The sequence below is a fragment of the Aeromonas sp. sif2433 genome (assembly GCF_019218705.1).
GTDB classification, from domain to species: Bacteria; Pseudomonadota; Gammaproteobacteria; order Enterobacterales; family Aeromonadaceae; genus Aeromonas; species Aeromonas encheleia.
On the sequence record NZ_JAHUXD010000014.1, the window covers coordinates 1 to 56071 of the forward strand.

Annotated in this window: 54 protein-coding genes and 1 tRNA gene (1 of these 55 cut by a window edge); 33 read left to right on the plus strand and 22 right to left on the minus strand. The window is 62.6% G+C overall.

What is annotated here, in order from left to right:
• Positions 1 to 49 precede the first annotated feature (49 nt).
• A tRNA-Thr gene (locus KW825_RS18035) sits at positions 50 to 125 on the plus strand.
• A gap of 49 nt (positions 126 to 174) precedes the next feature.
• On the opposite strand, the gene KW825_RS18040 is transcribed toward KW825_RS18035, so the two are convergent.
• The gene (locus tag KW825_RS18040; RefSeq protein ID WP_218329968.1) at positions 175 to 426 is read right to left on the minus strand and encodes a hypothetical protein; all 252 of its coding nucleotides are present in this window, start codon (positions 424 to 426) and stop codon (positions 175 to 177) included.
• A 93-nt stretch (positions 427 to 519) separates the two neighbouring features.
• Here KW825_RS18040 and KW825_RS18045 point away from each other — a divergent pair, with 93 nt between their 5' ends.
• The 13 genes from KW825_RS18045 to KW825_RS18105 all read left to right on the plus strand — a co-directional run bounded on the left by KW825_RS18045 (position 520) and on the right by KW825_RS18105 (position 14739).
• The gene (locus KW825_RS18045; protein ID WP_218329969.1) at positions 520 to 1785 is read left to right on the plus strand and encodes a cytosine deaminase; all 1266 of its coding nucleotides are present in this window, start codon (positions 520 to 522) and stop codon (positions 1783 to 1785) included.
• Positions 1786 to 1867: 82 nt separating this feature from the next.
• Positions 1868 to 2245 (plus strand): fluoride efflux transporter CrcB, encoded by a 378-nt coding sequence (gene crcB, locus KW825_RS18050; RefSeq protein ID WP_218329970.1) that lies wholly within the window; start codon positions 1868 to 1870, stop codon positions 2243 to 2245.
• Between the two features lie 65 nt (positions 2246 to 2310).
• Positions 2311 to 3063, plus strand: a complete 753-nt coding sequence (gene ubiE / locus KW825_RS18055; protein WP_042651804.1) for a bifunctional demethylmenaquinone methyltransferase/2-methoxy-6-polyprenyl-1,4-benzoquinol methylase UbiE — start codon at positions 2311 to 2313, stop codon at positions 3061 to 3063.
• A gap of 8 nt (positions 3064 to 3071) precedes the next feature.
• On the plus strand, positions 3072 to 3680 hold the full coding sequence (locus tag KW825_RS18060; protein WP_218329971.1) for an SCP2 domain-containing protein: 609 nt from the start codon (positions 3072 to 3074) through the stop codon (positions 3678 to 3680).
• Entirely contained in the window at positions 3680 to 5320 is a 1641-nt protein-coding gene (ubiB, locus tag KW825_RS18065) for a ubiquinone biosynthesis regulatory protein kinase UbiB (protein ID WP_218329972.1), read from the plus strand. Before KW825_RS18060 ends, ubiB begins: the two co-directional genes overlap by 1 nt.
• A gap of 186 nt (positions 5321 to 5506) precedes the next feature.
• Entirely contained in the window at positions 5507 to 5758 is a 252-nt protein-coding gene (gene tatA / locus KW825_RS18070) for a Sec-independent protein translocase subunit TatA (RefSeq protein WP_218292692.1), read from the plus strand.
• Positions 5759 to 5761: 3 nt separating this feature from the next.
• Entirely contained in the window at positions 5762 to 6220 is a 459-nt protein-coding gene (gene tatB / locus KW825_RS18075; RefSeq protein WP_218329973.1) for a Sec-independent protein translocase protein TatB, read from the plus strand.
• Positions 6217 to 6972: a twin-arginine translocase subunit TatC gene (gene tatC / locus KW825_RS18080; RefSeq protein WP_042651799.1), complete on the plus strand. Its 756-nt coding sequence runs from the start codon at positions 6217 to 6219 to the stop codon at positions 6970 to 6972. Before tatB ends, tatC begins: the two co-directional genes overlap by 4 nt.
• Before the next feature lie 111 nt (positions 6973 to 7083).
• Positions 7084 to 7869 (plus strand): TatD family hydrolase, encoded by a 786-nt coding sequence (locus KW825_RS18085; protein ID WP_218329974.1) that lies wholly within the window; start codon positions 7084 to 7086, stop codon positions 7867 to 7869.
• Positions 7870 to 7872: 3 nt separating this feature from the next.
• Positions 7873 to 8892, plus strand: a complete 1020-nt coding sequence (gene hemB / locus KW825_RS18090) for a porphobilinogen synthase (RefSeq protein ID WP_218329975.1) — start codon at positions 7873 to 7875, stop codon at positions 8890 to 8892.
• A gap of 221 nt (positions 8893 to 9113) precedes the next feature.
• Positions 9114 to 11156 (plus strand): oligopeptidase A, encoded by a 2043-nt coding sequence (prlC, locus tag KW825_RS18095; protein WP_218329976.1) that lies wholly within the window; start codon positions 9114 to 9116, stop codon positions 11154 to 11156.
• A gap of 205 nt (positions 11157 to 11361) precedes the next feature.
• Positions 11362 to 13926: a bifunctional diguanylate cyclase/phosphodiesterase gene (locus KW825_RS18100; RefSeq protein WP_218329977.1), complete on the plus strand. Its 2565-nt coding sequence runs from the start codon at positions 11362 to 11364 to the stop codon at positions 13924 to 13926.
• A 51-nt stretch (positions 13927 to 13977) separates the two neighbouring features.
• Complete coding sequence (locus KW825_RS18105; protein WP_256353974.1) at positions 13978 to 14739, plus strand: class I SAM-dependent methyltransferase; 762 nt, start codon at positions 13978 to 13980, stop codon at positions 14737 to 14739.
• A gap of 76 nt (positions 14740 to 14815) precedes the next feature.
• On the opposite strand, the gene KW825_RS18110 is transcribed toward KW825_RS18105, so the two are convergent.
• The 4 genes from KW825_RS18110 to rhlB form a co-directional block, all read right to left on the minus strand.
• Entirely contained in the window at positions 14816 to 15061 is a 246-nt protein-coding gene (locus tag KW825_RS18110; RefSeq protein ID WP_218329978.1) for a Rho-binding antiterminator, read from the minus strand.
• Between the two features lie 37 nt (positions 15062 to 15098).
• Positions 15099 to 16088 (minus strand): DUF4382 domain-containing protein, encoded by a 990-nt coding sequence (locus KW825_RS18115; protein ID WP_218329979.1) that lies wholly within the window; start codon positions 16086 to 16088, stop codon positions 15099 to 15101.
• Between the two features lie 209 nt (positions 16089 to 16297).
• The gene (gppA, locus tag KW825_RS18120) at positions 16298 to 17788 is read right to left on the minus strand and encodes a guanosine-5'-triphosphate,3'-diphosphate diphosphatase (RefSeq protein ID WP_042651792.1); all 1491 of its coding nucleotides are present in this window, start codon (positions 17786 to 17788) and stop codon (positions 16298 to 16300) included.
• Positions 17789 to 17802: 14 nt separating this feature from the next.
• Entirely contained in the window at positions 17803 to 19092 is a 1290-nt protein-coding gene (gene rhlB, locus KW825_RS18125; RefSeq protein WP_033132514.1) for an ATP-dependent RNA helicase RhlB, read from the minus strand.
• A gap of 113 nt (positions 19093 to 19205) precedes the next feature.
• Between rhlB and trxA the strand changes: the two genes are divergently transcribed.
• From trxA to fre, 5 genes are all read left to right on the plus strand, one after another.
• Positions 19206 to 19532, plus strand: coding sequence for a thioredoxin TrxA (gene trxA / locus KW825_RS18130; RefSeq protein ID WP_025328829.1), 327 nt, complete (start codon positions 19206 to 19208; stop codon positions 19530 to 19532).
• 202 nt (positions 19533 to 19734) lie between these two features.
• Positions 19735 to 21000 (plus strand): transcription termination factor Rho, encoded by a 1266-nt coding sequence (rho, locus tag KW825_RS18135; RefSeq protein ID WP_033132515.1) that lies wholly within the window; start codon positions 19735 to 19737, stop codon positions 20998 to 21000.
• 118 nt (positions 21001 to 21118) lie between these two features.
• The gene (locus KW825_RS18140) at positions 21119 to 22123 is read left to right on the plus strand and encodes a hypothetical protein (protein WP_218329980.1); all 1005 of its coding nucleotides are present in this window, start codon (positions 21119 to 21121) and stop codon (positions 22121 to 22123) included.
• Positions 22124 to 22153: 30 nt separating this feature from the next.
• Entirely contained in the window at positions 22154 to 23623 is a 1470-nt protein-coding gene (gene ubiD, locus KW825_RS18145) for a 4-hydroxy-3-polyprenylbenzoate decarboxylase (RefSeq protein WP_218329981.1), read from the plus strand.
• Positions 23624 to 23773: 150 nt separating this feature from the next.
• Positions 23774 to 24472: an NAD(P)H-flavin reductase gene (gene fre / locus KW825_RS18150; protein WP_218329982.1), complete on the plus strand. Its 699-nt coding sequence runs from the start codon at positions 23774 to 23776 to the stop codon at positions 24470 to 24472.
• A gap of 104 nt (positions 24473 to 24576) precedes the next feature.
• Here fre and KW825_RS18155 read toward each other — a convergent pair whose 3' ends face one another.
• Complete coding sequence (locus KW825_RS18155) at positions 24577 to 24834, minus strand: accessory factor UbiK family protein (protein WP_042651788.1); 258 nt, start codon at positions 24832 to 24834, stop codon at positions 24577 to 24579.
• A 301-nt stretch (positions 24835 to 25135) separates the two neighbouring features.
• Between KW825_RS18155 and KW825_RS18160 the strand changes: the two genes are divergently transcribed.
• The gene (locus KW825_RS18160; protein WP_218329983.1) at positions 25136 to 27553 is read left to right on the plus strand and encodes a VolA/Pla-1 family phospholipase; all 2418 of its coding nucleotides are present in this window, start codon (positions 25136 to 25138) and stop codon (positions 27551 to 27553) included.
• A gap of 202 nt (positions 27554 to 27755) precedes the next feature.
• Here KW825_RS18160 and glpG read toward each other — a convergent pair whose 3' ends face one another.
• Positions 27756 to 28589 (minus strand): rhomboid family intramembrane serine protease GlpG, encoded by an 834-nt coding sequence (gene glpG / locus KW825_RS18165; protein WP_218329984.1) that lies wholly within the window; start codon positions 28587 to 28589, stop codon positions 27756 to 27758.
• A complete protein-coding gene (gene glpE / locus KW825_RS18170; protein ID WP_042651785.1) occupies positions 28586 to 28909 on the minus strand; it encodes a thiosulfate sulfurtransferase GlpE in 324 nt (107 codons plus the stop codon). The genes glpG and glpE overlap by 4 nt, the downstream gene beginning before the upstream one ends.
• Before the next feature lie 173 nt (positions 28910 to 29082).
• Between glpE and KW825_RS18175 the strand changes: the two genes are divergently transcribed.
• A complete protein-coding gene (locus tag KW825_RS18175) occupies positions 29083 to 29676 on the plus strand; it encodes a LysE family translocator (RefSeq protein ID WP_256353975.1) in 594 nt (197 codons plus the stop codon).
• Here KW825_RS18175 and KW825_RS18180 read toward each other — a convergent pair.
• From KW825_RS18180 to KW825_RS18205, 6 genes are all read right to left on the minus strand, one after another.
• A complete protein-coding gene (locus tag KW825_RS18180; RefSeq protein ID WP_218292681.1) occupies positions 29655 to 30500 on the minus strand; it encodes an AraC family transcriptional regulator in 846 nt (281 codons plus the stop codon). The two genes, KW825_RS18175 and KW825_RS18180, sit on opposite strands and share 22 nt — an antisense overlap.
• A 6-nt stretch (positions 30501 to 30506) precedes the next feature.
• A complete protein-coding gene (locus tag KW825_RS18185) occupies positions 30507 to 31208 on the minus strand; it encodes an ABC transporter ATP-binding protein (RefSeq protein WP_218329985.1) in 702 nt (233 codons plus the stop codon).
• Between the two features lie 8 nt (positions 31209 to 31216).
• Positions 31217 to 32002 (minus strand): high-affinity branched-chain amino acid ABC transporter ATP-binding protein LivG, encoded by a 786-nt coding sequence (livG, locus tag KW825_RS18190; RefSeq protein ID WP_218329986.1) that lies wholly within the window; start codon positions 32000 to 32002, stop codon positions 31217 to 31219.
• The gene (locus KW825_RS18195) at positions 31999 to 33267 is read right to left on the minus strand and encodes a high-affinity branched-chain amino acid ABC transporter permease LivM (RefSeq protein ID WP_042651781.1); all 1269 of its coding nucleotides are present in this window, start codon (positions 33265 to 33267) and stop codon (positions 31999 to 32001) included. The genes livG and KW825_RS18195 overlap by 4 nt, the downstream gene beginning before the upstream one ends.
• Positions 33268 to 33361: 94 nt before the next feature.
• Positions 33362 to 34288 (minus strand): high-affinity branched-chain amino acid ABC transporter permease LivH, encoded by a 927-nt coding sequence (livH, locus tag KW825_RS18200; RefSeq protein ID WP_042651780.1) that lies wholly within the window; start codon positions 34286 to 34288, stop codon positions 33362 to 33364.
• A gap of 64 nt (positions 34289 to 34352) precedes the next feature.
• Entirely contained in the window at positions 34353 to 35474 is a 1122-nt protein-coding gene (locus KW825_RS18205) for a branched-chain amino acid ABC transporter substrate-binding protein (RefSeq protein WP_042651779.1), read from the minus strand.
• A gap of 435 nt (positions 35475 to 35909) precedes the next feature.
• Between KW825_RS18205 and KW825_RS18210 the strand changes: the two genes are divergently transcribed.
• Positions 35910 to 36914 carry a substrate-binding domain-containing protein gene (locus KW825_RS18210; protein WP_042651778.1) on the plus strand — a complete coding sequence of 335 codons (1005 nt, stop codon included), beginning with the start codon at positions 35910 to 35912 and terminating at the stop codon, positions 36912 to 36914.
• A 78-nt stretch (positions 36915 to 36992) separates the two neighbouring features.
• On the opposite strand, the gene norR is transcribed toward KW825_RS18210, so the two are convergent.
• The gene (gene norR / locus KW825_RS18215; protein WP_218329987.1) at positions 36993 to 38522 is read right to left on the minus strand and encodes a nitric oxide reductase transcriptional regulator NorR; all 1530 of its coding nucleotides are present in this window, start codon (positions 38520 to 38522) and stop codon (positions 36993 to 36995) included.
• Between the two features lie 172 nt (positions 38523 to 38694).
• On the opposite strand from norR, the gene norV reads away from it, so the two are divergent.
• The 7 genes from norV (at position 38695) to KW825_RS18250 (ending at position 46234) form a co-directional block, all read left to right on the plus strand.
• Positions 38695 to 40176, plus strand: coding sequence for an anaerobic nitric oxide reductase flavorubredoxin (norV, locus tag KW825_RS18220; RefSeq protein ID WP_218329988.1), 1482 nt, complete (start codon positions 38695 to 38697; stop codon positions 40174 to 40176).
• The gene (gene norW, locus KW825_RS18225) at positions 40173 to 41339 is read left to right on the plus strand and encodes an NADH:flavorubredoxin reductase NorW (RefSeq protein WP_218329989.1); all 1167 of its coding nucleotides are present in this window, start codon (positions 40173 to 40175) and stop codon (positions 41337 to 41339) included. Before norV ends, norW begins: the two co-directional genes overlap by 4 nt.
• 50 nt (positions 41340 to 41389) lie before the next feature.
• Positions 41390 to 41731 carry a DUF1971 domain-containing protein gene (locus KW825_RS18230; RefSeq protein WP_218329990.1) on the plus strand — a complete coding sequence of 114 codons (342 nt, stop codon included), beginning with the start codon at positions 41390 to 41392 and terminating at the stop codon, positions 41729 to 41731.
• A gap of 92 nt (positions 41732 to 41823) precedes the next feature.
• On the plus strand, positions 41824 to 43041 hold the full coding sequence (locus KW825_RS18235; RefSeq protein WP_218329991.1) for a 4Fe-4S binding protein: 1218 nt from the start codon (positions 41824 to 41826) through the stop codon (positions 43039 to 43041).
• 170 nt (positions 43042 to 43211) lie between these two features.
• Positions 43212 to 43274 (plus strand): tryptophanase leader peptide, encoded by a 63-nt coding sequence (gene tnaC, locus KW825_RS20765; protein ID WP_368168979.1) that lies wholly within the window; start codon positions 43212 to 43214, stop codon positions 43272 to 43274.
• Positions 43275 to 43476: 202 nt separating this feature from the next.
• Positions 43477 to 44943 carry a tryptophanase gene (gene tnaA / locus KW825_RS18245; protein WP_218329992.1) on the plus strand — a complete coding sequence of 489 codons (1467 nt, stop codon included), beginning with the start codon at positions 43477 to 43479 and terminating at the stop codon, positions 44941 to 44943.
• Positions 44944 to 45019: 76 nt separating this feature from the next.
• Entirely contained in the window at positions 45020 to 46234 is a 1215-nt protein-coding gene (locus KW825_RS18250; protein ID WP_218329993.1) for an aromatic amino acid transporter, read from the plus strand.
• 65 nt (positions 46235 to 46299) lie between these two features.
• On the opposite strand, the gene KW825_RS18255 is transcribed toward KW825_RS18250, so the two are convergent.
• Positions 46300 to 46677 carry a hypothetical protein gene (locus tag KW825_RS18255; RefSeq protein ID WP_042651770.1) on the minus strand — a complete coding sequence of 126 codons (378 nt, stop codon included), beginning with the start codon at positions 46675 to 46677 and terminating at the stop codon, positions 46300 to 46302.
• 326 nt (positions 46678 to 47003) lie between these two features.
• Between KW825_RS18255 and KW825_RS18260 the strand changes: the two genes are divergently transcribed.
• From KW825_RS18260 to KW825_RS18270, 3 genes are all read left to right on the plus strand, one after another.
• Entirely contained in the window at positions 47004 to 48224 is a 1221-nt protein-coding gene (locus KW825_RS18260; protein ID WP_218329994.1) for an aromatic amino acid transporter, read from the plus strand.
• A gap of 161 nt (positions 48225 to 48385) precedes the next feature.
• On the plus strand, positions 48386 to 48766 hold the full coding sequence (locus tag KW825_RS18265; protein WP_218329995.1) for an amino acid-binding protein: 381 nt from the start codon (positions 48386 to 48388) through the stop codon (positions 48764 to 48766).
• A gap of 24 nt (positions 48767 to 48790) precedes the next feature.
• Positions 48791 to 49471 carry a helix-turn-helix transcriptional regulator gene (locus tag KW825_RS18270; RefSeq protein ID WP_218329996.1) on the plus strand — a complete coding sequence of 227 codons (681 nt, stop codon included), beginning with the start codon at positions 48791 to 48793 and terminating at the stop codon, positions 49469 to 49471.
• A 178-nt stretch (positions 49472 to 49649) separates the two neighbouring features.
• Here the strand turns inward: KW825_RS18270 and KW825_RS18275 are convergent, their stop codons facing one another.
• The 6 genes from KW825_RS18275 to glyQ all read right to left on the minus strand — a co-directional run bounded on the left by KW825_RS18275 (position 49650) and on the right by glyQ (position 55692).
• Complete coding sequence (locus KW825_RS18275; RefSeq protein WP_218329997.1) at positions 49650 to 49877, minus strand: lipoprotein; 228 nt, start codon at positions 49875 to 49877, stop codon at positions 49650 to 49652.
• A 300-nt stretch (positions 49878 to 50177) separates the two neighbouring features.
• Positions 50178 to 50654, minus strand: a complete 477-nt coding sequence (locus tag KW825_RS18280; protein WP_218329998.1) for a DM13 domain-containing protein — start codon at positions 50652 to 50654, stop codon at positions 50178 to 50180.
• Between the two features lie 117 nt (positions 50655 to 50771).
• Positions 50772 to 51662, minus strand: coding sequence for a DMT family transporter (locus KW825_RS18285; protein ID WP_218329999.1), 891 nt, complete (start codon positions 51660 to 51662; stop codon positions 50772 to 50774).
• A gap of 333 nt (positions 51663 to 51995) precedes the next feature.
• On the minus strand, positions 51996 to 52616 hold the full coding sequence (locus KW825_RS18290; protein WP_218330000.1) for a hypothetical protein: 621 nt from the start codon (positions 52614 to 52616) through the stop codon (positions 51996 to 51998).
• Between the two features lie 67 nt (positions 52617 to 52683).
• On the minus strand, positions 52684 to 54753 hold the full coding sequence (gene glyS, locus KW825_RS18295) for a glycine--tRNA ligase subunit beta (RefSeq protein WP_218330001.1): 2070 nt from the start codon (positions 54751 to 54753) through the stop codon (positions 52684 to 52686).
• Between the two features lie 9 nt (positions 54754 to 54762).
• The gene (gene glyQ, locus KW825_RS18300; RefSeq protein ID WP_042651628.1) at positions 54763 to 55692 is read right to left on the minus strand and encodes a glycine--tRNA ligase subunit alpha; all 930 of its coding nucleotides are present in this window, start codon (positions 55690 to 55692) and stop codon (positions 54763 to 54765) included.
• Between the two features lie 210 nt (positions 55693 to 55902).
• Between glyQ and KW825_RS18305 the strand changes: the two genes are divergently transcribed.
• Positions 55903 to 56071, plus strand: partial view of a DNA-3-methyladenine glycosylase I gene (locus tag KW825_RS18305; RefSeq protein WP_218330002.1) — the start only. It continues 401 nt past the right edge of the window; only the first 169 of its 570 coding nucleotides appear in the window; it begins with the start codon at positions 55903 to 55905; the stop codon falls past the right edge of the window.

Genomic DNA, 56071 nt, shown 5'->3' on the forward strand with positions numbered 1-56071 from the left:
GACAACAGATTTAGATAACGCACACAGTGTGTTCTTTACCGGTTAGTGTGCTGATATGGCTCAGTTGGTAGAGCGCATCCTTGGTAAGGATGAGGTCCCCAGTTCGACTCTGGGTATCAGCACCAGTAAATATTAAAGCCTCCCAATCGGGAGGCTTTTTTGTATTCGCGTTTTTCAGTTCATCGATATCTGCCTGGCATCGAGATAGAAGCGGGCCTGCCCCGACCTTTCTATCTGGATAGCAGCCAGCAGCTTTTCCCCTCGTTTGTACTCCCAACTCCTCTCTATCGAGGTCAGAGGGGGTTTGCGGATACCCAGCGTCTGCAAATACTCGTGAAACAGGCTGGCGCTTCCTATCTCGGTCAATCCTGCTTTCATCCCCATTACTCCCTTATTGTGGTTGTTTATCAATGGTAGCGTTTTCATATGTATTCAACGTGAACGCTTTTCTATTAAATTGAAGCAAGCTAAGTTACGGGTTGAAAAAGGCCGCAGATGCCTAAAATAGGGAAGAAAAACATGCTGATAAAGAAGGTGCGTCTGGCAGGCAGAGACGGGTTGTGGCAGATCCTCTGCCAGAATGGCCAGATCCGGGCCATCGAACCCATGACGGCGTCACTCTCCTCCGAGTCGGTGCTGGATGGCGAGGAGGGCCTAGCCATCGCGCCCTTTATCGAGCCCCATATTCACCTCGATACCACCCAGACGGCGGGTGAGCCGAGCTGGAACCTGTCCGGCACCCTGTTCGAGGGGATAGAGCGCTGGGCCGAGCGCAAGGCGCTGCTGACCCACGAGGATGTGAAACGGCGCGCCATCCAGACGCTGAAATGGCAGATCGCCAACGGAATCCAGTTCGTCCGTACCCACGTGGATGTGTCCGACCCCAACCTGATCGCCCTGAAGGCCATGCTGGAGGTGCGCGAGGAGATGAAGCCCTGGGTCGAGCTGCAGATAGTCGCTTTCCCGCAGGAGGGGATCCTCTCCTATCCCAACGGCAAGGCGCTGCTGGAAGAGGCGCTCAGGCTGGGAGCCGATGTGATTGGGGCCATCCCTCACTTCGAGTTCACCCGGGAGTACGGGGTCGAGAGCCTGCATCACATTTTCGAGCTGGCCGACAAGTACCAGGTGCTGGTCGATGTGCATTGCGACGAGATAGACGATGAGCAGTCCCGCTTCATCGAGACCCTTGTCACCCTGGCCTATGAGCGCGGCATGGGCGCCAGGGTCACCGCCAGTCACACCACAGCCATGCACTCCTACAACGGGGCCTACGCCTCCCGCCTGTTCCGCTTGCTGCGGATGGCCGACATCAACTTCGTCGCCAACCCGCTGGTGAACATCCACCTGCAGGGGCGGTTCGATACCTACCCCAAACGCCGCGGTGTCACCCGGGTGAAGGAGATGCTGGAGGCGGGCATCAACGTCTGCTTCGGCCACGACGATGTGTTCGATCCCTGGTATCCCATGGGGACCGGCAACATGCTGCAGGTGCTGCACATGGGGCTGCATGTTTGCCAGCTAATGGGATACGAGCAGATCAATGACAGCCTGAAGCTGATCGGTGAGCACAGCGCTCGTACCCTCAACGTGCAGGCGCGCTACGGGCTTGAGGTAGGCAAACCCGCCAACCTGCTGATCCTGCCGGCGGAGAACGGCTTCGATGCGGTGCGCCGTCAGGTGCCGGTGCGCTACTCCATCCGCCATGGCCGCGTCATCGCCGAGACCCGGCCGGCCAGCACCTCGCTGCACCTGCAGACAGAGGAAGTGGTCGATTTTCGCCGCTAGCCACCCCGGGCTTGATCTCGCCACTATCACCAAGCGAGCGCCTTTTGCATAATGCCAGCCTGACACGACGGAGTCCGTTCCTATGCAAACCTGGTTATTTGTTGCCGTCGGTGGCGCCATCGGTGCCTGCCTGCGGTTCGGCATGACCGAGCTGCTCGCGCTGCTGCTCGGTCGCCACTTTCCCTATGGCACCCTGGCGGTCAACGTGATCGGCTCCTTCATCATGGGTATCGCCTTTGCGCTGATCAGTCAGGGCCATGTGCTGGAGCATCCGATGAAGCCGCTGCTGATGGTGGGGATCCTGGGGGCGCTGACCACCTTCTCCTCCTTCGCCCTCGATACAGTGGTGCTGGCCCAGCAGGGCGCCTACCTGAAGGCGCTGCTCAACATCGGCCTCAATCTCTTCCTCTGTCTGGCCATGCTCATGCTGGGGATGCAGTTGGTCGCCAGCCGGGTTTAAGGTGTCAGCAGCTCACCGGCTCTGGTAAACTGGCGGCCATTCTTTGCTCTATGGGTGTTTGAGGGATGTCGGAACAGACTACTACTACGCATTTTGGCTATAAAACCGTGGCGGCGACCGAGAAAGAAACTCTGGTGGCTGGCGTCTTCCATTCGGTGGCGGCCAAGTATGATCTGATGAACGATCTGATGTCGTTCGGCATTCACCGCCTGTGGAAGCGCTTCACCATCGATTGCTCCGGCGTGCGCAAGGGCCAGAAGGTACTGGATCTGGCCGGTGGCACCGGCGATCTGACCGCCAAGTTCTCCCGCATCGTCGGCGAGACCGGTCAGGTGGTGCTGGCGGACATCAACGACTCCATGCTCAAGGTGGGCCGCGACAAGCTGCGCAACCTGGGGGTGGCGAACAACGTCTCCTACGTACAGGCCAACGCCGAGGCGCTGCCCTTCCCGGACAACCACTTCGATGTCATCACCATCGGCTTCGGCCTGCGCAACGTCACCGACAAGGACAAGGCGCTCGCCTCCATGTTCCGGGTGCTCAAGCCGGGTGGCCGCCTGCTGGTGCTGGAGTTCTCCAAGCCGGAGAGCGAGGTGATCGCCAAGCTGTATGACCTCTATTCCTTCAAGCTGCTGCCGAAGATGGGCGAGCTAGTGGCACACGACGGCGAGAGCTACAAGTATCTGGCGGAGTCCATCCGCATGCACCCGGATCAGCAGACCCTGAAGGGGATGATGGAAAACGCCGGCTTCGATCAGGTGGATTTCTACAACCTGACCCAGGGTGTCGTCGCCCTGCACCGCGGTTACAAGTTCTAAGGTTGCCTATGCCGATGGATGCCATGGTCACTGGGGTGATCGAAACCAGCCTCAATCAGTTGCTGAGCCTCGACAAGCAGAGCCCGGAGCGGCTGCGCAAGCTGGCGGGCAAGGTGCTCAAGCTGGAACTGCGCGAGTTGAAACCGCTCTGGTTCGTGTTCTCCGACCGGCGGCTGGATGTGCTGGCCGGTTACGAGGGGGAGGCCGATGCCGTGCTGAGCCTGTCGCTGACCGCCCTCGGTCTGCTGAAAGACCCGTCCGCCCTGACCCGCTATATCCGCGAGGAGCGACTCGATCTGAGTGGCGATCCACAGCTGGTACAGGCATTCAGCGCCCTGTTGGGGGAGCTCGACATCGACTGGGAAGAGGAACTCTCCCGCTACACCGGTGACGTGCTGGCCCATACCCTGTGCAGTGGGGCCCGTCAGGCGCGCCGCGTGCTGGGTCGTGAGCTGTGCCGCTCCCAGCGCCAGCTGGCCGAGTACCTGACCGAGGAGGCCAGGCTCGCCCCGGGTCCGCTGGAGGTCGCGAGTTTCAACGACGATGTCGAACTGCTGGCCCAGCACCTGAAAGCGGTCGAGTTGCGACTGGCTCGCCTCGAGCAGCGGGTGAGCTGATGACCCCGAAGGAGTTCAAGCGTCTCTACCGCATCGTCAGCATTCTGCTGGAGCAGGGCATCGACGAGCTGGTGCCCGCCCGTTATCAACCCTGGCCCGGACGCCTGCTGCGTCGCAGCCTGTTCTGGCTGAAGAACAAGCAGCCGGATCTGAGCCGTGGCGCCCGCATTCGCCTCGCCTTCGAGGCGCTCGGTCCCATCTTCATCAAGTTTGGCCAGATGCTGTCGACCCGGCGCGATCTGCTGCCGCCGGACATCGCCGAAGAGCTGGCCCTGCTGCAGGACAGGGTTCCCCCCTTCTGTGGTCAGGAGGCCAGGCGTCAGATAGAGGCGAGCCTGGGCTGCACCATCGAGACCCTGTTCGACGATTTCGATGAGACGCCGCTGGCCTCGGCCTCCATCGCCCAGGTGCACACCGGCCGGCTGAAGGAGAATGGCCGCGAGATCGTCATCAAGGTGATCCGGCCCGACATCGAGCCCGTCATTGAGGCGGATCTGCGCCTGATGCAGGCGCTGGCCCGTCTGGCGGCCCGTTTCGCGCCCCAGAGTGCGCGACTGCGCCCCATCGAGGTGGTGGAGGAGTATCGCAAGACCATACTCGACGAGCTGAACCTGATGCGCGAAGCCGCCAATGCCATCCAGCTGCGCCGCAACTTCACCGGCTCCGATGCCCTCTATGTGCCCGAGGTGTTCACCGAGCACTGTCGCGAGCAGGTGCTGGTGATGGAGCGCATCTATGGCATTCCGGTCTCCGACATCGAAACCCTCGAAGCGAATGGCACCAATATGAAGCTGCTGGCCGAGCGCGGGGTGGAGGTGTTCTTCACCCAGGTGTTCCGCGACAGCTTCTTCCACGCCGACATGCATCCCGGCAACATCTTCGTCTCCTACGAGCACCCCGACAATCCACTCTGGATCGGCATCGACTGCGGCATAGTCGGCACCCTCAACCGGGAAGACAAGCGCTACCTGGCGGAGAACTTCCTCGCCTTCTTCAATCGGGATTACCGCAAGGTGGCCGAGCTGCACGTGGAGTCGGGCTGGGTGCCTGCCGACACCAAGGTGGACGAGTTCGAGTTTGCCATCCGCACCGTGCTGGAGCCCATCTTCGAGAAGCCGCTGTCCGAGATCTCGTTCGGCCACGTGCTGCTCAACCTGTTCAACACCGCCCGCCGCTTCAATATGCAGGTGCAGCCGCAGCTGGTGCTGCTGCAGAAGACCCTGCTCTATGTAGAAGGGCTGGGACGCCAGCTCTATCCGCAGCTGGATCTGTGGCAGACCGCCAAGCCTTATCTGGAAAGCTGGATGCGCGAGCAGGTGGGACCCAAGGCGGTGCTGAATGCGATCAGGGAGAAGGCGCCGTTCTGGGCGGAGAAGCTGCCGGAGCTGCCGGAGCTGGTCTACGAGACCCTGCGCCAGGCCCGTCATCAGCAACACCATTTCGAGCAGATGTTTGCGGATTTCCGCCGTCACAGCCACCGTCAGGGTCAGGCACGCTACCTCTTAGGGGTTGGAGCCAGCCTACTGTTAGTGGGTGTATTCTTGCTGACCCAGAAACAACATATTGAGTGGGGACAAATAACCCTCGCCGGTGCCGGTGTATGCTGGTTGCTTGGCTGGCTGAAAACCCGTTCCCACTAAACAAAACACGGCGCTTCCCGGTGCCAACCACGGAGAACTTGCCGGGCTGGTATCGGCATCCTTTCCGTCAATAACATACTTGCGCACCTCGGGCGCCAATCTTGGAGAAAGTGCTGGGCTGGTATCAGCATCGTTCCCGTTAATGACAAACTCGCGCACCTTGGGTGCCAATCTTGGAGAAATATCATGGGTGGTATCAGTATTTGGCAGTTGTTGATCATCGCAGTCATCGTCGTGCTGCTGTTCGGTACCAAGAAGCTGCGCGGGATCGGTGGCGATCTGGGGGCGGCGGTGAAGGGCTTCAAGAAGGCGCTGTCCGATGAGCCGGGCACCGAACAGAAACCCGAGCAGAAGGATGCCGAGTTCCCGACGAAGCAGCTGAACGAGGCGGCCAACAGTGCCGACACCACCAAGCAGAAAGACAAAGATCAGGCCTAAGCCATGTTCGACATCGGTTTTTGGGAGCTGGTCGTCATCGGTGTGGTGGCCCTGGTGGTGCTGGGGCCTGAGCGCCTGCCGGTCGCCATCCGTACGGCATCCCACTGGATCAAGCTCATTCGCAGCACCGCCAACTCGGTGAAGTCCGAGCTGGAGCAGGAGCTCAAGTTGCAAGAGCTGCACAACGATCTGAAGAAGGCCGAGCAGTTGCAGATGAGCAACCTCAGCCCCGAGCTGCAGGAGTCCATCGAGCAGTTGAAGGCGGCCGCCCAGTCGGTGAATCGCCCCTATTCAGCGCAGAACGGGCAGCAGAACGAGATCCGTCCGCCGCAGGCGACCCCGACGCCAGCTCCCGAACCGGTAGCGCAGGCCATCGCCGTCCCTGAACCGGGTGCGGTGGAGACTGAGGTAGCCGCCGTCACCCAGGATGCCGCCAGAGAGAAAGGGGAGGTGAGGTCATGAGTCAGACCGAACAACCCCTGATCAGCCATCTGGTGGAGCTGAGGACGCGCCTGTTGCGGTCGTTCTCGGCCATCTTGCTGGCGTTCGTCGCGCTCATCTATTTCTCCAACGACATCTACGACTTCGTGGCCAGGCCGCTGCTCAGCCAGCTGCCGGCAGGCACCAGCATGATAGCGACGGATGTGGCGACCCCCTTCATCACGCCGATCAAGCTGACCCTGGTGGTCTCCTTCTTCGTGGCTATCCCCTATCTGCTCTATCAGGCCTGGTCCTTCATCGCCCCCGGTCTGTACCAGCACGAGCGACGGCTGATCATGCCGCTGGTCGCCTCCAGCGCCGTGTTGTTCTATGGCGGCATGGCGTTTGCGTACTACGTGGTGTTCCCGCTGGTGTTCGGTTTCTTCACCAGCACGGCGCCCGCCGGGGTGACGGTGGCGACCGACATCGCCAGCTACCTGGACTTCGTGCTCACCCTGTTCTTCGCGTTCGGGGTGGCGTTCGAGATCCCGGTGGCCACCATACTGCTGTGCTGGACCGGTGTGACCAACCCCAAGAGCCTGCGGGAGAAACGCCCCTACGTCATCGTCGGGGTGTTCGTGGTGGGCATGTTGCTGACCCCGCCGGATGTCTTCTCCCAGACCCTGCTCGCGATCCCCATGTGGGCGCTGTGGGAGATAGGCTTGTTCTTCGCCCGTTTCTACACCAGGAAAGAGGACGAAGAGTCGCAGGAACAGACGGATGAGGGGAGCTGAGGCTCCCTTCCTCTTTTCAGGCTCCGCCCGGAGGCGTATGGTAAGGCCCCAATCGGTAGATGGTTTTCAAATACCTGATATGCCTTCCTTTCATTGGAAATTCATTAGCTCATGATCGACATTGGTCTCAACCTCACCAGCGCCCAGTTTGCCGGCGAACAGGCCGAACTGGTGGCCCGCGCCCGCGCCGCCGGGGTCGAGGCGCTGATCCTGACCGGCACCGATCTGGCGGGCAGCCGGGAGAGTGCCGAGTTGGCCGCCCGCTGGCCCGGCTACTGCTTCTCCACCGCCGGGGTTCATCCCCACGATGCCAAGAGTGTCGATGAGCATACCCTGCCGGTCCTGCGCGAACTGGCGGCACTGCCCCAGGTGGTCGCCATCGGCGAGTGTGGCCTCGACTACAATCGCGACTTCTCCCCCCGTCCGGTGCAGGATGCGGTGTTCGACGCCCAGCTCGCGCTGGCCGCCGAGCTGGGGATGCCGGTGTTTCTGCACTGCCGTGATGCCCATGCCCGCTTCGTCGAGATCCTGCGCCCCTGGTTGCCCAGGCTGCCGGGGGCCGTGCTGCACTGCTTCACCGGCTCCGACGAGGAGCTGGACGAGTGCCTGGCGCTGGGGCTGCACATAGGGGTGACCGGCTGGCTGTGCGACGAGCGCCGTGGTCAGCTGCTGCGCGAGCAGGTGGCACGCATCCCGGCCGGCCGGCTGATGATCGAGACCGATGCCCCCTATCTGGTGCCGCGGGATCTGACACCCAGACCTAAACGCAACGAACCCGCCTATCTGCCGCACATCGCCAAGGTGGTGGCGGCCTGCCGTGGCGAGGCGCCCGAGGCCTTGCTGGCCCATACCCGGGCCACCTCCGCCGCGTTCTTCCAACTTCCTCTTCAGGAGTGATTCATGGCTACAACTCTTCCTGGCGCCTTTCCGGGTCGCCGTCTGCGCCGGGTGCGCAAACATGATTTCAGCCGTCGTCTGGTGCGTGAGAACGTCCTGACGGCCAACGATCTCATCTATCCCGTGTTCGTGCTGGAGGGGGAGAACCGCCGTGAGGCCGTCACCTCCATGCCCGGGGTGGATCGCCTCTCCATCGATCTGCTGCTGATTGAGGCCGAAGAGCTGGTCGCCCTCGGCGTCCCGGCGGTCGCCCTGTTCCCGGTGACCCCGCTGGAGAGCAAGAGCCTGCTGGCGGAAGAGGCCTACAACCCGGACGGCCTGGCCCAGCGTGCGACCCGCGCCCTCAAGGCCCGCTTCCCGGAGCTCGGGGTCATCACTGACGTGGCGCTGGATCCCTTCACCACCCACGGTCAGGACGGCATCATCGATGACGAAGGCTATGTGCTGAACGACATCACCACCGAGATCCTGGTGAAGCAGGCGCTCTCCCATGCCGCTGCCGGGGTCGACATAGTGGCGCCGTCCGACATGATGGATGGCCGCATCGGCGCCATCCGTGCCGCACTGGAGGAGCACGGCTTCATCAATACCCAGATCATGGCCTACTCCGCCAAGTACGCCTCCTGCTACTACGGCCCGTTCCGCGACGCGGTCGGCTCCGCCGGCAACCTCGGCAAGAGCAACAAGGCCACCTACCAGATGGATCCGGCCAACGGCAATGAGGCGCTGCACGAGGTGGCGCTGGATATCCAGGAAGGGGCCGACAGCGTCATGGTCAAGCCGGGCATGCCTTATCTGGACGTGATCCGTCAGGTCAAGGATCAGTTCGGGGTGCCGACCTTCGCCTATCAGGTGAGTGGCGAGTACGCCATGCACATGGCGGCGATCCAGAACGGCTGGCTGAAGGAGAAGGAGTGCATCCTGGAGTCCCTGGTCTGCTTCAAGCGGGCCGGTGCCGACGGCATCCTCACCTACTTCGCCAAGCGGGCCGCCCAGTGGCTGCAGGAAGATGCCCGCCGCTGATCGCGCGGCGTTCTTTCGCTTACGATGCCGGTCCCTGGACCGGCATCGTCGTCTCTGGTGTGCGGATTGCCGGTTTAATAGGCAAGTTTTCGCGAAAACTGGGCAACGGGCCTCGCTCTCGCTGGCAAAGGCTTGATTAATGGGTTTTCTGCCTACATCTTAGATGGTCCAAGCAAGCTTCTGGACGGCAGGGGCTGTAGCGCATTTAGAGGTACCCCAGTATGAACAACCCTTTGCTGACAATGGACTCGCTGCCCCCCTTCAGCCAGATCCAGCCCGATCAGGTACAGCCTGCCGTGACGCAGGCCATCGCCGACTGCAAACAGAAGATCGAGGACGTGCTGGCCCAGCGGGATCCCCATACCTGGGACAGCCTGATAGCGCCGCTGGAAGAGGTCAATGACCGCCTGGCGCGCATCTGGTCACCGGTCAGTCATCTCAATTCCGTGCTCAACAGCGAGGCGCTGCGCGAGGCCCATGACGCCTGCCTGCCGCTGCTGTCCGAGTTCCAGACCTATGTCGGCCAGCACGAGGGCCTCTACCAGGCCTATCGCGAGCTGGCCGAGAGCGACGACTTCCCGCTGCTTAGCGGCGCCCAGCGCAAGGAGATCCAGAATACCCTGCGCGACTTTCGCCTGTCCGGCATAGGCTTGTCCGCCGAGGCGCAGCAGCGCTACGGCGAGATCCAGGCCCGTCTCTCCGAGCTGGCCTCCCGCTTCAGCAACAACGTGCTGGATGCGACCCAGGGCTGGAGCAAGCTGGTGAGCGACGAGGCCGAATTGGCCGGTCTGCCACAGAGCGCACAGGCCGCCGCCCGTCAGCTGGCGGAGCACAAGGGCCAGCAGGGCTGGCTGTTCACCCTGGACATTCCCTCCTATCTGCCGGTGATGATGTATGCCGACAACCGCGCGCTGCGCGCCGAGCTGTATGAGGCCTTCACCACCCGCGCCTCCGAGCAGGGCCCGAATGCCGGCAAGTGGGACAACTCCGCCATCATGACCGAGCTGCTCTCCCTGCGCCGGGAGCTGGCCCAGCTGCTCGGCTTCGGCAACTATGCCGAGCTCTCCCTGGCCACCAAGATGGCGGACAAGCCCGAGCAGGTGGTGGGCTTCCTCACCGATCTCGCGGCCAAATCCCTGCCGCAGGGCAAGGCCGAGCTGGAGGAGATCCGCACCTTCGCCGCCGAGCAGCACGGTCAGCACGAGCTGGCCGCCTGGGATATCCCTTACTACGCCGAGAAGCTCAAGCAGCACAAGTTCTCCATCTCCGACGAGCAACTGCGGCCCTACTTCCCCGCCAACCGGGTGGTGAAGGGGCTGTTCGAGGTGGTGCGCCGGGTGTTCGGCATCAAGGTGCGCGAGCGCCTCGGCATCGATACCTGGCATCCGGACGTGCGCTTCTACGACATCTTCGACGCCGAGGATGAGCTGCGCGGCAGCTTCTACCTCGATCTCTACGCCCGCGAACACAAGCAGGGCGGGGCCTGGATGGATGTTTGCCTGGGTCGCCGCTACCGTCAGGATGGATCCTTGCAAAAGCCGGTGGCTTATCTGACCTGCAACTTCAATGGCCCTGTGGATGGCAAACCGGCGCTGTTCACCCACAACGAGGTGGTGACCCTGTTCCACGAGTTCGGCCACGGTATCCACCACATGCTGACCCAGGTCGACGTGGCCGGGGTGGCCGGCATCAACGGCGTGGCCTGGGATGCGGTCGAGCTGCCGAGCCAGTTCCTGGAGAACTGGTGCTGGGAGTCCGAGGCGCTGGCCTTCATCTCCGGTCATCATGAAACAGGGGAGCCGCTGCCGGCGGATCTGCTGGAGAAGATGCTGACCGCCCGCAACTTCCAGGCGGCCATGCAGATGCTGCGCCAGCTGGAGTTCGCCCTGTTCGACTTCCGCCTGCACCAGGAGTTTGACCCGGCCGATCCGGCGCTGATCCCGGCCCTGCTGGCCGAGGTGCGCAGCCAGGTGGCGGTGCTGACGCCGCCGGCGTTCAACCGCTTCCAGCACAGCTTCTCCCACATCTTCGCGGGGGGCTATGCGGCGGGCTACTACAGCTACAAGTGGGCCGAGGTGCTGTCGGCGGATGCCTTCTCCCGCTTCGAGGAGGAGGGGATCTTCAACCCCGCCACCGGCCAGTCCTTCCTGAAGAACATCCTGGAGAAGGGCGGTTCGAAAGAACCCATGGAGCTGTTCCGTGCCTTCCGGGGCCGCGAGCCCAAAGTGGATGCCCTGCTGCGCCATAGCGGGATAGCCACATAAGGTTTGGTGCCCTGCGCAGCCGTGAGCTTCAAGCAGGTACAGTCCCGCGGCAGAGTGGGATCGCCGCGTGATTTTTGAGATAAAAAGGGACCAGCAGGTCCCTTTTTTCAAGGCTTTTTAATATCTTGCGGATAGCATGTTTGCACTGTCCCCGCCTCTTCAGTAGAGTCGGGTTCTACCTTCCAGGGAGAGAAAGAACCTTGCCATGAGGCGAGCACTCGAGTCTGTCTATCAAATCATCTCAAGCCTGTCTCATCTGAGTGGCAAAGGATTTTTCGAGACCTTTGTGAGTGAAATCGCCGCAGCGGTTGAGGCGGATCTCGTCCTCGTTTCAGGTAGGGATCATTCGGGCCTGTTTTTTACCATACATGCCGCTCATCCCTCCTCCCTCGACATAGGCTCCTACAGCTTTCCCCTCGCCGGCACCCCGGGCGAGATCGTCATGCAGCAGGGGGAAGCCTGGTTCAACGATCGTATCCGTCAGCTATTCCCTCATGCCGCCGTGCTGGAGCGCTGGCAGATCAAGGGCTATGCCGGTATAGCGCTGAAGAATGCCCAGGGCGAGACCATGGGGCTGTGCAGCGTCATGTTCAAGCGGGCCATGCCCAGCATGGACAAGCTCATGCGTCTGCTGCGCCTGCTGGCCCCCCTCGCCGGTCGCGAGCTGGCGCTGATGTACCAGCAGCCCTCCCTGCCGGTGCAGACCCAACCTGAGTATCACCATTTCCTGGACAGCATGATGTCCCATGCCCCGGTCGGCATCGGCAAGCTGGATCTGGAGGGCCGTATCCTCTGGGTCAACCCGGCCATCGAGAAGATGCTGGGCTACAGTCAGCAGGAGCTGCAGCTGCGCACCGCCGCCGAGATCAACCACCCGGAAGACTGGCTGCTCAGCATCCCTTACTACGAGGAGCTGAGACGGGGGGAGCGTCCCGCCTTCACCCAGGAGAAACGCTACCTGCACCGGGACGGTATGGTGATCTGGGGCCGGGTGACGGTGACCCTGATCCGCAACAAGCAGCTGCACCCCGACTATCTGATGCTGGTGCTGGAGAATATCGATCCCATCAAGCGCCACGCCGAGCAGCTCAAGCTCTCCCACCGGGTCTATGACAACCTGTCCGAGGCCATACTGGTGTGCGATGCCGACAGCCGCATCATCTCGGTCAACCCCGCATTCGAGAAGATCACCGGCTACAGCGAGGAGGAGGCCTGCGGCCAGCGTCCCAGCCTGCTCAAGTCCGGGCTGCACGATCAGACCTTCTATGCCGACATGTATCACGCCCTCGAGCGGGTGGGGATCTGGCGCGGCGAGGTATGGAACAAGCGCAAGAACGGCAAGCTCTACCCCCAGCAGCTGATGATCAGCGCCTTGCGGGAGGGGGGGCGGATCAGCCAGTACATCGCCATCTTCAGCGATCTCTCCCAGACCAAACTGGCTGAGCAGAAGATCGCCGCCCAGGCGAACTATGACAACCTCACCGGCCTGCCCAACCGCTGGCTGTTCGGCCGCTGCCTCGGCCGCTTCTGCGAGCGGGGCGAGCGCTTCGCGCTCATGGTGCTGGATCTCAACAACTTCAAGGCGGTCAACAACAGCATGGATCACCACGTCGGTGATGCCCTGTTGCGGGAGGTGTCGGATCGGCTGGTGAGCCGGGTCCGCACCGAGGATCTGGTGGCCCGCATCGGCGGCGACGAGTTTGCCTTCCTGGTGCCGGGCATCGTCAACCGCCGCCAGGCCGAGGTGTTTGCCAAGCAGGTGATCGGCGGCTTTGCCCGCCCCTTCATGCTGGCCAACCAGCACCTCTATGTGACGGCGACCCTGGGGATCACCCTCTGCCCCAATGACGGGGCCGACAGTGACGAGCTGCTGCGCAATGCCGAGCAGGCGCTGTTCGTCGCCAAGCGGCAGGGGCGGCAACTCGGCACCTACAGCGCCTCCATGCGGGAAGAGGTAAGCCAGCGCCACCAGATGCAGCAGGATCTGGCGGAGGCCATCAAGCTGGCGCAGCTGACCATGGCCTACCAGCCGATCTGGGACAACCGCAGCGGCCGGGTCGCCAAGCTGGAGGCGCTGGTGCGCTGGTACCATCCCCACTGGGGCCAGGTCTCGCCGGCGGACTTCATCCCGCTGGCGGAGGAGGCGGGGCTCATCCAGGGGCTGGGGGCGCTGGTGCTGTGGCAGTCGTGCCGGGATCTGGCCCGCTTGCAGCAGTCCGGTTTCCCTGAGTTGCAGATGTCCATCAACCGCTCGACCCTGGAGTTCCAGACCATAGATCCGGAGGCGAACGAGTGGCTCAGGGTGATCCGTCACTTCGGCCTGGATCCGGCGGACATCATCATAGAGATCACCGAGTCCCTGTTGATGGAGAGCAGCGATCAGCACAGGGTGCGGATCGACGCCTTGCGCGAGGCGGGCTGCAAGCTGGCCATCGATGACTTCGGCACCGGCTACTCGGCGCTCAATTACCTGCGCACCTTCCCGGTGGACTTGGTCAAGATCGATCGCTCCTTCGTGCGCCACATCCCCTTCAACGAGCAGGACCGGCTGCTGCTGGACGGCATCATCAACATAGTGCACAACCTCGGCATGCAGGTGGTGATCGAGGGGGTGGAGACCCGCGAGCAGCTCAACTTCCTCTGCCAGAAGGGCTGTGCCTTCACCCAGGGCTATCTGCTCAGCCGCCCGCTGCCCTATGACGATCTGGTGGAATACCTGAGCCTCAATCGCCAGGGGATGAACCTGACCAATCTGACCACGGTGAGCTGATCCCCTGCTTCTGCTATCATGCTCGGCTCCACGCCGTCATGAGTCTTCGTTATGCCCCATATCCAGGTTTTCAGTGAAGTGCCCGCCCGCGAAGGGGAGCTCGATGCCCTGCGGCTGCGGTTGGCCGAGGTGGAGTTCCCCGCCCCCTTCGCCCTGGTGCTGACCGAGGCCAGGCTGGAGCTGCGCAAGCTGGACGAACCCAAGCTCGGCGCCGTCTACGTGGACTTCGTGGAGGGGGCCGTGGCTCACAGGCGCAAGTTCGGCGGCGGCCGGGGCCAGTCCATCGCCAAGGCGGTGGGGCTGAAGGCGGGGGCCATGCCGAGCGTGGTGGATGCGACGGCCGGGCTGGGGCGCGACGCCTTCGTGCTGGCCTCCCTCGGTTGCAGGGTGACGCTGATCGAGCGCAGCCCGGTGGTGGCGGCCCTGCTGCAGGACGGGCTGGTGCGGGCGGCGCAGGATCCCGAGATCGGTGGCTGGGTGCGGGAGCGGATGCAGCTGTTGCAGGGGCCGGCGGTGGACAACCTGCTGGCGCTGACCGAGCGGCCCGATGTCATCTACCTGGATCCCATGTTCCCCCACAAGCAGAAGTCGGCGCTGGTGAAGAAGGAGATGCGGGTGTTCCAGTCGCTGGTGGGGCCGGATCTGGATGCAGACGCCCTGCTGCCGGCGGCGCTGCAGATGGCCGACAAGCGGGTGGTGGTGAAGCGGCCCGACTACGCGGGCTGGCTCAACGAGCAGAGACCCAGCATGGCCATCGAGACCAAGAGCAACCGCTTCGATGTCTACGTGATGGCGGCGCTGGCGGCGGGCTAGGCGCTGAGCCCGGAGCAGAATCGCATGAAAAAAGAGGGCCAACATAGTTGGCCCTCTTTTTTTTTGCGACTGGCGTTCAGTCGGCGGTAGCGAAGCGGATCCGCTTCTCTTCCCCCTGCCAGTTCAGGCTCAGGGTGGCCAGACTGAGCCGCTCGCCACTGTGCAGCACCAGGTATTCGACCCCATCCCGAGCCGTGATGGTGTGGATCTTGTCCGCCCACTGCCGCCCGTCCCGGGTGCCGAGACCGACGGCCAGTTGCCAGCGGGCGGCGATCTCGAGCCAGTCATAGAGGTCACAGCTGATGGGTTGGTAATCCTTCATCCGTTGCCTCGACAACGGGGCCCTTGGGCCCCGCTCATCAGAAGTTGAGTTCCGTGGTCGGTGCGGCCACGACCTGGTCCTTCTTCACCATGCCCAGAGTCAGCACATCGCCGGCCAGCTCGGGGTCATCCGCATCGCCGTTGCAGACCAGCACGACGTCATAATGGCCGAGGTTCACGAAGCCCAGCTCATAGCCGTAGCCTCCTCCGGTCTGGGGCAGAACGGGGGCGCTGGCATAGAAGCCGTTATCGAGGTCGGACATGTCCGGATAGTCATCATCCAGCCGCAACCCGTCATAGAAGTAGACGAAGGCCTTGTCGGTCAGCACGCCACCGCAGAGCCCGCTGGCCACTGTGCCCTTGACGGTGGCCACCTCGGTATTGTTCACCAGGCGCACGCCTCTGGGCTTGAGCTTGTAGTGCTCTTCATGACCTGGCAACACCATGGAGTGGCGCAGATCGAACTCGGTGGTAAAGGCGCTGGTGCCGTTGGCGGCAATGGTGAAGGCGTCCAGCTTGAGCTCGTTACTGGGCACTTCCAGCGGCTTGATCACCCCGTCATCCTGTAACACATAGGAGTAGGGGGTGCCGTCGGAAAACTGGTTTTCTGATTTGGTCCCATCCAGGATCTCCAGCCGCATCTGGCTGTATTCACCGGCGACCACGTCCTGGCTGTCCAGCAGAGGCCGACTTTTCGACCCCTGGTACGCCAGCAGATCGATGTAGGTGAACTGCGGGTGACCGTTGTCGTCGGGAGGGATGGACAGTCCATCTGGAGTGCAGCCATCGTCCAGATCCGACGTCAGGAAGCTGGCGGTACTCCAGCCCAGCTCGTTGCCGGTGACGGGATTGATGCTGATATTGGCGACGGCGATACAGACCTTCTGGACGGAATCGACCGGCGCATCGGAGAAGGCCAGGGACATCTTGGCGTTCGATGCGGGGGGCGGGTTCGAGTTGGAGTCACTGTCATTGCCGCCACAAGCGGTCAGCAGTGCGGTCAGGCCTATCAAGATTAAGGGTTTCATGGCTTCCATTCCTGTTGGAGAGACCTTTCTACTCTAGCCGAGATGGTGAAATGGGGTAGCCGGTGAGCGCGGCGTGATGAGGGGGGCTTTGGCTAAAAAGCCAATAAAATCAATGGCGAGCCTTGAATGGCACCGAGTGTTGCTGCGAAAGAGATTGTCGGAACCGACGGCGTTGCGGTGAAAAGGGGGCTGATTGGGTGCGAACCCAATCAGGCTTCCAGCAGGCGGGTGGGCCAGCCCATCTTCTGCTGGCGCTCCACTTCGAGGCGCAGTTCGCTGGCCCGCAGATAGTGTTCGTCCAGCCAGCCCTTGGGCAGGGTCAGGGTCAGCGCTTCTTCATCGGCCTGCAGCAGGAAGCTGGGCACTGTGCCCTGGGTGCGACGCATGCAGAGAATGAGCGAGATGCGAAGGATGCGGGCCAGCCGGATCGCCTGGCGGCCGGTGACGGCGCCCTGCTTCTCCAGGGTGTCCAGCTTGAATTCGTCCCGCTGGTTGAACAGCAGGGCAGACAACAGCTTCTTCTGGGCCGGCGTGAAGCCCGGCATGTCGATGTTGTCGATGATGTAGGCGGCGTGTTGCGGCGCCTTCTTGTACTCGATGCAGAGGCCGATCTCGTGCAGCAGGGCCGCATAGCGCAGGATCGGGCGCCCGTAACGTTTGGAGAGTCGCCAGGCCGGTTGCAGCTGGTTGAACGCCTCGATGGCGGTGTCGCGCACCCGCTCGGCGTGCTCCTTGTCCAGCTGATAGCGGCTGATCAGGCTGTCGGCGGTGCGATCCCGGGCATCACAGTCGTGGTTGTTGCCGAGCAGGCCGTAGATCAGGCCCTCCCGCAGCGCCCCGCCCGCGAGCGTCATGCTCTCTATGCCCAGAGTCTCGAAGATGGCGATCAGGATGGCGAGGCCGGAGGGGAACACGGTCAGCCGCTCGGCCGCCAGCCCTTCCAGCTGCAGCCGATCCAGCCTGCCACAGGCGATGGCCTGACCCATCAGCTCCTGCAATTTCGGCAGGGTGACCCGCTCGCTCTTGCCCTGCGCCAGCATGATCTCCTGCAGCGCCTGTACGGTGCCGGAGGCACCGACACAGGTACGCCAGCCCAGGGCGCGGTAATCCTCCGCGACCGGTGCCATCACCGCCTTGGCGGCGGCGATGGCCTGGTTGAAGCGGGTCTCGCTCAGCTCGCCGTCACCGAAGTGATTGTTGAGCCAGGTGACGCAGCCCATGTGCAGGCTATTGAGCAGCTTCGCCTCGCTGTGCTCGCCGATCACCAGCTCGGTGCTGGCACCGCCGATGTCGATCACCAGCCGGTTGCCTTCCCCGGCGGAGGTCCAGGAGACCCCCTCGTAGATGGTCTTGGCCTCTTCCTCGCCCGAGATGATCTCGATGCTGTGGTTGAGCACCCGTTCGGCTTCGCTCAGGAACTCGTCGACGTTGGTGGCCAGGCGCAGCGTCGCCGTGCCCACTACCCGGATGTTGTCGGACGGGATGTCCTGCAACTGCTCGGAGAACAGGCGCAGGCAGTCCCAGCCCCGCTCCATGGCGGCACGGCTGAGACGAAATTCCGGGTCGAGACCAGCGGCGAGGCGCACCTTGCGCTTGACCTTGGTGACGGTGCGCAGGGCACCGGCGACCTCGCGCACCACCAGCATGTGAAAGCTGTTGGAGCCGAGGTCGATGGCGGCATAGAGCGGCGAGTTGTGCAACTGGGCCCGGTCCCTTAGTTCTTGCGGGGCGGGCGACGGCGGTTGTTGCTGTTGCCACCGCCCTGGCGATCCCGCATGTTGCGGTTCACCGGCTGGCGGTTGCGGAACACCCGTTTCGGGGCGGTCACGTCATCCAGCAGCGACTCGCGATCATACTTGCTGACCGGGATCGGGTGGTGGATGTACTCCTCGATGGCCGGCAGGTTGAAGGCATAGTCTTCACAGGCCAGGCTGATGGAGTGACCGCTCTTGCCGGCACGACCGGTACGACCGATACGGTGTACATAGTCTTCGGCATCGTCGGGCAGATCGTAGTTGAAGACGTGGGTCACGTCCGGGATGTGCAGACCACGGGCGGCCACGTCGGTGGCGACCAGGACGTCCAGCGTTCCCTTGGTGAACTCTTCCAGGATCTTCATCCGCTTCTTCTGCGGCACGTCACCGGTCAGCAGGCCGACCCGGTGGCCGTCGTTCTCCAGCCACGCATGCACGTCTTCACAGACATGCTTGGTGTTGGCGAAGACGATGGCTTTCTCCGGCCACTCCTCTTCCATCAGGGAGAGCAGCAGCAGCATCTTGTCTTCGTTGGAGGGGTAGAACAGCTCCTCCTTGATGCGCACGCCTGTCATCTGTTCCGGTTCGATTTGCACGTGTTCCGGGTGGTTCATGTGCTCGTAGGCCAGCTCCTGCACGCGCAGGGAGAGGGTGGCGGAGAACAGCATGCTCAGGCGCTCGGTGGCCGGCGGCATGCGACGGAACAAGAAGCGGATGTCCTTGATGAAGCCGAGATCGAACATGCGATCCGCTTCGTCCAGCACCACGACCTGGATGCTGCCCAGATCGATGACCTTGGACTTGAAGTAGTCGATGATGCGACCCGTGGTGCCGATCAGGATGTCGACACCCTGTTCCAGCACGGCCAGCTGCTTGTCGTAGCCCTCGCCGCCATAGGCGAGACCGAGCTTCAGACCGGTGGAGGCGGACATGCCTTCGGCGTCGTTGTAAATCTGGACGGCCAGCTCACGGGTCGGCGCCAGTATGATGGCGCGCGGCTGATTGATCAGGCGCGGCTGGGTCAACGGGTGGGTCAGCAAATAGTTGAAGGTCGCTGCCAGGAAGGCAAGGGTCTTGCCGGTTCCCGTCTGGGCCTGACCGGCGAGGTCATGGCCTTCTACCAGCAGTGGCAGAGACAGTGCCTGGATGGGCGTGCAATAGTGAAATCCCTTTGATTCCAGACCAGCCAGAACTTCGGGTTCGAGGCCCATTTGGGCGAATTTTTCGGTCGTAAGGTGTGTTTTGCTCATGGCGGTAGGTTATCAGGTTAGGCTTGCAATAATAAACAGGATCATTTCAAATAGGGCAACTATTGCCTTTGTTGATCCATCAATAAAGCCTTAATTACTGACTGGAGTTGGAGATGAGTGACAAGATTGTTCAGCTGAGCGATGCCAGCTTCGAGGCCGATGTAATCAAAGCCGACAGCCCCGTTCTGGTCGATTTCTGGGCTGAATGGTGCGGTCCGTGCAAGATGATTGCCCCGATCCTGAACGAAGTCGCCCAAGAATATGCCGGTCGCGTGACCGTGGCGAAATTGAACATCGATCATAACGCCGACACTCCGCCCAAGTATGGCATTCGCGGTATCCCGACCCTCTTGCTGTTCAAGAATGGCGAAGTGGCAGCGACCAAGGTCGGTGCCCTGTCCAAGACTCAGCTGAAAGAGTTCCTGGACGGTAACCTGTAATAATCAAGAAGGAGCGCATTGCAATAATGCGCTCCTTGTGTTTTATCACCTAGACGCTCATCCCGATTGGTGCTAGCTTATCGTTCGTTTGCTAACCATTTTGCCCGACTCCTTAACAACAGCCTGGCAAGTCAAATCCGATTAGTATCAATCCAGCAGACTGTCTCCTCATTTCAATCCTTGCTTACAGACTCTCACCACTATGAATCTGACTGAATTAAAGAACACTCCTGTGTCCGAGCTGGTCAAGCTTGGCGAATCCATGGGGTTAGAAAATCTGGCTCGGGCCCACAAGAAAGACATTATCTTCGCGATCCTCAAGGCGCACGCCAAGGGTGGTGAGGATATCTTTGGCGACGGTGTGCTGGAAATCCTGACCGACGGCTTCGGCTTCCTGCGTAGCGCAGACGGCTCCTATCTGGCCGGCCCGGACGACATCTACGTCTCCCCGAGCCAGATCCGTCGCTTCAACCTGCGTACCGGCGATACCGTTTCCGGCAAGATCCGACCCCCGAAAGAGGGCGAGCGTTACTTCGCGCTGCTCAAGGTCAACGAGGTCAACTATGACCGTCCGGAAAACGTCCGCAACAAGATCCTGTTTGAAAACCTGACGCCGCTGCATGCCAATGAACGTCTGCGCATGGAGCGGGGCAACGGCTCGACCGAAGACATCACCGCGCGCGTACTGGACCTGGCATCCCCCATCGGTAAAGGCCAGCGTGGCCTGATCGTGGCGCCGCCCAAGGCCGGTAAGACCATGCTGCTGCAGAACATCGCCCAGAGCATCGCTTACAACCACCCGGACTGTGAGCTCATCGTCCTGCTGATCGACGAGCGTCCGGAAGAAGTGACCGAGATGCAGCGTATGGTGAAGGGTGAAGTGATCGCCTCCACCTTCGACGAGCCAGCATCCCGTCACGTCCAGGTTGCCGACATGGTGATCGAGAAGGCCAAGCGCCTGGTCGAGCACAAGAAGGACGTGGTGATCCTGCTGGATTCCATCACCCGTCTGGCCCGTGCCTACAACACCGTCATCCCCTCATCCGGCAAGGTACTGACCGGTGGTGTGGACGCCAACGCCCTGCACCGTCCCAAGCGTTTCTTCGGCGCCGCCCGTAACGTTGAGGAAGGCGGCAGCCTGACCATCATCGCGACCGCGCTGGTCGACACCGGCTCCAAGATGGATGAAGTCATCTACGAAGAGTTCAAGGGTACCGGCAACATGGAACTGCACCTCTCGCGCAAGATCGCCGAGAAGCGCGTCTACCCGGCCATCGACATCACCCGCTCCGGCACCCGCAAGGAAGAGTTGCTGACCGCGCCGGATGAGCTGCAGAAGATGTGGATACTGCGCAAGATCATTCACCCCATGGGCGAGATCGACAGCATCGAGTTCCTCATCGACAAGCTGGCAGCCACCAAGACCAACGACGAGTTCTTCGATTCCATGAAGCGTCAGCAGAAGTAACAGCTTCCAAGACGTCGAAGAATGCCAAAACCGCGGCCCAGGTCGCGGTTTTTGTTTATCTATTTCCCGGTTGGCTTAGTAGTATGTGAGGCCTCGATGTCACAAGGATAGGGGCGTCATGAAGCTGGTATTCCTGATCTGGTTCGGTTGGCTGATGGCCAGCCCGGTGCAGGCCGATTCTCTGCCGCAGCCGCAGGCTCAGCTGGTGGCGGATGAGGGCCTGCAGGGGCATGTCGATTATCTGAACGGTCGCCTGCGACTGGGGCAGTTTGCCGCCATGGATTCCCTGCTCGAGACGCTGACCGTGGGGCAGCGGGAGTTCCTGCTGCACCGGCTGCTGAGCGGCCTCAAGTCGGCGGGGGCGCCGACCCCGGCGCTGCTGGCCTGGGTGCGGGAGCAGGCCGCCAAGGCACCGCTGTGGCTGGTGGAGGGGAAGGTGGACGGTTTCCTGGTCCAGCTGCCCGCCTATGACTTTGCCGCCGAGGCCCGGCTGGTGCTCAGCCACTGGCAGCAGCTGGCCTGGCAGGACAACTACCGTCAGCTGCTCGAGCAGAACAGCTTTGACTTCAAGCAGCTCTACTACAGCCGCAACCAGGAGCTGGCGCAACAGCAGCAGGCGTTGCTGGCCGTGCTCGATGATCAGCCCACCCCTGTACTCAGGCGCGAAGCCAAGCGACTGGCCTCCCTGCCCCTCTTCCTGCCGGACAACCAGCTGTTGCTGCACCTCATCGATCGAACCGGTGACCCCGGCCTCTATCAGAAGCTGTGGCGCCAGCCGGCGGATCACGACAGCCTGGCGGCCCTGCACAGCATCAGCCGTTTCTATCGGGGCCAGGAGGCGAGCGATCTGCTGATCGCCGCCAGCCGCAACGACCGCCTGATGATCCCCGCCCTGCAGCAGCTCAGTCAGCTCTCGCCGCTGCCAGACACGGCCCAGCAGTATCTGCTGGCCGAACTCGGCAAGCACCAATATGGCGGGCTGGTGGCTGGCCTGCTGCTGCAGATGGACGAACCCAGGCTGCTGGCCCAGCTGGCGGATCGCCTCACCCGGCAGGAGCAGCGTCACGGCCTGGCCGTCATGCTGCCCGATACGGGTACACTGGATGCGCGACCGGGGTTATAATGCCCCACCGCCTGAACACAGGGTACCCGCATGAAATACAAGGACTTGCGTGATTTCATCGCGCAGCTGGAACAAACCGGACAGCTCAAGCGCATCAGTCGCGAGATAGACCCCTATCTGGAGATGACCGAGATCAGCGATCGCACCCTGCGTGCGGGTGGCCCGGCCCTGTTGTTCGAGAATCCCAAGGGCTACAGCATGCCGGTGCTGACCAACCTGTTCGGCACCCCGGATCGGGTCGCCATGGGCATGGGCCAGCCCAATGTCGGCGCCCTGCGCCAGGTGGGGACCTGGCTCTCCTACCTGAAGGAGCCTGAGCCGCCCCGCGGCCTCAAGGAGCTGATGGAGAAGCTGCCGATCTTCAAGCAGGTGCTCAACATGCCGACCAAGCGGCTCTCCTCCGCCCCCTGCCAGCAGATAGTGCTGGAAGGGGAGGCGGTCGACCTGGATCAGATCCCGATCCAGCACTGCTGGCCCGGCGATGTGGCCCCCCTGGTGACCTGGGGGCTGACCATCACCCGCGGCCCCTACAAGAAACGCCAGAACCTCGGCATCTATCGCCAGCAGAAGATCGGCAAGAACAAGCTGATCATGCGCTGGCTGGATCACCGTGGCGGCGCCATCGATTTTCGCGAGTGGCAGGAGGCTCACCCGGGTGAGCGTTTCCCTGTGGCGGTGGCGCTTGGCGCCGATCCTGCGACCATACTCGGCGCCGTGACGCCGGTGCCGGACACCCTCTCCGAATACGCCTTCGCCGGCCTGCTGCGCGGCAGCCGCACCGAGGTGGTGAAGGCCCTGAGCTGTGAGCTCGAGGTGCCCGCCAGCGCCGAAATCGTGCTGGAAGGTTACCTGGAGCCGGGGGAGATGGCGCCGGAGGGCCCCTATGGGGATCACACCGGTTACTACAACGAGGTGGACGAGTTCCCGGTGTTTACCATCACCCACATGACCATGCGCCGTGATGCCATCTATCACAGCACCTACACCGGCCGTCCGCCCGATGAGCCGGCCGTGCTGGGGGTGGCGCTGAACGAGGTGTTCGTGCCACTGCTGCAGAAGCAGTTCCCCGAGATAGTGGACTTCTACCTGCCGCCGGAGGGCTGCTCCTACCGGATGGCGGTGGTGACCATCAAGAAGCGTTACCCCGGCCATGCCAAGCGGGTGATGCTGGGGGTCTGGTCCTTCCTGCGCCAGTTCATGTACACCAAGTTTGTGATCGTCTGCGATGACGACATCAACGCCCGTGACTGGAAGGATGTGATCTGGGCCATCACCACCCGCATGGATCCGGCGCGGGACACCACCCTGATCGAGCACACGCCGATCGATTACCTCGACTTCGCCTCGCCGGTCTCGGGGCTCGGCTCCAAGATGGGGCTGGATGCTACCAACAAGTGGCCGGGGGAGAGCAATAGGGAGTGGGGTCAGCCCATAGTCCAGGATGCGGCGGTGACCGCGAAGATCGACGGGATCTGGGACGAGCTGAATATTCTCGGCTGATCCCGCGCCTCCACGGCGGCGCGACGCAAAAGAGCGGTATTCGCCGACCGAATTGGGTATTCTCGACTGACCGGACCAGATCGCTGGTCGCCAGAACACAGTGAATCAATGAGCGAAAGCGGGCCGAACGAGCCCGTCACAAGGATAAGAATGCAACGTATCAAGTGCCGCGTAGAGGAACTGCGCGAATATGTCGACACCATCTGGCATGTGGCCCTGGCGCCGCAGCAAGAGGTCAGCTTCAAGCCGGGCCAGTATCTGCTGGTGGTGATGAGCGACTCGGACAAGCGTCCCTTCTCCATCGCCAACTCGCCGACCCGCTCCGGTGTGCTGGAGCTGCAGATCGGCGCCACCCCGGAGAACGCCTACGCCGGCCAGGTGCTGGCGCGCATGCGCGAACAGGGCGAGATCGAGATCGAGCTGGCGGCGGGCAAGGCCTTCCTGCGGGACAGCTCGCCCCGTCCCCTGATCCTGATGGCAGGCGGCACCGGCTTCTCCTATGCCCGCTCCATCCTGGAGTATCTGATAGCGACCGGCAGCAAGCGCCCGGTGTTCTGCTACTGGGGCGTGCGTCAGGCGCACTGGCTCTACGAGCAGGCGCAGATGCAGCAGTGGGAGCGCGACTACGCCCCGCTCACCTTCGTGCCCGTGGTGCAGGAGCCACAAGCGGACTGGACCGGCAAGACCGGGCTGGTGCACAAGGCCATCATGGATGACTTCGTCAGCCTGCATGACTACGACATCTATGTGGCCGGTCGCTTCGAGATGGCGGGTGCGGCGCGGGAGGAGTTCAAGGTACTGGGCGCCGAGCCGGAGCGGATCTTCGGCGACGCCTACGAGTTCATCTAAAGCGTTCCTTCGCAGCAGAAACAACAAACCCCAGCCTGGCTGGGGTTTGTTTTATGTGCCGGTAAGGCCGACGGGTCGGCGACACCGGCGGACATCGCGCCGGCTTACTCGCCCTTGGCGCCGAGCTGCTGTTCCAGCTGGGCCAGCTTGGCCTCGAGGGCGGTCAGCTTCTCCCGGGTGCGCAGCAGCACCTTGGTCTGCACGTCAAACTCCTCGCGGCTGACCAGATCCAGCTTGTTCAGCTGGGCTTGCAGCACCTGACGGGTCTTCTTTTCCACCTCTTCACCCATGCTGCGAATGCCGGGCGGCAGGGCGTTCTGTACCTGTTTGGCGATCTCTTCCAGTTTCTTCGGGTCGATCATGGGGTTCTCCTTAAGCAATGACGCCATTCTACCGACAAATCTGCCTCTTTGCCGAGATCGGGGCGGCTTTTTGCACCCTTGGGTTGTACAGGCTCTGGTCGGGTCTGGTGATGCCAGGGATGCTGCTACCCTCTGGCGGCAGGGTCCAATTCCATTTCCTTGATGTTGTACACAAAAAAATCAGATCAGATGACCGACCAGAGGCTTATTAATTGTTGCGTTGCTGTTAAGATGTTTCGGTCGGGTTTGGACCCTACCCCGTCAGGCTCATCATGGATAACAACATAAAAGAGATAAGGATATGAAAAAAAAGCTAATTTATGCAGCTGTCGTCAGTGCACTGCTGAGCGGTTGTGGTGGCAGCGACGATAAAGAAGGCGATACCTCGAGCTATCTCGATTACCTGCTGAGTGGCTCCAATGCGGTGCGCCCCAGCGCCCTGGCCGCCCGTGCCTCCGACGGTACCCTGAAATTCTCCACCGAGACCGCCGATCTCTCCAACCCGGTCTCCGCACTCTCTACCCTGGATGGCTGGTCCACGACCCAGGCGATCCAGATCGTGCCCGTGACGGCATCCGGCATCACGGTCAAGGCGCCGACGGCCGCCGAATTCGGTGCCGCCGTCGCACCGCTCTATCTGCTGGAGCTGACCTTCGACAGCGCGGCACTGCGCCCGAGTGGCGTGAAGAAGGTGCTGACCTACGGGGTGGACTTCGTGGTGGCCGAGTCGGCTGGCAAGCTGAACCTGGTGCCGCTCAAGCCCCTCAGCCCCTCCTCCTATTACATGATAGTGGCCACGGATACGCTCAACGACAGCAGCGGCACTCCGCTCAAGGCCGGCAGTGATTACAGCAACTACAAGAGCAATGCCGGCAGCACCGCCCAGGAGCAGTCCATCAACGGTCTGATCACCCTGCAGGAAGGCCTGTTCAAGGCCGCCACCGGCATCACCAGCGACCACGTGATCTTCTCCGACTGGTTCGGTACCCAGTCCGGCGCCGATGTGCTGGTGGCGGTGAAGGGGGCTGCGGCCTCTGTGCTGAAGAGCAGTCCGACCCTGGATGCGGCCGTGCTGTGGAAAGAGGATGCCAAGGGCAATACCAGCCTGCCCGGCACCTACACCCTGGGTGTGGCCAGCCACGACAGCTTCCTGACCAAGCTGGAGGCCGAACAATTCCTGCCGCAGGAGCAGAAGGATGCGCTGGCCGCCGCCTTCGGCACCGGCACCCCGCTCAACGGCCTGGCCCAGATCACCCAGGTCTACACAGGCGCGGTCAAACTGCCCTACTTCCTCTCCTCACCGGCCACCGCCGGTTCCTGGGACAAGGCCAGGACCCAGTCCTGGCACGGTGCCATCCCCAGCCTGTACGCCATCGGCAATGCGCTGAAGGCCGGTGACAGCGAGGTGATCGCCGGTCTGGTGGGCGCCGGGGTGGATCCGGCCCTGCTGGGTGAGCTGATCGCCGATCCGAGCCGTCAGGCCGAGCTGCTGGTCGAGGCGAGCAAGCTGATCGGGGTGACCCTCACCTCCGGTGGCAAGGCGCTGGACGCCGAGATGAACATAGGCCGCTTCAACCCGCTGCCGGCGCTGGAAGAGGTGCAGTCCGTGCCGATGCGCATCTTCGCCAAGGACGCGCTCAACACCATCACCGACGTGATCATCTATCAGCATGGCGTCACCTCGGTGAAGGAGAACGCCTACGCCCTGGCGCTGGGCCAGATTGCAGCCGGCGCCAAGGCGGGCAAGAAGGTGGCGCTGGTGGTGATCGATCACCCGCTGCACGGTGAGCGCGGCTATGCCCTGAGCGGCAGCATGGCGACCGTGACTACCCCGGACAACCCGACCCCCTATCTGAACCTGAGCTACCTGACGGTGGCGCGGGACAACCTGAAGCAGAGCGTGGCGGATCTGCTGGGCCTGCGCCTGGCGGTCGGTCTGGCCAACGCCAAGGGCGCGCTGGGCGCCGCCGGCGTCAAGGTGCACTTCCTGGGTCACTCCCTGGGGGCCATTGCCGGTGCCAGCCTGCTGGCGGTGGCCAACCAGTCCATCGGCAGTCCTCAGGCGGATGCCCTGTTCAAGTTCGACACCGGCGGCCTGGCCATGCCGGGTGGCGGCATAGCCCCGCTGCTGCTCAACTCGCCGACCTTCGGGCCGACGATCCAGATGAGCGTGCTGACCAGCGGCAGCCCGGAGCTGAAGGCGGCCTTCACCGCCTATGCACCGAGCTGCAAGACGGCGGTCGCCAGCTGCTTCGTCAACGAGTTCCTGCCGAGCCTGGACGCCGCCACTCAGGCCACCGCGGCCGGCACTGTGCAGAGCTACAACTTCGCGGCCCAGTCGGTGCTGGATTCGGCTGACCCGATCAACCTGGCGCGTGGCATCAAGGCGGACTTCCCGCTGTTTGCCACCGAGATCGTCGGGGATGGCGCCCTGAGCCTGCCGGATCAGGTGATCCCGAACAGCATAGCGACCGCCCCGCTGGGTGGCACCGAGGCGCTGTTCAAGGTGCTGGCGCTGCAACCGCTGACTGCCAGCGGCGCGGCCAACCACCACGCGGCTCGCTTCGTGGCGGGGGGTCACAGCTCGCTGCTGGCACCGGATGAGAACTTCGATCCGACCGGTGCTGTGACCACGGAGATGCAGACCCAGTTCGGCAGCTTCTTCATGAGCGGCGGCACCGGGGTCATGGTGACCGACGCCACCCTGCTCAAGCAGTAAGCCAGTCGGCCAATAAAAAACGCCGCCCCTCGGGGCGGCGTTTTGTTTTGTAACGCAGAGACAACGGCGGAAGGCTGTCCGCAAACGGCTCAGGCCGGTCTGTGGTGCCGATCCAGCCAGCCTTGCAGCAGGCCACCAGCAGACCCGTCAGATGGACGATGTTGGCGGCGGTGTGGCTGCCGAGCAGGTCGAAGAAAACGACTCAGGCCGGTCTGTGGTGCCGATCCAGCCAGCCTTGCAGCAGGCCCACCAGCAGACCCGTCAGATGGGCGATGTTGGCGGTGCGGGTGCCGAGCAAGTCGAAGAAGCCGAGTATCATCCAGAACAGCATGAAGCCCATCAGCGCCGGCGGCAGGCTGAGGCCGCAGGCCGGCTGCAGCTTGCTGCGCAGCCAGCAGTAGCCGAGCAGGGCATAGACCACCCCGGAGAGGCCGCCAAACAGCGGGCCGCTCGTGAAGAACTCGGCCACGTTCGGTAGGGCCGCCCCCACCACGAGCAAGATGAACAGTTTGCCGCTGCCGAGGCGCTGCTCGATCTGCCCCCCCAGATACCACCACCACAGCAGGTTGAACACCAGGTGCAGCACCGAGAAGTGGATGAAGGCCGGGGTGATGTAGCGCCACGCCTGCCAGTCGGTGAACTGGGCCAGGGTCGGGTGGAACGCCAGCTGATCGAAGATGGGCAGGCCTATGGCATCGAGGGCATAGATGGCCAGGCAGGCGACTATGACGATCAGGGTCAGCGGCCCCGCCTGATGCAGGAAGTCGGTGACGGGATCCGTCATCCCCTTGCTGTAGTCGATGCGGGCATCCGCCCGACCGGATTGCCAGGAGGCCTCCATGTAGCGGGGATGGTTGGGATCGCTCAGGAAGCGCTTCACCTCTTGCTGGGCCTGGGCGAGGCGCTGCTCATCCGCCAGCCAGACCGAGACGCCGAGCTCGGACTGGGTCAGCTCGCACGACATGCCGAGGGTGGCGAGATAGTCCACCAGCGCCTGGGCCATGCGGGCGTCGTCGAGCACCAGCAGCTGGATCATGCGTCGCCCGCCTGGATGGGGAACTCCTTGCGCCAGGCCTCGAAGCCGCCATCCAGGCTGTAGACCTGGTCATAGCCCTGTTGCAGCAGATACTGGGCCGCCCCCTGGCTGCTGTTGCCGTGGTAGCACATCACTATCACCGGGGTGTCGAAGTCCACCTCGTTCATGAAGCGCACCAGGCTGCCATTGGTGAGGTGGAAGGCGCCGACCGCATGGGCGGTCTCGAATGACTGGGGATCGCGAATATCCACCAGACGGGCGTCACCGGCACTGAGCTTCTGGTGGGCATCCTGGGCACTGATATGGGCAAACTGGTCCATTAACCTGTCCTGTGAATAGATGATTGATGCCCAGTTTACCGCAAGCCGCGGCCCGCGCTAAGCCCGCAATGCGCTCCGTCGCCCCTCATCGGCAGGGGCTGCGCAATTTTCTTCAATACCCCCAGGCGGTAGCTCGGTAGGGTGGCGTTGTGTCACCTCAAGGAGTCCTCTTCATGGAAATGAGTCTGTTACTGTCGATGGCCGGGTTTGCGCTGGCCATGTCCATATCTCCCGGCCCGGTCAATCTGGTCGCCCTTGGCGCGGGGGCCAGGTACGGCTTCCACGCCAGCCTGCGCCACGTGGTGGGGGCGACGCTGGGCTTTATCCTGCTGCTCCTGTTGATGGGGCTGGGGCTGAGCGGGGCCCTGGTGCAATGGCCCATGGCGGCCGGTGCCCTGCGCTGGGGCGGTATCCTCTTTCTCTGCTACATGGCCTGGCAGCTGATGGTGGATGAGGGGAGCCTGGGGCACGGCGGCGGAGTGCCACCCTCCTTCCTGTACGGCGCCCTGATGCAATGGCTCAACCCCAAGGCCTGGCTGGCGGCCAGCATGGGGATGGGGGCCTATGGGGCCGTCGGCGGGGTGGGGCAGATAGTCCTGTTCACCACCCTCTATCTGGTGATCTGCCTCGGCTCCATCGCCTGCTGGGCCTATGTCGGCAGCCGGCTGCAGGAGGCGCTGCTGTCGCCCCGCCGGCTGCGCTGGTTCAACCGGACCATGGCTCTGCTGCTCTTACTCAGTGCCGGTTACCTGGGGTTGGCTGCCTGACGGCTGAGCTGCAGCTGGTATTGGCCCGGGGTGGCGGCGACCCGGCGCTTGAACTGGCGCTGGAAGTGCGCCTGATCGGCGAAGCCGCTCGCCAGCGCCACCTCGGCCAGGGACTGGCCCTGCCTGAGCAGGGGGCGGGCGTGGCGAATACGGTGATCGATCAGGTAGGCGTGGGGGGTCATGCCATAGTGGCGGGCGAAGCTGCGCACCAGGTGGGAGGGGGTGATGCCGGCCACGGCGCTCAGCTCGGCCAGGGTGAGGGGGCGGGTGCAGTCGTCACGGATCAGCTCGGCGGCCCGTTGCAGGTGCAGCGGCGGACGATCATCCCAGCTGGCGGGCGTCAGCCTGGCCAGCAGCTGGTGGCTGAACCGCTGGCAGGCTACCTCCTTGGCCAGCGGGTCCCGGCCCTGCACCAGGCTCTGGTGTAGCAGTTGCAATGCTTGGTACAGCAGGGGGTCCCGGCTCGCCGTCATGTCGAAGGGGCGAAACTCGGAGCCCAGGCCCGCCTCTTCCTGCTGGCCGCGCAGCCAGTCGAGATTGAGATAGAACATCAGATAGGACCAGGGCTGATCCGCGATGGCGTTGCAGGCATGCACCTCTTCCGGGTTCATCAGCACCAGGCTGCCGCGGCTTACCTCCTGCCTGCTGCGCTGGTTGAGGTAGTGGCTGTGGCCACCGGTGATGGCGCCGATGGAGAAGTGGGCGTGGCTGTGCTTGTCGTAGCAGACGCGGCGGCCATCCTGCACCGCCCGCGCCTCGATAAATGGCAGGGCCGGGTCGCACCAGAAGCGGTGACGATCCGGTACGACCCTGGCCCCATTCATGTCGGGTTAGCCACCGAGATAGGCCTGCCGTACCGCCGGGTTCGCGAGCAGGGCGGCGCCTGTGTCTTGCAGCACCACCCGGCCGTTCTCCAGCACATAGCCTCTGTCCGCCAGCTTGAGCGCCTGGTTGGCATTCTGCTCCACCAGGAAGATGGTCATGCCCTTCTGGCGCAACTGCTCTATGGTGTCGAAGATCTGCTGGATGATGATGGGGGCCAGCCCCAGCGAGGGCTCGTCCAGCAGCAGCAGGCGTGGCTTGCTCATCAGGGCGCGGCCTATGGCCAGCATCTGCTGCTCGCCGCCGGACATGGTGCCGGCCCGTTGCTCCAGCCGCTCGTGCAGCCGCGGGAACATGGTGAATACCTGATCCAGCAGGGCCGGTTGCTCGGCCTTGTCGACGAAGAAGGCGCCCATCAGCAGGTTCTCCTCCACCGTCAGGCGGGCGAAGATGCGGCGCCCCTCCGGCACCACGGCGATGTCCTTGCGCATGATGCGGGCCGTGCTGAGGGAGTTTATCTGTTCCCCCTCGAACCAGATGCTGCCGCTGCTGGGCTTGGGTTCGCCGCACAGCGTCATCAGCAGTGTGGTCTTGCCGGCGCCGTTGGCGCCGATCAGGGTGACTATCTCTCCCTCCTTCACCTCGACGCTGACGTCGTGCAGCGCCTGGATCTTGCCGTAGTGGGTCGATACGTTGCGAAGTTCTAACATCATGACTCCTAGGATTCGCCCAGATAGGCCTTGATCACGGCCGGGTTGTTGCGGATTTCGTCCGGCTTGCCATGGGCTAGCGGGGTGCCCTGGTTGACCACGAAGATGCGGTTGGAGATCTCCATCACCAGCTTCATGTCGTGCTCGATCAGCAATACCGAGACGCCAAACTCGTCCCTCAGGTTGGAGATGAGTTCGTTGAGCTCATCCGTCTCGTGCGGGTTGAGGCCGGCGGCCGGCTCATCCAGCATCAGCAGATCGGGCCTGGTCGCCATGCAGCGGGCGATCTCGAGCCGGCGCTGCTGACCATAGGCCAGGTTGCCGGCGGCGCGGTTGGCGAGCTCCTTGAGGCCGACTTTTTCCAGCCAGAAGGCCGACTGCTCCAGCCCTTCCTGCTCGGCGCGGCGGAAGGCCGGAGTCTTGAGCAGGCCGGCGATGAAGCCGGTGTTGAGGTGCCTGTGCTGGGCCACCAGCAGGTTCTCCACCGCCGTCATCTCCTTGAACAGGCGGACGTGCTGGAAGGTCCGCACCACCCCTTTGCGGGCGATGAGGTGGCCGGGCAACCCCTGGATCTCCTCGCCCTTGTAGTTGATGGTGCCGCCGCTCGGACGGTAGAAACCGGTCAGGCAGTTGAAGATGGTGGTCTTGCCCGCGCCGTTGGGGCCAATGATGGAGATCACCTCGCCCCTGTCCACATCCAGCTTGACGCCGTTGACCGCCAGCAAGCCGCCGAAGCGCATCGACAGATCAGAGACGTCGAGCAACTTGTTGTTTGTATTGTTCAGGTTGCTCATTTTCGTAGCTCCAGGTGAGGACGGCTCATCGGCAGCAGTCCTTGCGGCCGCCAGATCATCATGAACACCATCAGCAGACCGAACATCAGCATGCGGTACTCGTTGAATTCACGGGCCAGCTCCGGCAACACCGTCATCACTATGGCGGCCAGCACCACCCCGATCTGGGAGCCCATGCCGCCCAGCACCACGATCGCAAGGACTATGGCCGACTCGATGAAGACGAAGGACTCCGGGCTGATGAAGCCCTGGCGGGAGGCGAAGAAGCTGCCGGCGAAGCCCGCGAAGCAGGCGCCTATGGTGAAGGCGGTCAGCTTGATGATGGTGGGGTTGAGGCCAAGGGATTTGCAGGCGATCTCGTCTTCCCGCAAGGCTTCCCAGGCCCGTCCCAGCGGCATGCGCAGCAGACGGTTGATGACGAACAGGGTGGCCACCACCAGCAGCAGCGCCATCAGGTAGACGAAGATGACCTTGTGGTTCGCGTTGTAGGTGATGCCGAAGAAGTCGTGGAAGGTGCCAAAGCCCCCATCCTTGACGGTGCGGTTGAACTCCAGCCCGGCCAGGGTGGGCTTGGGAATGCCGGAGATGCCGTTCGGACCGCCAGTCAGACTGGTCAGGTTGTTGAGCAGGATGCGGATGATCTCGCCAAAGCCCAGGGTGACGATGGCCAGATAGTCACCGCGCAGCCGCAGTACCGGGAAGCCGAGCAGGAAGCCGAAGGTGGCCGCCATCAGGCCGGCGATGGGCAGGCACTCCCAGAAGCTCAGCCCGAAGTAGGTGTTGAGCAGGGCATAGGTGTAGGCACCGACCGCGTAGAAGCCGACGTAACCGAGATCCAGCAGGCCGGCGAGGCCCACCACCACGTTCAGGCCGAGCCCCAGCATGATGTAAATCATGGTGAGGGTGGCCAGATCGACGGCGCCGCGCGACGCCATGAAGGGCCAGCTCACCGCGAACAGCAGCACCAGGATGGCGGTGATGTTGTAGAGGCGTGGCGCCTCCTCCGGGCTTGGCAGCACCAGCTTGGTGAAGCCGACGGAGAAGCCGCTGATGGAGGCCTGGAACAGTCGGCTGATCTGGCCGCGCATCAGCTGGAACCAGAACACCAGGGCGGCGCCCCCCAGCAGCCAGGCCAGGGACACGTCGAGCCGGCTCACCACCAGCAGGCGGGAGCCATCGGTCTCGAGCTTGAAGCCGAGCAGCCAGAAGGAGAGCACCAGCAGCATCAGGCTGGCGACGCAGGCATGGATGAATTGACGTTTCATCAGACTTTCTCCACTTCCGGGCGACCCAGGATGCAGCCGATAGACATGAACAGCGGCATCAGACAGGTGATAGGCACTTGAATAAATTGACGTTTCATACCTTCTCGACCTCCGGGCGACCCAGGATGCCGGTAGGCATGAATAACAGCACGAAGATGAGCAGGGCGAAGGCCATGACATCCTTGTACTCGGTGCTGAGGTAGCCGGCGGTGAGCGCTTCCACCACCCCCAGCAGCAGGCCGCCGATCACCGCGCCCGGGATGCTGCCGATGCCGCCCAGTACCGCCGCCGTGAAGGCCTTGAGACCGGCCATGAAGCCGAGGTAGGGGTTGATGACGCCGTAATACATGCCGAGCAGTACCCCGGCCACGGCGGCCAGGGTGGCCCCCAGCACGAAGGTGATGGAGATGACCACGTGGGTGTCTATGCCCAGCAGGTTCGCCATCTTGATGTCTTCAGAGCAGGCGCGGCAGGCCCGACCCATGCGGGAGCGGCCGATGAACTGGGTCAGCGCCAGCATGGTCACGAAGGTCACCACGAAGATGATGAGCTGCATGTAGGAGAGGCTGGCCTGGAAGCCTTCCTCGCCACCCAGGGTCCAGCCCCCGGAGATCAGGGTGGGCATGGCGATATCGCGCGAGCCCTGGGCCATCCGCATCATGTTTTGCAAGAAGATCGACATGCCGATGGCGGAGATGAGGGGGATGAGGCGGTTGCCGCCCCGCAGCGGGCGATAGGCGACCCGCTCTATGGTCCAGCCATAGCTGCCGGTGATGATGATGCTGACCAGGAAGGCGCCTCCCAGCAGCAAAAAGGTGCTGTCGATGCCCATCATCGAGAGCCCGGCCATCACCATAAACGCGACATAGGAGCCGATCATGTAAACCTCGCCGTGGGCGAAGTTGATCATGCCGATGATGCCGTAGACCATGGTGTAGCCGATGGCGATCAACGCATAGGTGCTGCCTATGGTTAATCCGTTCAGCAACTGCTGAACCAGGTAGAGAAGGTGTTCGGACATACTGCGTTCCCTGTACTTGCCCGCAAAGAAAGGAGGGGCGACTCACGTCGCCCCAACCGGCAGATTACTTGAGTTGAGTGGAGGTGCCGTCGGCGTGCCACTGGAACACACCGAATTCGAAGCCTTTCAGGTCACCGTTCGGTGCCCAGGTCAGGGGGCCCATGACGGTGTCGACCGGCATGGCTTTGATGGCGGCGGCCACGGCGGCAGGGTCATCCTCACCCGCCTTGGCAATACCGGCAGCCAGGGTCTGCACCGCGGCGTAGGTGGTCCATACGAAGGGACCGGAAGAGTCCTGACCCTTGGCCTTGAAGGCTTCTACGATGGAGGCGTTGGCGGGGACCAGGTCATATTTGTTCGGCAGGGTGACCAGCAGGCCTTCGGAACCCTGACCACCGATGGCGGAGATGTCCTTGTTACCCACCCCTTCCGGACCCATGAACTTGGCCTTCAGGCCCTTCTCGTGCGCCTGGCGCAGGATCAGGCCCAGCTCCGGGTGATAGCCGCCGTAGTAGACGAAATCGACGTTCTCTTTCTGCAGCTTGGCGATCAGGGCGGAGAAGTCCTTGTCACCGGCGGTGATGCCTTCGAATGCCACCACCTTGACGCCCGCCTTGTCCAGGGAGGCCTTCACGCTGGAGGCGATGCCTTCACCGTACTGTTTCTTGTCGTGGATGACGGCCACGCGCTGGGGTTTCACCTGCTCGATGATGTACTTGGCGGCGGTCGGACCCTGGTCGCTGTCCAGACCAATGGTGCGCATGGTCAGCTGGTAGCCACGCTCGGTGATCTTGGGGTTGGTGGAGGCGGGGGTGATCATCAGCACGCCTTCGTCTTCATAGATGTCGGAGGCGGGCAGGGTGTTGTCGGAGCAGAGGTGGCCGACTACGAACTTGACGCCGTCGTTGATCACCTTGTTGGCGACCGCCACGGCCTGTTTGGGATCGCAGGCGTCGTCATAGACGATGGCTTCGATCTGCTTGCCCTTGATGCCGCCGGCCTTGTTGATCTGCTCGACCGCCATCTTGCCGCCGGTGAACTGCATGTCACCGTACTGGGCGACCGGACCTGTGACCGGACCGGCGATACCGATCTTGATGGTATCGGCCGCATTGGCCATGGAGACCGATCCAAACAGAGCCAAAGAAACCGCTGCCCTGACTGCCATTTTGCTCAAGTTATTCATTGATTCGTCCCTTAATCAGTGGATTGTTTCATTTTCCGTGTGCCATTCCGGACCTGTATCCCGCCAGCCCGGCAATAGATAAGGTTCTATCATTCCTCGCTGGGCAATAACAAGATGTTAAAGATACTAACCATGGAGGGGTGGCTAGTGGTTTTGTGAACTAAATAACTGATTTTTTGTTTTTGTTTGGAATTTAATTCCAAAATGGTCGATTAACATCTTAACAACAAGAGGTTGTTCCGATAAATGCCAGATGAAAAAACTGACGATATTTCATTCTGCGTCTGCTCTCATTTTGACCAAATTTCGTTTGCGCAAATAGAAACGACCGCCTAGATTAGCCAACATTGACAATTCGCTGGCAGCTCTCGTTAAAACCAAGCCTTTATTCGGGAAATCTGCTACTGTTCCGCCTTTGTTATTCAGGAGACCGAGATGGCAACTATTAAAGATGTCGCCTCGCGCGCAGGCGTATCCATCTCCACCGTCTCACATGTACTCAATCACACCCGTCGGGTCAGCGAAGATGCGACCCAAAAAGTGCTTGAGGCGGTGGCAGAGCTCAACTACGCGCCCAATTCGGTGGCGCGCAGCCTCAAGATCAATTCAACCAAGACCATAGGTATGTTGGTGACGACCAGCGCCAACCCCTTCTTCGCGGAAGTGGTGCGCGGGGTGGAGGCTTATTGCTTCGAGCAGGGCTACAGCCTGATCCTGTGCAATACGGAGAACCAGCCGCCCCGTCAGCAGCATTACCTGAGGATGCTGATGGAGAAGCGGGTCGATGGCCTGCTGGTGCTGGGGACCGATATCGACACCCCGCTGCGCGACATGCTGCGCATCCACAAGAATGTGCCGCAGGTGGTGTTGGATTGGGGCACCGAGTGTGATTTTGCCAACGTGATCAACGACAACGCCCGCATCGGTGCGCGCATGGCCGTGCGTCATCTGTTGGAGCAGGGTCACACCGAGATCGTCTGCATCACGGGTCAGATCGACAAGCCGACCACCCAGCAGCGACTGGACGGGGTGCGCGATGCCCTGGCCGAGCAGGGCCTGACCCTGTCGGACGCTCAGATCTTCGAAGGGGACTACGAGAGCCAGAGCGGCTTCGATGCCATGCAGCGCATCCTGGCGCTCAAGCCCCGCCCGACGGCGGTGTTTGCCTTCGACGATCCCATGGCGATAGGTGCCATTTGCGCCGCCTGGGAGGCGGGGGTCAAGGTGCCGGACGATATCTCCATGATCGGCTATGACGACGTGGAGATGGCGCGCTTCTCCAGCCCGCCGCTCACCACCATTCGCCACCCCAAGGCCGAGCTCGGCCTGTTGGCGGTGCAGCAACTGGTGAGCCGGATCCGCAACAAGGAGCTGGAAGTCGAGTCCATGACGGTACAGCCGGAGCTGATCGTCCGTCGCTCGGTCAAGTCCCTGCGCTGACCCTTCAGCGGCATCCGATGCAACGAAAAACCCCCTCCGTCAGGAGGGGGTTTTTGTTTTTGGGCGCGGCGCGGTCCTTCAGGGCTTGAGGCCGAGCCGCCTGGCGAGCCGGTGCAGATTGCCGCCGTCCATCTCCAGCGCGCGGGCGGTGGCGGCCCAGTTGCCGTCCTGAGCCGCCAGGGTCTGCTCGAGCAGCCTGAGCTGGAAGGCGTCGGTGGCGGCGCGCAGCCCCAGGCCGGCCAGTTGCGGCTGGGCCGGCGCTTCGGCCATTTCGACCTGGGCCGGGGAGGCGCCGGCGGTCGTCAGGTTGAAGTGGTGGTTGGCGAGGGTCGGCGTCTGGCTGCCCTGCTCGGCCCGGGCCAGCACGGCGGCGCGGTGGATGGCGTGCTCCAGCTCCCGCACGTTGCCCGGCCAGTCGTGGCGATCGAGCAGTTGCAGCGTCTGGGGCTGGATGCGCAGCCGCTCCAACCCCAGGCTGACCCGGCAGCGTTCGCAAAAATAACCGGCCAGCAGCGGAATGTCCCCCGGCCGCTCCCGCAGCGCCGGGGCGTGGATCGGGAACACGCTCAGCCGGTGATAGAGATCGGCCCGAAATTGCCCCTCCACCACCGCCTGCTTCAGATCCCTATTGGTGGCGGCCAGGATGCGCACATTGACCTTGAGCGGGGTGTCGTCACCGATCCGCTGCAGATCGCCGTATTGCAGCACCCGCAGCAACTTGGCCTGCAGCGGCAGGGAGAGCTCGCCGATCTCGTCGAGAAACAGGGTGCCCCGATCGGCCAGTTCGAACTTGCCCGCCCTGTGGTGGATGGCGCCGGTGAAGGCCCCCTTCACGTGGCCGAACAGCTCGCTCTCCGCCACCGATTCCGGCAGGGCGGCGCAGTTGAGGTAGACCAGCGGCGCCTTGGCGCGCAGGGAGCCCTGATGCACCGCCTTGGCGATCAGCTCCTTGCCGACCCCCGTCTCCCCCAGGATCAGCACGTTCAGCTCCGAGTTCGCCACCACATCGATCTCGTGGCGCAGCCGGGCCATGGCGGGGGAGTGACCTATCATCTCCGGCTGCCCCTGGCTGGTATGGGGGGAGGGGGTCAGCGGCTCGCTGCTCTGGCGGGCGAGCCGCTCCAGCAGCAGGGCATTGCTGAGGGCGGCGGCGGCCAGGGCCCCCACCAGCCGCAGCTCCTCGTCACTGATGCCGTCGAACTGGGCCGGGTTCATGCCGTCTATGGTCAGGGCGCCGATCAGCGCCTGATCCGCAAACAGCGGCAGGCCGACGCAGGCGTGCACCCTGAAGTCGTCGTGATCCGGGATCAGACCGTCATAGGGGTCGGGCAGCTGGCTGTCGGCGGGGAAGCGCACCACGTCGCCGGCGCGGGCTATGGCCTCCATGCGCGGGTGATCCTTGAGCGCGAAGCGGCGGCCCAGCACGTCCTGCATCAGGCCGTCGATGGCCAGCGGGATGAACTGGCCCCCCTCGTAGCGCAGCAGGGCCGAGGCATCGGAGTGCAGCAGGCTGCGCACGCTCTGGATCAGGCGGTGAAAGCGGTCCTGGTGGGAGATGCCGAGTTGCAGATCGAGGGCGATGCGCGCCAGGCTGTCGGTCGAGATCACGAGGTATTGTCCAAATGACAGTGTTGTTGTGATTATGACTATATTTGGTGACTGTCTTAATGACAATAACTGTTATGCAAGTGCATTAAAAACAACAGCTTATGAGTTGGCACGTCAACTGCAATAGCGAGTTCAGTCGAACATTCGCTATGGCATTCTGAGGAACCACCGCATGAGCATTCACGTCAAAAACAACATCCACTGGGTCGGCCAACGGGACTGGGAGGTGCGCGACTTTCACGGCACCGAGTACAAGACCCACAAGGGCACCAGCTACAACAGCTACCTCATCCGCGAAGGGAAGAACGTGCTGATCGACACCGTGGATCACAAGTTCAGCCGCGAGTTCGTGCAGAACCTGGCGGCGGAGATCGATCTCGCCAGTATCGACTATGTGGTGATCAACCACGCCGAGGAGGATCACGCCGGCGCCCTGACCGAGTTGATGGCCCGCATCCCGGGTACCCCCATCTACTGCACCCACAACGCCATCGACTCGATCACCGGTCACCACCACCATCCTGAGTGGAACTTCCAGCCGGTCAAGACCGGCGACAGCCTGGACATAGGCAACGGCAAGCAGCTGGTGTTTATCGAGACCCCCATGCTGCACTGGCCCGACAGCATGATGACCTACATGACAGAAGATGCCGTGCTGTTCTCCAACGACGCCTTCGGCCAGCACTACTGCGATGAGCACCTGTTCAACGACGAGGTGGATCAGACCGAGCTGATGGAGCAGTGCCAGCGCTACTACGCCAACATCCTGACCCCCTTCAGCCCGCTGGTGACCGCCAAGATCAAGGAGGTGCTGGGCTTCAACCTGCCGGTGAGCATGGTGGCCACCTCCCACGGCATCGTCTGGCGCGAGGATCCCACCCAGATCATCCTCAAGTACCTGGAGTGGGCGGATCACTACCAGGAGGATCGCATCACCCTGTTCTACGACTCTATGTCCAACAATACCCGCATGATGGCCGACGCCATCGCCCAGGGCATCCACGAGGTGGACCCCGGTGTGGCGGTGAAGATCTACAACGTGGCGCGCCACGACAAGAACGAGATCCTGACCCAGGTGTTCCGCTCCAAGGGGATACTGGTGGGCTCCTCCACCATGAACAACGTCATGATGCCCAAGGTGGCGGGCATGCTCGAGGAGATCACCGGCCTGCGCTTTAGAAACAAGCGCGCCGCGGCTTTTGGCAGCTACGGCTGGACCGGTGGCGCCGTTGACCGGATCCAGACCCGGCTGATGGACGCGGGCTTCGACATCAGCATCTCCCTCAAGGCCAAGTGGCGGCCGGATGGCTCGGCGCTGGCCGAGTGCCGCGAGCATGGCCGCCAACTCGCCCGCCAGTGGGCACTGCACCCGCTCGAGGCGCCCCGTCCGATCACCACAACCGCCGTGACGGCGGCGCCTGTGGTGATGGTTCCGACCCCTCAAGCCGCCGCCCCGGCCGCCAGCACGCTGGACGACGACCAGAGCATGCTCTGCGTCGTCTGCCAGTGGGTCTATGACCCGGCACTGGGCGAGCCGGATCAGCTGGTGGCACCGGGCACTCCCTGGGCCCAGGTGCCGGACAGCTTCCTCTGCCCCGGCTGCGGCATCGGCAAGGAGGTATTCGAACCCTGCGCCGTGGAGGCCTGTGTATGAACGCTGCAACCCTGAATGACGCCGGCATCAGCCGGGAAATCGTGGTGATCGGCAGCGGCTTCGCCGCCCAGCAGCTGGTCAAGAGCCTGCGCAAGCTGGACGGCGAGCGGCCCATCCGCCTCATCACCGCCGACAGCGGCGACGAGTACAACAAGCCGGACCTGAGCCACGTGGTGAGCCGGGGCTGCAGCGCCGCGGCCATGACCCGGCTGAGCGGCAGTGAATTTGCCGAGCAGCAGCGCATCACGCTGCTGCCCCACTGCCCGGTGCTTGGCATAGATCCCGTCCGGCGGCTGGTGCTGACTGAGCAGGGCAGCTTCCCCTACGGCCAGCTGGTGCTGGCCACCGGCGCCAGCGCGGCGCGCCCCGAGATACCGGGTAGCAAGCATCTGGTGACCCTAAACAGCCAGCAGGAGTATGCCGCCGCCGAGGCATCGATCCGTCAGGCTCGCCGCATCCTGGTGCTGGGGGCGGGGCTGATTGGTTGCGAGCTGGCGATGGACATGGCGGGCGATGGTCGCGAGGTCACCTTGCTGGATCTGGCCGACAGCCCCCTCGGCACCCTGTTGCCGGCCGCCCTGACGCAGCCGCTGCAGCAGGCGCTGCGCGCGCAGGGGGTGAGGCTGCAACTGGGGCTGGGCATCGCCGGGATAGACGCGCAGCCCGGTGATGGCTGGCGAGTGACCCAGAGTGACGGCCGCACCTGCGAGCAGGATCTGGTGATCGCCGCGATCGGCCTGCGACCGAATCTGGCCCTGGCCCAGGGGGCCGGGCTGGCGGTAGGGCGCGGCATACTGATCGACGACCTGCTGCGCACCAGCGATCCCCATATCTTCGCGCTGGGGGATTGCGCCGAGTGGCAGGGGCAGTTGCTTCCCTTCCTGCAGCCCATAGTGCTGGGGGCCAGTGCCCTGGCCAAGACCCTGCTCGGCACCCCGACCCCGCTGACCCTGTCGCCCATGCTGGTGAAGGTGAAGACGCCGCGCTATCCGCTGCAACTGGCGGGCCGCACCCAGGGCGAGGATCTCGCCTGGCAGTGCCACTGGAACCAGCACGGCATGGTGGCCGAGGCGCGCGGTGAGGATGGCGAACTGTGCGGCTTCGTGGTGGGAGGCGACAAGATGAGCGCCGCCTTCCCGCTGCTGCGCCAGCTGCCCCGCTGATCCGTCAACTATTCAAGGCCGGGCAGACCGGCCATTCGAGGAGAATTACCATGTCCATGCAGCTTATTCCTACCCACTGGGTCGTTCGTCGCTCCACCCCCTTCTTCACCCGCGCCAACGTGCCGCCGGCCCTGCTCAGCCATCACAACACCGCGGCCGGGGTGTTCGGCCAGCTCTGCGTGATGGAGGGCACCGTCACCTATCACGGCTTCGCCGACGAGCGGGCCGAACAGCCTGAGGTCAGCCTGGTGATCCACGCCGGCCAGTTCGCCACCAGCCCGCCTCAGTACTGGCACAGGGTCGAGCTGTCCGAGGATGCCCGCTTCAACATCCACTTCTGGGCCGAGCAGGCCGAGTCGGATCGGCCGCTGTTCCATAGCCGCAAGGAGTGAATACCGCGCTCTGCCCATGCAGATCAAAATAATCAACTCAGATGTTGGTTATTCTGAGCCCCTTATCCGAATGAGTGCTATGAGGGAGAAGCATGAGCCTGATCGAAGCCCTGACCCTGGCCGCTGGCCTGGTCTATCTGGCCCTGTTGCAGTGGCGGGCCGGACCCGGCTGGTCGTGGCGCCTCTCCCTGGCGTTGCTGGCGGCCGCCTGGCTGATGGCGGCGGATCCCCTCCTCTGGATCGCGCTGGGGCTGGTGGTCGTCCCCCTCGCCCTGTGGCACAGATGCAGGCCGTTGCCGGCACTGAATGATATCGACAGTCAGCCGCTGCGGGCCTGGACCCGCCACCTGCTGCTGCTCTGCTGGGGGCTGGTGGCGCTGCAGTATGGGCTCCATCTCTGGCAGTTGGGGCAGGGGGAGACCCCCTGGCTGGTGCGCCCCGACGTGGTCGACGGCTTCCTGCCCATCGCTGGCGGGCTCGGGCTGCGGGCCTGGCTCGGCCAGGGCATCGCGGACCCCCACCATCCGGCGGCGACGGTGACAGTGCTGGTGCTCAGCCTGTCGGCCCTGTTGCTGGGGCGGGCGTTCTGCGCCTGGTTCTGCCCGCTCGGGCTGGTGGGGGAGTGGCTGCACCGTCTGCGCAGCCGCCTGCTGCCGGGGGAGTGGACGCCGCCACTCTGGCTCGATGGGCTGCTGCGGGCCCAGAAGTTTCTGGTGCTCGGTTTCCTGCTGTTTATCGTGCTGATCGCGGTGCCCGGCGCCGCTCTGCCCGGCTATCTCGCCAGCCCCTACCATCAGGCGGCAGACATGAAGATGGGGGCCTTCTTCTTCAACCTGAACTTGCTCTCCGGCCTCTGCCTGGGCTGGGTGCTGCTGCTGACCGCCGCCTTCCGGCAGGGGTTCTGCCGCTATCTCTGCCCCTATGGCGCCTGGCTGGCCCTGCTCGGCCTGCTGACTCCGCTGCGCATCCGCCGGGATCCGGCCCGCTGCCTGCGCAGCGCGGGCCATGACTGTGACAGGTGCAGCCGCGCCTGTCCCTCCCGCATTCAGGTGCACCGACTCATCGCGGTGCGCAGCCTGGAGTGCAGCAGCTGCCTGAGCTGCGTGGCCGCCTGCCCCAAACGTGCCGATGCGCTGCACCTCGGCACGCCCCGTCGCCGGCTCAGCCCCCAGCGGCTGCTGGGGCTGCTCTGTCTGCTGTTGCTGATGCTGCCGCTGCTGGCCCACGGCCTGCTGGATCTCTGGGTCAGCCAGACCAGCCTGGCGGATCGATACTGGCTGTTGCAACGGCTGCCCTGGTTGAACCACTGAGCCGCCGCTGACGGGAGTCCTGACCAGGGCTGTATAAATATTCCCCGCCAAACTGTTAGCGCCATCCCAAATCGTGGAAGTGGCAATTGATCATGGGCGGGGGCTCTCCATAATGGGTCGGGTTAATTGACGTTGTTAATTCCAACCAGATGAGCAACAACATGGCTACCATGATCGCTTCGCCCAAGTGGTTTACCCTGGATCACAAGATCGCTTTCTTCTTCCCGCTGTAATATTCCCGCGGTGCTTGCGCATTTATCGAGATGTGACCGGCCCGTCTGCATACCTAATCTGAAATAGTCTGCACCTGTTCTCGCCTTGTTTATTGGCGAGGCGATGTCGTGCACCCGATCTCATTATTTACGCGCCGCCAATGATCTATTTTGGGCGGCTGATGAGACTCATCCTGAATATTTAAATATGGGTGTTTATATTATGGAAAACTTCAAGCATCTTCCCGAACCGTTCCGCATTCGTGTCATCGAGCCGGTCAAGCGCACCACCCGTGCCTACCGGGACGAGGCGATCGTCAGGGCCGGCATGAACCCCTTCCTGCTGGACAGCGAGGATGTCTTCATCGATCTGCTGACCGACAGCGGCACCGGCGCCATCACCCAGGACATGCAGGCCGCCATGCTGCGCGGCGACGAGGCTTACAGCGGCAGCCGCAGCTACTACGCCCTGCAGAAGGCGGTGCAGGAGATCTTCGGTTATTCACTCACCATCCCCACCCACCAGGGGCGCGGCGCCGAGCAGATCTACATCCCGGTGCTGATCAAGAAGCGGGAGCAGGAGAAGGGGCTGGATCGCAAGAAGATGGTGGCGCTCTCCAACTACTTCTTCGACACCACCCAGGGCCATACCCAGATCAACTGCTGCGTGGCCAAGAACGTCTACACCAAGGAGGCGTTCGATACCTCGGTCACCGCCGACTTCAAGGGCAACTTCGATCTGGTCAAGCTGGAGGAGGCCATCCTGGAGGCGGGCCCGGCCAACGTGCCCTATATCGTCAGCACCATCACCTGCAACTCCGCCGGTGGCCAGCCGGTCTCCATCGCCAACCTGAAGGCGGTCTATGCCATCGCCCAACAATATGAGATTCCGGTCATCATGGACTCGGCCCGCTTCGCGGAGAACGCCTACTTCATCCAGCAGCGCGAGCCCGGCTATGCCGACTGGAGCATAGAGGCCATCACCATGGAGTCCTACAAGTACGCCGACGGTCTCGCCATGTCCGCGAAGAAGGATGCCATGGTGCAGATGGGCGGCCTGCTCTGCTTCAAGGACGACGGCATGCTGGACGTCTACACCGAGTGCCGCACCCTCTGCGTGGTGCAGGAGGGCTTCCCGACCTACGGCGGTCTGGAAGGGGGCGCCATGGAGCGACTCGCGGTCGGCCTGCGCGATGGCATGCGCCAGGACTGGCTGGCCTACCGCATCGGTCAGGTGCAGTACCTGGTGAATGGCCTCGAGGCGATCGGCGTGGTGTGCCAGCAGGCGGGGGGCCACGCGGCCTTCGTGGACGCCGGCAAGCTGCTGCCCCATATCCCGGCGGATCAGTTCCCGGCCCATGCGCTGGCGTGCGAGTTGTACAAGGTGGCGGGCATCCGGGCGGTGGAGATAGGCTCCCTGCTGCTGGGGCGGGATCCCGCCACCGGCAAGCAGCATCCCTGCCCGGCCGAGCTGCTGCGCCTGACCATACCGCGCGCCACTTATACCCAAACCCACATGGACTTCGTCATCGAGGCCTTCGGCGAGGTGAAGAAGAACGCCAGGAACGTGAAGGGGCTCGACTTTATTTATGAGCCGGCGGTGTTGCGTCATTTCACCGCCAGACTGAAAGAGGTCGGGAGCGTCGAAAAAACAGCGAATAAAAAGAATCAAAAATTAATAGAAGCATAACGAGTCAAGGGCACAGCTTAATCTGTGCCCTTTTTTTTCACTGCTCTGTGAAATAGATATTTGGGAGTGACAGCACATGACACATCAACCATCCGTGATTGGAGGGGCCTGTATCATTGCCAGCGTTTGTGTCGGTGCCGGCATGCTTGGCTTGCCAAGTGCGGGCGCCGGCGCCTGGACAACCTGGTCATCCTTGGCAATCATCCTCACCATGATAATAATGACGGTCTCCGGCTGGATGCTATTGGAAGCATTCAAGCGGTATGAATTAACCGTCTCCTTCAATACGGTCACCAAGGATCTGCTCGGTAGCCGGATCAATATCTTCAACAACATGACCGTCTATTTCGTCGGCGGCGTGCTGCTCTATGCCTATATCACCTCTTCCGGTCTCATCCTGAAGGGATTGCTGGGCATCGACAGCCAGCTGGCATCCGTGCTGTTCGTGCTGGTGTTCTCCCTGTTTGTCTGGCATTCGACCCGGGCGGTGGATCGCATCTCGGTGGTGCTGATCGTCTTCATGGTGCTGAGCTTCTGTTTCGGGGTCTCCGGCCTGGCCTTCCACATCGATGCCTCCCTGTTGTTCAACTCCCTCGCCGACGAGGTCAAGCAGGCCCCCTATGCCCTGGCCATGCTGCCGGTCGCCCTCACCTCCTTCGGTTATCACCACTCAGTGGCCTCGATGCGGGCCTATTACGGAGAGGAGCGCAAGGCGAAGTACGCGATCCTCGGCGGCACCGTCATCGCACTGGTGCTCTACCTGCTGTGGCTGCTGAGCATCTTCGGCAATCTGCCGCGCAGCGAGTTCGGCCCCGTCATCGCCCAGGGTGGGGATGTCGACGTGCTGCTCAAGGCGCTGGCCTCGGTGATCGAGTCCAAACAGGTGGCGAACGCCATCAGCCTGTTCTCCATGGCGGCCATCCTCTCCTCCTTCATCGGGGTCGGGCTCGGGGTGTTCGACTATCTGGCGGATCTGTTCAAGTTCGACAACAGCCGGCGGGGCCGCACCCAGTCCTGGCTGGTGACCTTCCTGCCACCCTTGCTCATGTCGTTGCTGTTCCCGTTCGGCTTCGTCGTCGCCATCGGCTATGCCGGCGCGGCGGCGACCGTGTGGGCCTGCATCATCCCGGCCCTGCTGGCGAAAAAATCACGGGAGATTGCCCAGGACGAGCCGGGCTTCAGGGCGCCGGGGGGGCAGCCCATGGTGGTGGCCGTCATCCTGTTCGGGGTGCTCACCGCCATCTTCCATCTGCTGGCGATGGCGGGCATGTTGCCCACCTACACGGGGTAGGGAAGGCCCAGCCTGATAACAGAAACGGCGCCCTTGGGCGCCGTTTCTGTCTGTGGCCTCCTCGCTCAGGCGGTGGCCGGGCGGCGCATCAACAGCGCCAGCATGATCCCCATGGCGATCAGCACCGCCAGGGAGGAGGCGGCGAGGAAGGGGTCGATCTGCTCCGGTGGCAGCAGCCGGCCATAGAGCAGGTAGAGCCCCGCCGTCATCACCGCCGCCCCCAGCTGGTGCAGGTAGAACTGGATCCGCACCAGTCGCCCGTCGGGGTTGCCGAGCCACAGCTTGTGGCACAGGGCATAGACGAACGAGACCAGAAAACCGACCAGCATGATGTGGGCGTGGGTGACGAACTGCCCGTGATCCTTGCTGGCGGCCATATAGATGCCGAGCAGCATGCCGAGCAGGGCATAGCAGAGGGCGCTGAGTACGAACTTCCTGTCCATGGGGGGCTCCTTGCCGTGAAAACTGGGTTCAGTATAGTGCCACGCCTCCCGCAGACGGGGGCTCACCGGGGGAATAACCCCACAGGGATGACGCCAAAATTTGATACCCGGGGGTGAGCAGGGTAAAGTCACACCCCCAAAATGGCGGCCCTGCTGCCATCTTGGGATCGGTAGCTAGCCTCAGCCACGTCTTGCCTCGCTGACGCAGAAGCAAGCGGCTAGGGCGCCGATAGCACAGATGAGCGCGATCTTACGATGACAACCGGCGTAGCAGATGCAACGGTCCGCGGTCGCGACCAGATCAACAATCGTCTTTGGGGAAGTAAATGGAACATAAACCATCGTTGGTGGGCGGGGCATGTATCATTGCCGGCGTCTGTGTGGGGGCCGGCATGCTGGGCTTGCCGAGTGCCGGGGCGGGTGCCTGGACCGTCTGGTCCATCCTGGCCATCACCCTGACCATGGTGGTGATGACCATCTCCGGCTGGATGCTGCTCGAATCCTATCAGGGCTATCCGCTGCGCGTCTCCTTCGATACCGTGACCCGGGAGCTGCTGGGGGACAAGGTCAACGCCCTCAACAACCTCACCGTCTACTTCGTCGGCGGCATCCTGCTCTACGCCTACATCACCTCCGCCGGCCTCATCATAGATGGCATGACCGGCATCGGCAGCCACTGGGGCTCCATCCTGTTCACCCTGGGTTTCTCCGGGCTGGTGTGGCATTCGACCCGGGCGGTGGATCGCATCTCTGTGGTGCTGGTCATCGCCATGGGGCTGAGCTTCGTGTTCGGCATCTCTGGCCTCTCCCTCAACATCAAGCCGACCCTGCTGTTCGACACCCTGAGCCAGCACGCCAGCTATGCCCCCTACGCGCTGGCCATGCTGCCGGTGGCGCTCACCTCGTTCGGCTACCACCACTCGGTGTCGTCCATGCGCGCCTACTACGGTGAGGAGCGCCGCGCCCGTTACGCCATCCTCGGCGGCACTGCCATCGCGCTGCTGTTCTATCTCATCTGGCTGGTGAGCGTATTCGGCAACCTGCCGCGCAGCGAGTTCGGGCCCGTGGTGGCCCAGGGCGGCAACGTCGACGTGCTGCTCAAGGCGCTGGCCTCGGTGATCGAATCCGAGGCCGTCGCCAACGCCCTCAACCTCTTCTCCATGGCGGCCATCCTCTCCTCCTTCATCGGTGTGGGTCTCGGGGTGTTCGACTATCTGGCGGATCTGTTCAAGTTCGACAACAGCCGCCAGGGTCGCGCCAAGTCCTGGGCCGCCACCTTCCTGCCGCCGCTGCTGCTCTCCCTGCTGTTCCCGTTCGGCTTCCTGATGGCCATCGGCTACGCCGGCGCCGTGGCGACGCTCTGGACCTGCATCATCCCGGCCCTGCTGGCCTGGAAGGTGCGCGCCGGCAAGGGGAAGAAAGGCGGCGATGGCTTCCGGGCGCCGGGCGGCCTGCCGATGATAGTGGCCGTCTTCCTGTTCGGGGTGCTGACCGCCCTGTTCCACCTGCTCAACATGGCGGGCCTGCTGCCGGTCTATACCGGCTGATCGACCGCCCTCGCGAGTCGAGCAGAGATAGAGAAACGGCGCCTTCTGGCGCCGTTTTGCTGTGGCCAGCATGGGCGAGTGAGGACGCTTCGCCCGCCATCGAAGCGTTGCCCTGGATGTGGCACTAATCTGTGGGCTCTTATCGCCAAGGAGAGTCAGGGATGTACGATATTCACGTGATGCTGCCCGATAACCCGGGCACACTGGGGCAGTTCGGGATCTTGATGGGGCGGGCCGGTGTCAGCCTGGAAGGGGGTGGCATGTTCACCACGGGCGGCGCCGGCCATGCCCACTTTCTGGTGGAGGACGGCGTCGGCGCGGCCCGGGCCGCCGAGCAGGCGGGTCTGCAGGTGGTGGCGGTGCACGAGGTGCTGGTGCGCCGCCTGAAGCAGGAGGTGCCGGGCCAGTTGGGGGCCATCTGCAGCGCCTTGGGGGATGCCTCGGTCAACATCATCACCCTGTACAGCGACCATGCCAACCAGCTGATCCTGGTCACCGATGACATCGACAAGGCCCGCAGGGTCACGGCCGAGTGGCAATGACTGCGGCAAGCAGAGAGGAGCGAGATGAGCGAGCAGAAGAGCCTGGAACAAGGATTGGCGCAGGTGGCGGCCGCCATTGCCGATGGCAGTCGCGCCCGCATGTTGTGCGCCCTGATGGATGGACGTGCCTGGACGGCGACCGAGCTGAGCCTGGTGGCCGAGGTGTCGGCCTCAACCGCCAGCAGTCACCTGGCCCGGCTCCAGCAGCAGGGGCTGACGGCCTGCGTCCGGCAGGGCAAACATCGCTACTACCGCATCGCGAGCCATGAGGTGGCGCTGGTGGTGGAGCAGCTGATGGGGCTGGTCGACATGGGGGCCGGTGCACTCAGGAGCAAGACTCCGGAGCGGCTGCGCTTCGCCCGTAGCTGTTATGACCACCTGGCGGGTGAGCTGGGGGTGAGGCTCCATGACGGCCTGATGGCCCAAGGCTGGCTGGAGGCTGAGGGCTATGGACTGACCCCGCAGGGGGAGCAGCATTTCGGCCAGCTTGGCATCGACTGCGTGGCGACTGGCAAGCGCCCCTTCGCCTGTCACTGTCTCGACTGGAGCGAGCGGCGCATGCATCTTGGCGGCCAGCTCGGTGCCCGTCTGCTCGACCATATGCTGGCCAAGGGCTGGCTGGTGCGCGGGCTGGACAGCCGTGAGCTGACCCTGACCGCCAAGGGGCAGCGGCTGCTGCAACAACAGCTAGGCGTCGCGCTTTGAGGAGCCATGGCCTTGGCGAGGGGATTGCGGCAACAGTAAAGTGAAAGCCGGAATATCGGCCTCAGGTTCATTGATTACGGCCTTGCCATTGCGACCCAATGGCTGAAAAGCCCCAAACAGAGTCATCATTTGGGGCTTTTTATATTGAGCGGAGATTTATTCAGACGGGAATGCGGGGTTACTCAATAGGGGTCAGACGGAAGCCTTTGCCTTGCATGCACAGGTTGATCAGCTCTTCCTGCTCTTCATCCTCGATCTTGTTGAGCTTCACCTGATATTGGCATTCGGATAACGCATCGACACGTTGGGATTCGGATGCGCCATCTTTCATATATTCACTGTTGGGAGTGGAAGAGCAGGCGCTCAGTGCGAAAATGGCGCCTATAACGATAAGATGACGTTTCATGCAGAAGCCCTTTAAAGTGATACATATGGTAGATGCTGCCAATATGTTGATCTATGGGTTGACTCGGCAGCTATCCCAATTAATTCAATGACAGATATGGCGCCATTATATAGACCCATGAGCTACAGATATTAACTGGGGCTGAATGAAGGCGTAGAAAACATTATTGCCCTGCCATCGAATCAATATCTGCCGGGACAGCATATTGACATCCTCCCCTGAAATAAGCACCAGAGCGAATATCGCGGAAATCCGATGATGCTGTGCTAATTGTGCCTGGGGGTCTGCCAGAGTCCGATATCAGCGGTAACGGGCGGCGGTGATAAATTGGCCGAAAGTCTCGCACCAGACGATGACGCTGCTGTAGCGAGCCGGATCGATCCCGGCGGGTAGCGGCACGATAAAGTTGTCGAAGGTCTTCACCGATCCCACCTGCACCATCTGGCCTTTCAGGCGGGCAAAGTCCGCCTCTGTCTCGACAAATTCCGGCGACAGGTAGAGCCGGTAATCGGGGCCCGGCGCCAGCTTGCCCATCAGGCTGATGGCCTGCGGCCCTATGCTCACCTTGCCTTCCCCCCAGTGCAGCCGGTCGCTGTCTTTAAGATCCCGGCGAAAGGTGCCGCTGAAGGTCGCCTGTTGCTGGCTGGCCGCCACCTGCTCGCCGCTCGGCGCGGGTGGCGCTATCAGGATCGGCAGCAGATAGATACCGGCGGCAAAGCCCGCGCCTCCGACCAGCAGATGGGTGGCCAGCAGCAGGGCCATTGTCTTGCGTTGCATAACGTCTCGCTCGTCTATCACATGGATGGCCATACCCTAACAGCGGCCACCACCGATGCCCATCCCCGACATGGGGCGGCCTCTGCAAGGAACGGCGTCGTGATGGCTCGGCATCGGCTAATCGGGGCTATGGTCCTTCACGGGCAGGCGTACGCCGCTGCGCAGCAGGGGCAACTGATAGAGCACCAGGGCCCCGAGCACCAGTCCGGCGCCGGCCAGCTTGGCCCCGCCGAGCGCCTCGCCATAGCAGAGGGTGCTGAGCAGCAGGGTCCAGACGGGTTCGAGCAGCATCAGCAGCGCCGCGTGAGTGGTGGTCATCTTGCTCAGGGCCAGGGTCAGCAGCAGATAGCGCAAGGTGGTGGCGAGCAGCACGCTGGCGGCAAACCAGCCCCAGGTGCTGGTGCTGACGGAGGCCGGCCAGCTTTCGGTCAGCAGGGAGAGCGTGGTGCCGATGAGGCCGGTCATGGCCAGCTGGATGCAGGTGAGCCAGCGAGCCGGTATCGACTGGGCGAAGTGACGATGGACCGCGAGCTGGGTCCCCAGGGCCATGGCGGCGGCCAGGAACCAGAGCAGGGAGCGGGAGACGCCCCAGTCGGTACCGCTTGAGAGCAACAGCAGGCCAGCCACGGCCAAGGGCAATGTGGTCCAGTAGTGGCGTCCCGGGCGGGTCTTGAAACCGGCCCAGGCGGCCAGCGGGGCCATCAGGGTGGCGATGCTCATGATAAAGGCGCCGCTGCCGAGGGCGTCGCTCTGACTGATGGCGGTCACCCAGAGCAGCAGGTTGAGGCCGAGCAGGGAGCCGCAACCCAGGGCGCGCAGCAGCTGGCTACGGCTGAGCCTGGGCTCGTACAGCCAGGCCAGGGGCAGCAGGATCAGCGCCGCCAGCAGGAAGCGGCTGCCGATAAAGGCGGCGGGCGGCAACTCACGGATCGCCTCCTTGGAGAAGAACCAGCCGGCGGCCGCCAACAGGGTGGTGCAGATCATCAACAACAGGGGCGTGCGGTTCATGGGGTCGCCGTCGGGTCGGGTAAAAGAGGCTGGAACGAGTGAGGGATTGTACACGGAAACGGCGGGCGTGCAGACCTGACCGACAGGGGTCATCCACCCTCCGGTAGCGACCATTTTTTCGATACTTTGGTAAATACCCGAGTAGGAGAGTGGGCGATACCCCGATCCTGCAGAGAGGTGTCTCGCGATTGTCCGATTACGCCTGACGGCTAATCGAACCTACGAGCTCCTTGGGTCTCACGGTTTAAGAAAAGTGGAGGGGGCGTGAGTTGTCAAAGCAGGGATTAGGTGGGTGTTCCAGCTTTTGTGCTCAGCCCAACCTACGAACTGACTTTAATGTGGAGATATTCCATGGAGGTCATTTTTGATATCGATCCATGCCTTCTCTAAAATCTGACTCACTAAAGTTTGAAGGTTGTTTATTTCAGTAGTGAAGGTAGCAGTATCAAGACCCTGAGCAAGGGTTATGACTCTTTCTATGGATTGCTCAATTTTTTTATTATCATTTTTCTTTTTGTCTAACATTAATTCCATTCTGACTTGACAGCGTGTTAGCTCACTAATTTTTTCAGGTGTTAACGCTTTGTTGTCATGAGTTCGATCGTAGTGTACACGTATGGCACAAGAGAAAAACTCGGTAGAAGCACTACGCAACTCTTCTTGCCACTTTTGCCTAAAGGCTGCAATGTTAGATCTTATTTGGCTTCGTTGATTTACGTGACTTATCCGTGCAACAAAAGCAGTTGTAAGAATGCTCCCAATACCGACTATAAGAGTTGCAATGAAGATTGGCCAATCAGTGGCCGTTTCTACAGAAATCTTAAGAGGCTTACCGTTGTCCTCTACTACATTTAAATGCTTTTCTGCTGCGTATAACGGTCTTTCAAGTATGAATTTTAAATCACCATTCTTAGTTAAAAAAAGAGTGTTTTTTTCATCATGACCTTCATTCATTTATATTCTTCCATTTTTAAAAACGGCGCCTTTCGGCGCCGTTTTTGATCTAGCTAATAAACCGCCATCACTGCAGCAGCGAGATATCCGCTACTTGCAGGAACAGGTTGCGCAGGTTGTTTAGCAGCGCCAGACGGTTGGCCTTGAGGGCCTCGTCTTCTGCCATCACCATCACCTCGTTGAAGAAGGTGTCGACCGGCTCGCGCAGGGCGGCCAGACGGGTGAGGGCGGCCTGATAGTCACCGGCGGCGAACAGCGGTGCCAGTTCGGCTTGCAGGGCGGCAACCTGAGTGGCCAGCGCCTGCTCGGCGGCATCGATCAGCAGTTCCGGTTTGACCACGGTCGGCAACTCGCCTTCCACCTTGGCCAGGATGTTGCTGACGCGCTTGTTGGCGGCAGCCAGCGCCAGGGCAGCATCCAGGCTGCGGAAGTGGCTGACGGCCTTGACGCGACGATCGAAGTCGAGCGGGCGGGTCGGGCGGCGGGCCAGTACGGCCAGCACCACGTCGGCACCAATGCCTTCGTCCTGATAGGCGGCGCGGAAGCGGCCCAGCATGAAGTCGACCACGTCGGTGACGACGGTCTTGTTGGTCAGCTTGTCGCCGTAGACGCGAACGGCTTCTTCCACCAGTTCAACCAGATCCAGATCCAGCTGCTTCTCGGTCATGATGCGCAGGGCACCGATGGCGGCGCGACGCAGGGCAAACGGATCCTTGTCACCTTTGGGCAGCATGCCGATGCCGAAGATGCCGGCCAGGGTGTCGAGCTTGTCGGCCAGCGCCACGGCGCAGGCTTCCAGCGCGGACGGCAGGGCATCACCGGCGAAGCGCGGCATGTACTGCTCGTTCAGGGCCACGGCCACCACTTCGTCCTCGCCGTCGTGACGGGCGTAGTGCATCCCCATGACACCCTGGGTGCTGGCGAACTCGCCGACCATGTTGGTCATGAGATCGCACTTGGAGAGCAGACCGGCACGCTTGGCCTGAGTCACGTCGGCACCGATGCGCTCGGCGATGAAGCCGGCGACGGTTTCGATGCGCTCGACCTTGGCCTTGACGGTGCCGAGCTGTTGCTGGAACAGCACGGTTTCGAGGCGCGGCAGGCGGGAGGCCAGGGTCTGCTTCAGATCGGTCTTGAAGAAGAACTCGGCGTCAGACAGACGGGGGCGCACCACCTTCTCGTTGCCGCTGATGATCTGGCTCGGGTCCTTGGACTCGATGTTGGTGACGAAGATGAACTTCGGCAGCAACTTGCCGCTCTTGTCGTAGACCGGGAAGTACTTCTGGTCACCCTTCATGGTGTGCACCAGCGCCTCGGCCGGCACCGCCAGGAACTTCTCTTCGAAGTTGGCGGTCAGCACCACCGGCCATTCGACCAGGGCGGTGACTTCTTCCAGCAGGGCGTCGTCCAGATCGGCGACGCCACCGAAGGCGGCAGCGGCCGCTTCGGCGTCAGCCTTGATCTTGGCCTTGCGCGCCATAAAGTCGGCAACCACTTTGCCTTTTTCCAGCAGGATCTGCGGGTACTGGCTGGCGTTGTCGATGGTGAACTCGGGCTCGCCCATGAAGCGGTGACCGCGGATGGTGCGGGCGGAGTCGATCCCCAGGATGGTGGCGGGCACGAGGTCGCCGTCCAGCAGCAGGGTCACGGTGAACACCGGACGCACGAACTGGATGGTCTTGTCGCCCCAGCGCATCATCTTGGGGATGGGCAGCTTGGCCAGCGCAGCAGCGACCAGCTCACCCAGCAGGTCCTTGGCCGGACGGCCTTCGACCTTGGCGGTGTGGACCAGCCACTCACCCTTGTCGGTGACCAGACGCTCGGCCTGTGGGACTGTGATGCCGTTGCCACGGGCCCAGCCTTCGGCGGCCTTGGTCGGCTTGCCGTCGGCATCGAACGCCTGGGAGACGGCCGGGCCGCGCTTCTCGACGCTCTTGCTCGGCTGCTCGCCGGCCAGCGCGTGCACCTTGAGCGCCAGACGGCGCGGTGAGGCAAACCACTCGACGTCGCCGAAGGCCAGATCGGCCTTGGTCAGCTCGCCCTTGAGGTTGTCGGCAAAGGCTTCGGCCAGGGTGCGCAGCGCCTTGGGCGGCAGCTCAGCGGTGCCGATCTCTACCAGAAATGTATGTTGTGCCATGTCCGTTCCTTAACCTTGCTTGTTCTCTTCGTCGCTGCGCTTGCACATGGGGAAGCCCAGCGCTTCGCGGGAGGCGTAGTACGCCTCGGCCACGGCCTTGGTCAGGGTGCGAATGCGCAGTATGTAGCGCTGACGCTCGGTGACTGAGATGGCCTTGCGGGCATCCAGCAGGTTGAAGGAGTGGGCGGCTTTCAGGATCCGCTCGTAAGCGGGCAGCGGCAGCGGCGTTTCCAGAGCCAGCAGGTGCTGGGCCTCTTTCTCGTACTGCTCGAAGCAGTGGAACAGGAAGTCCACGTCGGCGTGTTCGAAGTTGTAAGTGGACTGCTCCACCTCGTTCTGGTGGAACACATCGCCATAGGTGGTCTTGCCCAGGGGGCCATCGGACCATACCAGGTCATAGACGCTGTCGACGCCCTGGATGTACATGGCCAGACGCTCGAGACCATAGGTGATCTCGCCGGTCACCGGCTTGCACTCCAGGCCGCCCACCTGCTGGAAGTAGGTGAACTGAGTCACTTCCATGCCGTTGAGCCAGACTTCCCAGCCCAGACCCCAGGCACCCAGAGTCGGGTTTTCCCAGTTGTCTTCCACGAAGCGGATGTCGTGGATCTCAGGATCCATACCCAGCTCTTTCAGCGAGCCGAGGTAGAGTTCCTGAATGTTGTCGGGGGAAGGCTTGATGATCACCTGGAACTGGTAATAGTGCTGCAGGCGGTTCGGGTTTTCACCGTAGCGGCCGTCGGTCGGACGGCGGGACGGTTGCACGTAGGCGCAGGCGATGGGCTCGGGGCCCAGGGCGCGCAGGCAGGTCATGGGGTGTGAGGTACCGGCACCCACTTCCATATCCAGCGGCTGAATGATGGTACAGCCCTGGCGGGACCAATAGTCCTGCAGCTGCAGGATCAGGCCCTGAAAGGTTTTGACATCGAATTTTTGCATAGTGTTTTTCGCGCGAAATGAGATCAGAGCAAGATTTGCTGAATGTGAACCGAAGGAGTATACCGTCTGGCATGGTCGGATAATAGGCGAAATTGCAGGGGATTCATGGGGTGGCGCCGTGCCGGGCCTGGTTGGGCCGGGATGTTTACCACAGGAAGTCACCGCAGCAGTCGGCATGTCGGGCATCGGAAAAATGACAGGGGATAAGGAATGGAACTACGCTGCGCCTGGGTGACCAAGGACCCGGAATATATCGAATACCATGACAGACAGTGGGGGCGGCCGGTGCATGACTCGCGCGAGCTGTTTGCCAAACTCTGCCTGGATGGTCAGCAGGCGGGTCTCTCCTGGATCACCATCCTCAAGCGCACCGACAGTT

What these genes read in the sequence shown, in the direction of transcription:
- KW825_RS18040 (WP_218329968.1), bottom strand. Translation starts at nt 426, where the DNA reads ATGAAAACGCTACCATTGATAAACAACCACAATAAGGGAGTAATGGGG.
- KW825_RS18045 (WP_218329969.1), top strand. Translation starts at nt 520, where the DNA reads ATGCTGATAAAGAAGGTGCGTCTGGCAGGCAGAGACGGGTTGTGGCAG.
- crcB (WP_218329970.1), top strand. Translation starts at nt 1,868, where the DNA reads ATGCAAACCTGGTTATTTGTTGCCGTCGGTGGCGCCATCGGTGCCTGC.
- ubiE (WP_042651804.1), top strand. Translation starts at nt 2,311, where the DNA reads ATGTCGGAACAGACTACTACTACGCATTTTGGCTATAAAACCGTGGCG.
- KW825_RS18060 (WP_218329971.1), top strand. Translation starts at nt 3,072, where the DNA reads ATGCCGATGGATGCCATGGTCACTGGGGTGATCGAAACCAGCCTCAAT.
- ubiB (WP_218329972.1), top strand. Translation starts at nt 3,680, where the DNA reads ATGACCCCGAAGGAGTTCAAGCGTCTCTACCGCATCGTCAGCATTCTG.
- tatA (WP_218292692.1), top strand. Translation starts at nt 5,507, where the DNA reads ATGGGTGGTATCAGTATTTGGCAGTTGTTGATCATCGCAGTCATCGTC.
- tatB (WP_218329973.1), top strand. Translation starts at nt 5,762, where the DNA reads ATGTTCGACATCGGTTTTTGGGAGCTGGTCGTCATCGGTGTGGTGGCC.
- tatC (WP_042651799.1), top strand. Translation starts at nt 6,217, where the DNA reads ATGAGTCAGACCGAACAACCCCTGATCAGCCATCTGGTGGAGCTGAGG.
- KW825_RS18085 (WP_218329974.1), top strand. Translation starts at nt 7,084, where the DNA reads ATGATCGACATTGGTCTCAACCTCACCAGCGCCCAGTTTGCCGGCGAA.
- hemB (WP_218329975.1), top strand. Translation starts at nt 7,873, where the DNA reads ATGGCTACAACTCTTCCTGGCGCCTTTCCGGGTCGCCGTCTGCGCCGG.
- prlC (WP_218329976.1), top strand. Translation starts at nt 9,114, where the DNA reads ATGAACAACCCTTTGCTGACAATGGACTCGCTGCCCCCCTTCAGCCAG.
- KW825_RS18100 (WP_218329977.1), top strand. Translation starts at nt 11,362, where the DNA reads ATGAGGCGAGCACTCGAGTCTGTCTATCAAATCATCTCAAGCCTGTCT.
- KW825_RS18105 (WP_256353974.1), top strand. Translation starts at nt 13,978, where the DNA reads ATGCCCCATATCCAGGTTTTCAGTGAAGTGCCCGCCCGCGAAGGGGAG.
- KW825_RS18110 (WP_218329978.1), bottom strand. Translation starts at nt 15,061, where the DNA reads ATGAAGGATTACCAACCCATCAGCTGTGACCTCTATGACTGGCTCGAG.
- KW825_RS18115 (WP_218329979.1), bottom strand. Translation starts at nt 16,088, where the DNA reads ATGAAACCCTTAATCTTGATAGGCCTGACCGCACTGCTGACCGCTTGT.
- rhlB (WP_033132514.1), bottom strand. Translation starts at nt 19,092, where the DNA reads ATGAGCAAAACACACCTTACGACCGAAAAATTCGCCCAAATGGGCCTC.
- trxA (WP_025328829.1), top strand. Translation starts at nt 19,206, where the DNA reads ATGAGTGACAAGATTGTTCAGCTGAGCGATGCCAGCTTCGAGGCCGAT.
- rho (WP_033132515.1), top strand. Translation starts at nt 19,735, where the DNA reads ATGAATCTGACTGAATTAAAGAACACTCCTGTGTCCGAGCTGGTCAAG.
- KW825_RS18140 (WP_218329980.1), top strand. Translation starts at nt 21,119, where the DNA reads ATGAAGCTGGTATTCCTGATCTGGTTCGGTTGGCTGATGGCCAGCCCG.
- ubiD (WP_218329981.1), top strand. Translation starts at nt 22,154, where the DNA reads ATGAAATACAAGGACTTGCGTGATTTCATCGCGCAGCTGGAACAAACC.
- fre (WP_218329982.1), top strand. Translation starts at nt 23,774, where the DNA reads ATGCAACGTATCAAGTGCCGCGTAGAGGAACTGCGCGAATATGTCGAC.
- KW825_RS18155 (WP_042651788.1), bottom strand. Translation starts at nt 24,834, where the DNA reads ATGATCGACCCGAAGAAACTGGAAGAGATCGCCAAACAGGTACAGAAC.
- KW825_RS18160 (WP_218329983.1), top strand. Translation starts at nt 25,136, where the DNA reads ATGAAAAAAAAGCTAATTTATGCAGCTGTCGTCAGTGCACTGCTGAGC.
- glpG (WP_218329984.1), bottom strand. Translation starts at nt 28,589, where the DNA reads ATGATCCAGCTGCTGGTGCTCGACGACGCCCGCATGGCCCAGGCGCTG.
- glpE (WP_042651785.1), bottom strand. Translation starts at nt 28,909, where the DNA reads ATGGACCAGTTTGCCCATATCAGTGCCCAGGATGCCCACCAGAAGCTC.
- KW825_RS18175 (WP_256353975.1), top strand. Translation starts at nt 29,083, where the DNA reads ATGGAAATGAGTCTGTTACTGTCGATGGCCGGGTTTGCGCTGGCCATG.
- KW825_RS18180 (WP_218292681.1), bottom strand. Translation starts at nt 30,500, where the DNA reads ATGAATGGGGCCAGGGTCGTACCGGATCGTCACCGCTTCTGGTGCGAC.
- KW825_RS18185 (WP_218329985.1), bottom strand. Translation starts at nt 31,208, where the DNA reads ATGTTAGAACTTCGCAACGTATCGACCCACTACGGCAAGATCCAGGCG.
- livG (WP_218329986.1), bottom strand. Translation starts at nt 32,002, where the DNA reads ATGAGCAACCTGAACAATACAAACAACAAGTTGCTCGACGTCTCTGAT.
- KW825_RS18195 (WP_042651781.1), bottom strand. Translation starts at nt 33,267, where the DNA reads ATGAAACGTCAATTCATCCATGCCTGCGTCGCCAGCCTGATGCTGCTG.
- livH (WP_042651780.1), bottom strand. Translation starts at nt 34,288, where the DNA reads ATGTCCGAACACCTTCTCTACCTGGTTCAGCAGTTGCTGAACGGATTA.
- KW825_RS18205 (WP_042651779.1), bottom strand. Translation starts at nt 35,474, where the DNA reads ATGAATAACTTGAGCAAAATGGCAGTCAGGGCAGCGGTTTCTTTGGCT.
- KW825_RS18210 (WP_042651778.1), top strand. Translation starts at nt 35,910, where the DNA reads ATGGCAACTATTAAAGATGTCGCCTCGCGCGCAGGCGTATCCATCTCC.
- norV (WP_218329988.1), top strand. Translation starts at nt 38,695, where the DNA reads ATGAGCATTCACGTCAAAAACAACATCCACTGGGTCGGCCAACGGGAC.
- norW (WP_218329989.1), top strand. Translation starts at nt 40,173, where the DNA reads ATGAACGCTGCAACCCTGAATGACGCCGGCATCAGCCGGGAAATCGTG.
- KW825_RS18230 (WP_218329990.1), top strand. Translation starts at nt 41,390, where the DNA reads ATGTCCATGCAGCTTATTCCTACCCACTGGGTCGTTCGTCGCTCCACC.
- KW825_RS18235 (WP_218329991.1), top strand. Translation starts at nt 41,824, where the DNA reads ATGAGCCTGATCGAAGCCCTGACCCTGGCCGCTGGCCTGGTCTATCTG.
- tnaA (WP_218329992.1), top strand. Translation starts at nt 43,477, where the DNA reads ATGGAAAACTTCAAGCATCTTCCCGAACCGTTCCGCATTCGTGTCATC.
- KW825_RS18250 (WP_218329993.1), top strand. Translation starts at nt 45,020, where the DNA reads ATGACACATCAACCATCCGTGATTGGAGGGGCCTGTATCATTGCCAGC.
- KW825_RS18255 (WP_042651770.1), bottom strand. Translation starts at nt 46,677, where the DNA reads ATGGACAGGAAGTTCGTACTCAGCGCCCTCTGCTATGCCCTGCTCGGC.
- KW825_RS18260 (WP_218329994.1), top strand. Translation starts at nt 47,004, where the DNA reads ATGGAACATAAACCATCGTTGGTGGGCGGGGCATGTATCATTGCCGGC.
- KW825_RS18265 (WP_218329995.1), top strand. Translation starts at nt 48,386, where the DNA reads ATGTACGATATTCACGTGATGCTGCCCGATAACCCGGGCACACTGGGG.
- KW825_RS18270 (WP_218329996.1), top strand. Translation starts at nt 48,791, where the DNA reads ATGAGCGAGCAGAAGAGCCTGGAACAAGGATTGGCGCAGGTGGCGGCC.
- KW825_RS18275 (WP_218329997.1), bottom strand. Translation starts at nt 49,877, where the DNA reads ATGAAACGTCATCTTATCGTTATAGGCGCCATTTTCGCACTGAGCGCC.
- KW825_RS18280 (WP_218329998.1), bottom strand. Translation starts at nt 50,654, where the DNA reads ATGCAACGCAAGACAATGGCCCTGCTGCTGGCCACCCATCTGCTGGTC.
- KW825_RS18285 (WP_218329999.1), bottom strand. Translation starts at nt 51,662, where the DNA reads ATGAACCGCACGCCCCTGTTGTTGATGATCTGCACCACCCTGTTGGCG.
- KW825_RS18290 (WP_218330000.1), bottom strand. Translation starts at nt 52,616, where the DNA reads ATGAATGAAGGTCATGATGAAAAAAACACTCTTTTTTTAACTAAGAAT.
- glyS (WP_218330001.1), bottom strand. Translation starts at nt 54,753, where the DNA reads ATGGCACAACATACATTTCTGGTAGAGATCGGCACCGCTGAGCTGCCG.
- glyQ (WP_042651628.1), bottom strand. Translation starts at nt 55,692, where the DNA reads ATGCAAAAATTCGATGTCAAAACCTTTCAGGGCCTGATCCTGCAGCTG.